This window comes from Luteimonas sp. e5 (assembly GCF_054031035.1).
This window is the reverse complement of the sequence record NZ_JBSTRX010000001.1, coordinates 562428-619250: the sequence shown is the minus strand read 5'-3', so window position 1 is coordinate 619250 and position 56823 is coordinate 562428. Positions and strand designations below refer to the sequence as shown.

Below are 56823 nucleotides of genomic sequence, written 5' to 3'. Positions count from 1 at the left end.
TTTCGAAGATCCGCCTCGACGATGGCGAGCACCACCTCAGCGACGGTTCGGTGGTGATCGCCGCGATCACCTCCTGCACCAACACCTCGAACCCGGCGGTGATGATCGGCGCAGGCCTGCTGGCACGCAAGGCCGCCGCCAAGGGGCTCAAGGCCGCGCCGTGGGTGAAGACGTCACTCGGCCCCGGTTCGCTGGTGGTCACCGATTACCTGAAGAAGGCCGGCCTGCTGGACGATCTGGAAAAGCTCGGCTTCTACGTGGTCGGTTATGGCTGCACCACCTGCATCGGCAACTCCGGGCCGCTGCCGCAGGCGGTCAGTGCGGGCATCGCCGAAAACGACCTCGCCGTCGCCGCGGTGCTCTCGGGCAACCGCAACTTCGAGGGCCGCATCCACGCCGAGGTGAAGATGAACTACCTCGCCAGCCCGCCGCTGGTGGTGGCCTATGCCATCGCCGGCAGCGTGGACATCGACCTCACCCGCGAGCCGATCGGCAAGGATGCGGACGGCAACGAGGTGTTCCTGCGCGACATCTGGCCGAGCAACAAGGAAATCGGTGATCTGATCGCATCGACCCTGGGTCCGGAGATGTTCGAGCAAAACTATGCCGACGTGTTCCAGGGCGATACCCGCTGGAACAGCATCGAGGTGCCGCAGGGCCAGTTGTTCGCCTGGAGCGATGATTCCACCTACATCAAGAACCCGCCCTACTTCGACGGCATGACGATGGACGTCGCGGCGATCGAAGACATCAAGGGCGCGCGCATCCTCGGCCTGTTCGGTGATTCCATCACCACCGACCACATCAGCCCGGCCGGCAGCATCAAGCCCGACTCGCCGGCGGGCCGTTACCTGATCTCGCGCGGCGTGCAGCCGGCCGACTTCAACAGCTACGGTTCGCGCCGCGGCAATGACGACGTGATGGTGCGCGGCACCTTCGCCAACATCCGCATCAAGAACCTGATGCTGGACGGCACCGAAGGCGGCTACACGCGGCATTTCGATGCCGATGGCGGCAGCGAGGAACTGGCGATCTACGATGCGGCGATGAAATACAAGGCCGACGGCGTGCCGCTGGTGGTGATGGCCGGCAAGGAATACGGCACCGGCTCCAGCCGCGACTGGGCGGCCAAAGGCACCAACCTGCTCGGGGTCAAGGCGGTGATTGCCGAAAGCTTCGAACGCATCCACCGCTCCAACCTCGTCGGCATGGGCGTGCTGCCGCTGCAGTTCAAGACCGGCGAAAACGCGCAGACCCATGGCCTGGATGGCAGCGAAGTGATCGACATCAGTGGACTCGACGATGGCAAGGCGCGCAGCGCGACCGTCACTGCACGCCGCGGTGATGGCTCGGGCACGAGTTTCGAGGTCGATGTGCTGCTGCTGACGCCGAAGGAAGTCGATTTCTTCCGCCATGGCGGCCTGCTGCAATACGTGCTGCGCGAGCTCGCCGCCGGCACGGCCTGATGCGATTGCCCGCGACTGCCGCCAAGGAGGCGGTCGCGGGCGTGGTGTGGAGTCCGCGATTGAACGGGCCATCCGGCCCGCGTTGTCGTTGCAGCAGTTTGATCGTGGCTATTCGCCGTCGCCGGCCCGCTGCCACTGCGCACTGACCAGGCGCCACTGACCCTTCTGCAATCGCCAGCCACTGTCGAAGCGATACAGCTGGGCCTGTTCCGGCAGCAGACCGCCGCTGCCCCCGCTGACCCAGACCGTGGTGGCGACCCGGGCGCTGTCCTCGCCCTGCATCTCAACGTCCAGCGGCCCGCTGCGCAGCGTGATGTCGCGATGGCGCAGGAACATCGCGGCGGCGAGGCGCCGTGCTTCGCGCCGATCCATGCCGTCCGGACCGACGAAGTTCTCCGCCAACACCTCGTTCAGCGTGCCGGCCTCGCGCGTGGTGATCGCCTCCTGCAACACGGCGACCTGTTGCCGCAGGCGCTGCTCTTCGTCCGGCTTGCGGCAGCCCGCAGCCAGCATGAGCACGCCTGCCGCCAGCAGCGCCATCAACGCCCGTCGCATCATTGCCTCGCATCTCCCGTGGCATCCCTGGAAGCCCGAGTCTGCGTGCTCACCGGCCACTTGGGAAGCCGCATTCGTGCCTGCGATGCTGCAATGCAAGAACGACATGCCTTGCCCTGGCTTGCCGCAACATGCTCCAATCCCTCGGGTATGGTCGCTGTCGTGACCGTGTTTTCCATCCATGTACCGCATACTGAAAGGGGAACCTGATGAGCATTGAACGTCCTTGGCTTGAGCACTATCCCAAAGGCGTTCCCGCCACCATCGACCCGGACAGCTACGACTCGATCAATGCCGTGGTCGGCCGTTCGATCGATCGCTTCCGCGGCCAGACCGCGTTCCATTGCATGGGTCGCGACCTGTCCTATGACGAGCTGGATCGCATGGCCGATCAGTTCGCCTCCTTCCTGCGCAATGACCTGGGCCTGGCCAAGGGCGATCGCGTGGCGATCATGATGCCCAACTGCCTGCAGCAGCCGATCGCCACCTTCGGCGTGCTGCGTGCCGGCCTGACCGTGGTCAACGTCAATCCGCTGTACACCGCGCGCGAGCTGCGCCACCAGCTGATCGATTCGGGCACCACCGCCATCGTCATCATCGACAACTTCGGCCACACCCTGGCCGAGGTGATCAAGGACACCTCGGTCAAGCACGTCGTCACCACCGGCCTTGGCGACCTGCTGGGCGGACTCAAGGGCGCACTGGTCAATTTCGTGGTCAAGCACGTGAAGAAGATGGTACCGGCCTATCACATCGACGGTGCGATCCGTTTCCGCGATGCACTGGCACGCGGCAATCAGGCGCCGCCGCCCAAGGTCGAAGTCAAGGGCGATGACCTCGCCTTCCTGCAGTACACCGGCGGCACCACGGGCGTGGCCAAGGGCGCGATGCTGACCCACCGCAATCTGGTGGCGAACATGATGCAAGCGCGCGCGTGGATCGCCGACAACGCGCAGGACGGCAAGGAAACCATCATCACCGCGCTGCCGCTGTATCACATCTTCGCGCTGACCGCGAACGGTCTGGTGTTCATGGAGCTGGGCGCAAAGAACGTGCTGATCACCAACCCGCGCGACATGCCCGGCTTCGTCAAGGAGCTGAAAAAGCACCGCTTCACCGCGATCACCGGGGTCAATACCCTGTTCAACGGCCTGCTCAACACGCCGGGTTTCGAGCAGGTGGATTTCTCCGCACTGAAGCTCACCCTGGGCGGCGGCATGGCGGTGCAGCGCTCGGTCGCCGAACGCTGGAAGAAGCTGACCGGCTGCACCCTGGCCGAAGCCTACGGCCTGACCGAAACCTCGCCGGCGGTGTGCATCAACCCGCTGGACCTGCCCGAATACAACGGCTCGATCGGCCTGCCGATCCCGTCCACCGACGTGTGCATCAAGGACGAGGATGGCACCACGCTGCCGATGGACGGCGAGGCCGTGGGCGAGCTGTGCGTCAAGGGCCCGCAGGTAATGAAGGGCTACTGGCAGCGCGATGACGAAACCGCCAAGGTCATGGACGCCGAAGGCTGGCTGCACACCGGCGACATGGCGCGGATCGAAGCCACTGGCTACGTCTACATCGTCGACCGCAAGAAGGACATGATCCTGGTCTCCGGCTTCAACGTGTACCCCAACGAAGTCGAAGACGTGCTCTCGGCCATGGCCAAGATCGCCGAAGTCGCCGCCGTCGGCGTCCCCGACGAAAAATCCGGCGAACTGGTCAAGGTGGTCGTGGTCAAGAAAGACCCCTCCCTGACCGAAGACGAAATCAAGGCCTACGCCCGCGAAAACCTCACCGGCTACAAACGCCCCCACTTCGTCGAATTCCGCGACGAACTGCCGAAGACCAATGTGGGGAAGATTTTGCGGCGCGAGTTGCGAGGATGAGGGAGCGAGGAGCGAGGAGTGAGTGCAGAGGAGTGAGGAGTGAGAGAGAGCGGGTGCGGCTTCGTTTAGGTGTGCGGCACTCGTAGCCTCTAGTGGGCTCATGTGCGGGAAGAGCGAGGAGTGAGTGCAGAGAAGTGAGAAGTGAGAGAAAGCAGGGATGTGTCCTGCTTTCAAGCAGAGTGAGAACGGTCGGATTTCATCCGGCGGGTAAGCATTCCAAGTTCGTGTCAGCCAGCCGCGTTGCTGAATCAACCACCTCTCACTCCTCACTCCTCTCCCCTCACTACTCGCCTTTCGGTTTCATATAAGGAAACAACAGCACATCCCGGATCGAACTGCTGCCGGTCAGCAGCATGACCAGGCGGTCGATGCCGATGCCGAGGCCGCCGGTGGGGGGCAGGCCGACTTCCAGTGCGCGGATGTAGTCGGCGTCGTAGTGCATGGCTTCGAGGTCGCCGGAATCCTTGGCGGCGGCCTGGGCGCGGAAGCGGGCGGCCTGGTCTTCGGCGTCGTTCAGTTCGGAGAAGCCGTTGGCCATTTCCTTGCCGCCGATGAACAGCTCGAAGCGGTCGGTGATGCCGGGGGCGTCGTCGGATTCGCGGGCCAGCGGCGAGACTTCGACCGGGTAATGGGTGATGAAGGTCGGCTGGATCAGGCCCTCTTCCACCGTGGCTTCGAAGATTTCCAGCAGCAGCTTGCCCCAGCCCCAGTCCGGCTTGACCGGGATCTTCAGGCGCGCGCAATGCGCGGCCAGCGCGTCGCGGTCGCGGCAGTCGGCGGCGCTGATTTCCGGGTTCAACTCGCGCACCGCGTCTTCCATCTTCCAGCGGCGGAATGCAGGCGCGAGGTCGATCTCGTGGCCATCCCACTCGAAGCGGGTGCGGCCCATCGCGTCCTCGGCGACGTGGCGGATCAGCGCCTCGGTCAGGTTCATGATCTCGCCGTAGGCGACATGCGCCTCGTACAGCTCGAGCATGGTGAACTCGGGGTTGTGGCGGGTGGAGACGCCTTCGTTGCGGAAGTTGCGGTTGATTTCGTAGACCCGCTCGAAACCGCCGACCACCAGCCGCTTCAGGTACAGCTCCGGCGCCACGCGCAGGTACAGGTCCAGATCCAGCGCATTGTGATGGGTGACGAACGGACGCGCGGTGGCACCGCCGGCGATGTAATGCATCATCGGCGTTTCCACTTCCAGGAAACGGCGCGCGTCCAGCCAGCGGCGCATCGCGCTGATGATCCGCGAGCGCGCCAGGAATACCTCGCGCGCTTCGGGATTGACGATCAGATCGACGTAGCGCTGACGATAGCGCTGCTCGACATCGGCCAGCCCGTGCCACTTGTCCGGCAGCGGGCGCAGCGACTTGGTCAGCAGCCGCAGGTTTTCGACGCGCACCGACAGCTCGCCGGTGCGGGTGCGCATCAGCACGCCTTCGGCGGCGACGATGTCGCCCACGTCCCAGCCCTTGAATGCATCGAAGCTCTCGCCCAGTGCGGATGCCTGCAGGAACAGCTGGATGTCGCCGCTGACATCGCGCAGCCGGCCGAACGCGGCCTTGCCCATCAGCCGCTTGGCGACCATGCGCCCGGCGATGGCGACGCGGCGGCCCTGCGCTTCCAGTGCCTCGCCGGTCCATTTCCCGGCGTCGGCGTATTCGGCCTGCAGGTCGCCGGCATAGTCGCTGCGGCGGAAGTCATTGGGGAACGCCGGGCCCTGCGCGCGCAATGCTGCCAGCTTGCCGCGGCGTTCGGCGATCAGGCTGTTTTCGTCTTGGGCGGGTGCGGTATCGGTCATTGTCGGAGACAGATGCAAGGGGGTGCCGGCGCATGCGGCAGGTCGGTGGCGACAGGCTCAGGCCATGTCGCTGCGCTTGGCGCCGGCATCCAGACCGGACTTCAGACTCGCCTCGATGAACTCGTCGAGGTCGCCGTCGAGCACGTTCTGCGTGTCGCTGCGCTCCACGCCGGTGCGCAGGTCCTTGATCCGCGACTGATCCAGCACGTAGTTGCGGATCTGGTTGCCCCAGCCGATGTCGGACTTGCCGGATTCGACCGCATCGCGCTCGGCATTGCGCTTCTGCAGCTCGAACTCGTAGAGCTTGGCGGCCAGCATCTTCATCGCGGTGTCGCGGTTCTGATGCTGGCTGCGGCCGTTCTGGCAGGCCACCACGATGCCGGTCGGCATGTGCGTGATGCGCACCGCCGATTCGGTCTTGTTGACGTGCTGACCACCGGCGCCGGAGGAGCGGTACACGTCGGTCTTGAGGTCGGCCGGATTGATCACGATGTCGATGCTGTCATCGACTTCGGGCGAGACGAACACGCTGGTGAAGCTGGTGTGGCGGCGGTTGTCGGAATCGAACGGCGATTTGCGCACCAGGCGGTGCACGCCGGTTTCGGTCTTCAGCCAGCCGTAGGCATATTCGCCCTCGACGCGGAACGTGGCTGATTTGATGCCCGCGACGTCGCCGCCGGAGGCTTCCATCAGCTCCACCTTCCAGCCGCGATCCTCGGCCCAGCGCAGGTACATGCGCAACAGCATCTCGGCCCAATCCTGCGCCTCGGTACCGCCGGCACCGGCCTGGATATCGACGAAGGCGTTGTTGGCATCCATCTTGCCGGAGAACATGCGCTGGAACTCCAGCTTTTCCACGTCCTTCTGGTAGCGGTCGATGTCGGCGACCACCGCCTCGGCGGTTTCCTCGTCGTCTTCCATCTCCGCCAGCTCCAGCAACTCGCCGGCGCCGGTCAGGCCCTCGGTCAGTTCACGGATGCCGTTGACGTTGCGGTCCAGCGAGGCACGCTCGCGGCCCAGCGCCTGCGCGCGCTCGGCATCGTTCCACACATCCGGGTTTTCCAGTTCCCGTTCGACTTCTTCCAGACGCTCCTTCTTGGCGTCGTAGTCAAAGAAACCCCCGGAGCGCATCCAGACGGCCGATCAGCTCGTCGATGCGTGCTCGGACAGGATTGAGTTCCATGATCTCGGCTGCAACAGAAAAATGACCGCATATTGTAGCCCCCACCCTGCCCTGCGTCATCGCCGCAGGCATGCCTTGCCGCTGTTTGACCCTGTCATCGCGCCTGCCTTGCGATCCTGCCGGTGTTGATCCGCAACCGGGAGACAACATGGGCAAGACACACAAGTTCAAGGTCGGCGACCATGTGCGCTGGAACTCCGAAGCCGGTCATGTCAGCGGCCGCATCATCAAGGTGCATACCGCCGACTTCGACTACAAGGGCCACACCCATCACGCCAGCCCCGACAAGCCGCAGTACGAGATCAAGTCCGACAAGACCGATCATGTCGCTGCGCATTACGGCGAAGCGTTGACCCGGGTCGACTGAGCGGCGGCGGCGCGCAGCGCCTCACGATGGCTGCGGCTGCACGGCAACACGGTGCCATCGTGCATGTGCAGCCGTGCATCGCCGGCGTCGGTGGGTTCGATCGAGGCGAGAAAGCGCAGGTGCACGATCACTCCGCGATGCACGCGCATGAAGTGCGCCGGATCCAGTTGCTTCTCGATGGCGGCCATGGTGCTGCGCAACGGATACTCGCGCCCGGCGACGTGCAGGTTGACGTAATTGCCGTTCGCCCGCAGCCACTCGATGTCATCCACGGCGAGCAGAAACTCGCGATTGAGCTTGCGCACCAGGAAGCGTGTCGGGTGCCCGGATGCCGCTTCCGGCACCGCCGGCACGCCCGGATCCGGGTCGTCCAGCACGCGTGCCTCGCCCTGGCGGCGCCGCTGGAACCAGTCGAACGCATGCACCGCGGTCACGATCAGGAAGAAGTCGCGGGCATCCTTGCCGTATTCGTACAGCAGGTTGGCACCCCAGGGACCATAGTCGTAATGGCCGCCCATCGCGGCGTACGCCCATTTGCGCAGGGCCACCATCGCCATCACGTGCAACAGCGACCACAGCATGCTGGCCGGCAGGTACGCCAGCAGCCGGCGCAGCCAGTTGTCCGATTGCAACGGCCAGCGGCGCAGCGCCCGCAACAGCAGCGGCAGCAAGGCCAGCGAGGCGGCAATGCTGGTGGCCTGACCGATGACCGCGGTGCCCCAATCGAACGGCCTGCCGTTGCGCCAGGCGTCGACGGCAGCGGTCAGCACATTGCTCGATGCACCCAGCACGAACACGGCGACCCACAAGGCTGCCGCCATGATCCGCTGCCGCTGCGTGGATGGGGTCGCTGGATGCTCCATTCGGCAGAAGTTTAGGAAAACCGGTGGCGTTCGTGCGGCGATTCGTCACTGCAGGCCCGCGGCCGGTCACTTTTCCGGCGCGGATGCACACATCGGCATGGCTTCGCCCGCCGTTGCGGCGGATGCTGCAACCATGTCGATCCACAATCCTCCGCAAGACCCGCGTCGCCATGACATCGATGCATTGCGCGTCATCGCATTCGCCTTGCTGATCCTCTACCACGCCAGTGGCGTGTGGCAGCGTGATTCGGACTTCCACATCGTCAGCGGCCAGCAGTTCGGCTGGATCGAGTGGGCGCGCATCGTGCTCAACCGCTGGCGGATGCCATTGCTGTTCATGATTTCCGGCATCGCCATCGCGCTGGCGATGCAGGCGCGGCATGCCTCCGCCTGGCACTGGGCGGCACGCCGCAGCTGGCGCCTGCTGCTGCCGCTGTTGTTCGGCATGCTGGTGATCGTGCCGGTGCAGCCGTATCTGGAGGCGCTGACGCGTGGCGCGATCGAACCGGGTTACCTGCGCTTCTGGTGGCGCTACCTGCAGTTGCAGCCATGGCCGGATGATGCCTTCAGCGGCGCGCGTTACGGCATCACCTGGAATCACCTGTGGTACCTGCCGTACCTGTGGTGCTACACGATGCTGTTGCTGCTGCTGCGTCCGTTGCTGGACACCGCCCCGCTGCTGCGCCTGCGCGACGGGTTGCTGGCGCGCCCGCTGGTGCTGTGGCTGGTGCTCGGCAGCGGCTGGTTGCTGGCATGCCTGTGGTGGCTGCAGCCGCTGTTCCCGGAAACCCATGCGCTGCTCGGCGACTGGGCGGCGCACGCCATCTACTTCGCCTGTTTCCTGGCCGGCTGGCGGGTGGCCTGCGAACCCCGCTTCCGGCAAGCGCTGCGTCGCTGGCGCTGGGCGCTGCTGGCACTGGCCGTGCTGGCGATCAGCCTCGAACTGGGCTTGCGTGCCGCCGCACGCCTGCTGCCACCGGGTGAGGTGCCCGCTTGGGCGTGGCAGGTGCCGTGGACATTGATCGAACGCGCCGCCCGTGCGGTCTACACCTGTACCGCACTGCTGGCGATCTTCGGCTGGGCCAGCGTGCATCTGGATCGACCGTTCCGCTGGCTGCCATGGGCGAGCGAAGCGGTCTATCCCTGCTACATCCTGCACCAGAGCCTGCTGGTGCTGGTCGCCTGGTGGCTGATCCCGCATCAACTCGGCCCCGTGCTGGAACCGTTGCTGGTCGTGATCGCGACCTTTGCCGGCTGTCTGGCGCTGCACGCGCTGGTGATTCGGCGCTCGCGGTGGCTGCGGCCCTTGTTCGGGCTCGGCCCCCTGCCCGATGCCGCGCGATCAAGCTCGTGGTGGCAGCGCGGCGTGCGCGATGATCACTCATCGCGTGGGTTGCGCAGCTGAAACGGCGGCGATGGCAAGCAGGCTTGCCGCCCGCAGGTCAGGCCGCTTGCCGGTGCAGCACGATCAGCTGCACCGCGTCGCCGCCACGCCAGTCGTCGGGTACCAGGCGATAGGCGATGTGCAGGCGGGCGGGCGGTTCCTCGCCCTGCCAGCCGCCGAACTGGATCGCATTGAGCCTGCGGCCATGCGCCACCAGCTCCAGCTTGAGGTGGTTCTGTCCCACCGGGCGCCAGGACAGCAGCTCGAACTCGCCATCGAACACGGGCTCGGGGAAATGCTGGCCCCAGGCCGCGGCATCGCGCAGCAACAACGCGTAGCGGATGTCGAATTCGTCGGCGGCCAGCTCGCCGTCGCTGAGGATTTCCTGCTGCAGCTGGTGCGGCTGCAGCGCGGCTTCGGCACAGGCGAGGAAGGCGGCATCGAAGGCCGCGAGCCGCGCCACGGGCAGGCTGAGGCCGGCGGCCATGGCGTGGCCGCCGAAACGGGTGATGAGGCCCGGATGCAGGGCATCGACGCGGGCCAGCGCGTCGCGCACATGGAAGCCGGGGATCGAGCGCGCCGAGCCGCGCAGCTCGTCGCTGCCGGGTTCACTCGGCGCGAAGGCGATCACCGGCCGGTGCAGCCGGTCCTTGAGCCGCGAGGCAACCAGTCCGACCACGCCCGGATGCCAATGCGGCTGGTGCAGGCACAGCGCGGGACGCGATGTGGCGGTGCCAAGCTCGAGTCCGGCCACGATGCGTTCGGCATCCTCGAGCATGTCGTCCTGCAGGCCGCGCCGCTCGCGGTTGATCCCATCCAGCATCGCCGCCAGTTCACCAGCCGTCTCCGGTGCATCGCTGAGCAGGCAGGCGATGCCGAGGGTCATGTCCTCGAGCCGGCCCGCGGCATTGATGCGCGGTGCGATGGCGAACCCGATATCGGCGGTGCCGAGGGTTTCGCGGCGCCGGCCAGAGACGTCGATCAGGGCATTGATGCCGGCGCAGGCCTGGCCATTGCGGATGCGGCGCAGGCCGGCACCGACCAGCGCGCGGTTGGCGACATCCATCGGCACCATGTCGGCCACGCTGCCCACCGCGACCAGGTCAAGCAGCGTGGAAAGATCCGCAGTGGCCGCGACGGCACTGCCCTGACCGCGCAAGTGGGCGCGCAGTGCCAGCAGCAGGTAGAACACCACGCCGACACCGGCCAACGCCTTGGACGGGAACGCGCAACCGGGCTGGTTGGGATTGACGATGGCATCGGCCGGCGGCAGCTCCTCGCCGGGCAGGTGATGGTCGCTGACCACCACTTGCCAGCCGCGCTGGCGTGCCGCAGCCACGCCGCGCAGGCAGGCGATGCCATGATCGACCGTGAGCAGCAGATCGGGTGATTGCGCGGCAAGCTCCTCGACCAGTGCCGGCGACAGGCCGTAGCCGTGGCGCTGCCGGTCGGGCACCGCGAAGCCGAGGTTGCGCGCGCCGAGCATCGCGAGCCCGCGCATCGCCACGGCGCAGCCGGTGGCGCCATCGCAATCGAAATCGGCGACCACCATGATCCGTGCATCGCGCGCGATGGCATCGGCCAACAGGTGGCAGGCGGCATCGACGCCGGCGAGGTCGTCGGGCGGCGGCAAGGTGGCCAGGCGCGGCTGCGCGCTGTCGAGATCGAGTGCGCCGCGTGCGGCGAAAATGCGGCGCAGCAGCGGCGGCAGCGACGCCGGCCACTCGCCTTCGGTTTCGACCTGACGACGAACGATGCGCGGCGTCATTCCGGCCACGGCCATGGCAGCGGCGCCCGCCAGAAGCGCCAGCGCTGGCCACGGCGAAGTTCGAGCACATGGCCATCGGCGAAATCGAGGGTGAGTGCATCCAGCACGCCGCGATCGAGCGCCTGCAGCGCCGGTTGCAGCCAGGCCTGCTGCAACTGGCGCAAATCGCGGATGGCGGCAAGATCGATCAACTGCCGGCCGGAACCAACCGTGTAGGCATCCGCAAGCGCCGTCACCGGCGTGCCCGCGGCCGCCGCCAGTGCAGCCAGGCTGGGGTCGTTGCCGGACACGGCATCGAATACCGCATGTGCTGTCTGCACTTCATCGTGCGGCAACCGGCCCGCGCCCCAGAACCACAGTGCATTGACCGGTGGCAAGCCGCGTGCCGTGCGTCGCCGGTTGAGTGGATGCGCATGCAGCAGCATCTGCGCCTCGCCGGCCAGCGTGCGCCACTGGCGCGCGGCATCGCCGGTATCGGTGTGATCGAACACGTCGGCACCGAGGGCATCGGCAGGATCGCTGAACTGCGGCAATGCGGCATCGCCCGGCAGGCGTAGCCAGGCCCGCGCAGGGTGCGGCCAGTCGAACTGCATGCCGGCCTGGGCGAACATTTCCGCCAGCATCGGCGCCAGTTCTTCCACTTCGGCGGCGTCCAGGCCCAGCCCCTCGCCCACCGTCATCAGGCGCACGCCGTTGATGTCGGCCAGCATCCACGCCGGGTCGGCACGCAGCCACGGCGCATCACCGGCATCGCCATGCTCGCCCTGACGCGACAGCGCGGCCAGCGGCCACTGCGTATCGGCCAGCTTGAACCGGCGACGCAACTGCGCGCGGCGTCCCGGCTCGACCACCGCCGGCAGCGCCTGCCCCAGCCGGCGTGCAACCGCGGGCAGCAGGCGTTGTGCGCCGAAGCTGGCCGACGCGGGCAGCAGCACGGTGGCGCGGGACGCGTTCAAGACTAGGCGATCAGACGTAGCGCACGCCGACGATCTCGAACTCGCGCGTGCCGCCCGGCGCTTCGAGCGTCACTTCGTCGCCCTCGTGCTTGCCGATCAGGGCGCGCGCCATCGGCGACGAGATGGCGATGCGGCGCTGCTTGATGTCCGCTTCCAGGTCACCCACGATCTGGTAGTGGCTGACCTCATCGGTATCGAGGTCGATCAACTCCACGGTGGCACCGAACACCACCTTGTCGCCGGCGGCGAGCCGGCTGACGTCGATGATCTGTGCATGCGAGAGTTCGCCCTCGAGCTGCCGGATGCGGCCCTCGATGAAGCCCTGCTGCTCGCGCGCGGCATGGTACTCGGCGTTCTCCTTGAGATCGCCGTGGCTGCGCGCCTCGGCGATGGCCGCGATCACCGCGGGGCGCTGGACCGATTTCAATTCTTCCAGTTCGGCGCGCAGGCGCGCGGCGCCGGCGGCGGTCATGGGGGGATGGCTCATGCCTGGTGCAGCTCCTTGTGCAATTCCTGCAGGGACCAGACTGGGCCGCTGTCGCGGAAATCCAGCGAATGCAGCAGCGCCTTGGCCCCGGCGATGGTGGTCGAATAGGTGATGCGTTGTTGCAGGGCTTCGCGGCGGATCGAGAACGAATCACTGATCGCCTGCTTGCCCTCGGTGGTGTTGACGATATAGGTGATCTCGCCGTTCTTGATCAGGTCGACGACATGCGGGCGGCCCTCGATCACCTTGTTGATGACCGCACACTCGATGCCGTTTTCCTGCAGCCATTTGGCGGTGCCGCGGGTGGCGACCAGCTCGAAGCCGCGCCGCAGGAGTTCCTGCGCCACCGGCTTCAGTCGTTGCTTGTCCGGATCGCGCACCGAAACGAAGGCACGGCCGGGCTTGGGCGCGCGGATGTTGGCCGCTTCCTCGGCGCGTGCGAAGGCGGCACCGAAGCTGCGCCCCACGCCCATCACTTCACCGGTGGAACGCATTTCCGGCCCCAGGATCGGGTCCACGCCCTGGAACTTGGCGAACGGGAACACCGCCTCCTTCACCGAGTAATAGTCGGGCACGATTTCCTCGCTGGCGCCCTGCTCGGCCAGCGTGCGCCCGGCCATGCAGCGCGCGGCGATCTTGGCCAGCGGGCGGCCGATCGCCTTGGACACGAACGGCACCGTGCGCGAGGCGCGCGGGTTGACCTCCAGCAGGTAGACCACGTGGCCGCCGTCATCGTCCATCTGGATCGCGAACTGGGTGTTCATCAGGCCCACCACCTTGAGTGCACGGGCCAGTGCCACCACCTGCTCGCGCAGCGCCTGCTGCACCTTGGGCGAGAGCGAATACGGTGGCAGCGAGCAGGAGGAATCACCCGAGTGCACGCCGGCTTCCTCGATGTGCTCCATCACCCCACCGATCAGCACCTCGCCCTCGCGGTCGGCAATCACGTCGATGTCCACTTCGACCGCATTGTCGAGGAAGCGATCGAGCAGCACCGGCGAATCGTTGCTCACCTTGACCGCCTCGCGCATGTAGCGCTCCAGGTCGGCATCGGCGTGCACCACTTCCATCGCGCGCCCGCCGAGCACGTAGCTCGGGCGCACCACCAACGGGTAGCCGATCTCGCGCGCCAGCACCAAGGCTTCCTCGGCACTGCGCGCGGTGCGGTTCGGCGGCTGCTTGAGGCCAAGCTCGTCGACCAGCTTCTGGAAGCGCTCGCGATCCTCGGCGAGGTCGATCGAATCGGGTGAGGTGCCGATGATCGGCGCACCGGCGGCCTCCAGCGCGCGGGCGAGCTTGAGCGGCGTCTGCCCGCCGTACTGCACGATCACGCCACGCGGCTTCTCCAGCTCGATGATTTCGAGCACGTCCTCCAGCGTCAGCGGCTCGAAATACAGGCGGTCGGAGGTGTCGTAGTCGGTGCTTACCGTTTCCGGGTTGCAGTTGACCATGATGGTTTCATAGCCATCCTCGCGCAGCGCCAGTGCCGCGTGCACGCAGCAGTAGTCGAACTCGATGCCCTGGCCGATGCGATTGGGGCCGCCACCGAGCACGATGATCTTTTCGCGCTCGCTCGGGGCGGCCTCGCACTCGTCCTCGTAGGTCGAATACAGATAGGCGGTGGTGGTGGCGAATTCGGCGGCGCACGAGTCCACCCGCTTGTACACCGGGCGGATGCCGAAACCGCGGCGCAGGGCGCGGATCGCCGCCTCGTTGGTGCCGACCAGCTCGGCGATGCGCGCGTCGGAAAAACCCATGCGCTTGTAGCCGCGCAGGCTGTCGGCATCCAGCGCGGCCAGCCCGCCTGCGGCGATGCGTGTCTCGGCATCGATCAATTCCTCGATCTGGTCGAGGAACCAGTGATCCACGCGCGAGAGCGCATGCACCTCGTCCACGTCAAGCCCGGCGCGGAAGGCATCGGCCAGATGGAACACGCGCTCGGGGCCGGGCTCCTTGACCTCGCGCTTGAGGCGCGCCAGATCATGCTCGTCGTTCCAGTCCAGCCCGGTCGGATCCAGTCCCGCCTTGCCGATTTCCAGCCCGCGCAGCGCCTTCTGCAGCGATTCCTGGAAGGTGCGGCCGATCGCCATCACCTCGCCCACCGACTTCATCTGCGTGGTCAGGCGCGAATCCGCGGCGGGGAACTTCTCGAACGCGAAACGCGGGATCTTGGTCACCACGTAGTCGATCGCCGGCTCGAAGCTGGCCGGGGTCAGCCCGCCGGTGATGTCGTTCTTCAATTCGTCGAGGGTGTAGCCGACCGCCAGCTTGGCGGCGATCTTGGCGATCGGGAAGCCGGTCGCCTTGGACGCCAGCGCCGAGGAACGCGATACCCGCGGATTCATTTCGATCACCACCACGCGCCCGGTTTCGGCATTGATGCCGAACTGCACGTTGGAGCCGCCGGTATCCACGCCGATCTTGCGCAGCACCGCAATCGAGGCATTGCGCAGGCGCTGGTATTCCTTGTCGGTCAGGGTCTGCGCCGGCGCCACGGTGATCGAGTCGCCGGTGTGCACGCCCATCGGGTCGAGGTTCTCGATCGAGCACACGATGATGCAGTTGTCCGCACAGTCGCGCACCACCTCCATCTCGAACTCCTTCCAGCCGAGCACCGATTCCTCGACCAGGATCTCGCCGACCGGCGAGAGTTCGAGCCCGCGCTTGGCGATCTCCTCGAACTCCTCGCGGTTGTAGGCGATGCCGCCACCGCTGCCGCCGAGGGTGAAGCTGGGCCGGATGATGGTGGGATAGCCGACCTTGGCCTGGATTTCCAGCGCCTGCTCGAAGCTGCGCGCGACTTCGGCCTTGGGGCATTCAAGACCGATTTCCTCCATCGCCACGCGGAACAGTTCGCGGTCCTCGGCCATGCGGATCGCATCGCGGCTGGCGCCGATCAGCTCCACCCCGTATTGCTCGAGCACGCCGTGGTCGGCCAGGTCCAGCGCGCAGTTGAGCGCGGTCTGCCCGCCCATGGTCGGCAGCAGCGCATCGGGCTTTTCCTTGGCGATGATCTTTTCCACCGACTTCCAGTTGATCGGCTCGATGTAGACCGCGTCGGCCATGTCCGGGTCGGTCATGATCGTGGCCGGGTTGGAATTGACCAGCACCACGCGGTAGCCCTCTTCGCGCAGGGCCTTGCAGGCCTGCGCGCCGGAGTAGTCGAACTCGCAGGCTTGGCCGATGACGATCGGACCGGCGCCGATGATGAGGATGGTCTGGATGTCGGTGCGTTTGGGCATGGACTTGGGTGCCAGGAAGCAGGGCCGCGAAGGCCGTGGAGGAGAAGGGTCAGGGTTGCACGTGCCGACTGCGGCGGACTTGCCGGCAACCGGATGCGGGGGCGGTCGTGCTCATGCCCGCGCTTCGCCGGCCATCATGGTGATGAAACGCTCGAACAGCGCACCGACGTCATGCGGGCCGGGCGAGGCTTCCGGGTGGCCCTGGAAGCCGTAGGCCGGTGCATCCTGCAGTGCCAGGCCCTGGTTGCTGCCATCGAACAGCGAGCGGTGGGTGGCGCGTGCATTGGCCGGCAGGCTGGCCTCGTCGAGGCAGAAGCCGTGATTCTGCGAGGTGATCATCACCCGTCCGGTTTCCAGATCCTGCACCGGGTGGTTGGCACCATGGTGGCCGTGCGCCATCTTCATCGTGCGTGCGCCGACTGCAAGGCCGAGCAGCTGGTGTCCGAGGCAGATGCCGAACAGCGGCATGCGCGCGGCAAGCAGTTCACGAATCGCGGCGACCGCGTAGTCGCAGGGTTCCGGGTCACCCGGGCCATTGGACAGGAACACGCCATCGGGCCGCATCGCCAGCACCTCGCTGGCCGGGGTGCGTGCCGGCACCACGGTCACTTCGCAGCCGTGATCCACCAACAGGCGCAGGATGTTGGCCTTGATGCCGAAGTCGTAGGCAACCACCTTGAAGCGTGTTCCGGGGCGCTGGAAGGCATCACGATCCAGGTCCAGCGAGCCCTCGTTCCACACGTAGGACGCCTCGGTGCTGACCACTTGCGCCAGATCCATGCCCTTGAGGCCGGGGAACTTGCGTGCGGCTTCGATCGCGGCATCGGCATCGATGCCCTCGCCGGCCATCAGCGCCGCGCCCATCGCGCCGCGCTCGCGCAGCAGGCGGGTCAGCTTGCGCGTGTCGATGCCGGCCACGCCGCAAATGCCGCGTTCGCGCATCCATTCGGGCAGCGACTGGCGGCTGCGCCAATTGCTCGGGCGACGGGGCACGTCGCGCACCACCAAGCCTGCGGCCCAGACCTTGGCGGCCTCGTCGTCCTGCGGGCTCATGCCGGTATTGCCGATGTGCGGATAGGTCAGGGTGACGATTTGCCGCGCATAGGATGGATCGGTCAGCACTTCCTGATAGCCGGTCATGGCGGTGTTGAATACCGCCTCGCCGACGGAAAGTCCGGGCGCGCCAAAGGAAACGCCCGTGAAGACGGTACCGTCTTCGAGCGCGAGGATTGCAGGTTCGGTCACGGGCTTCGCCTATCTGGGGCCACGCCGGGCGTGGCGGAAAACGGGTTGCAGGAAATCGCCGGATTGCGCGGAGGCAACCGGAGAAAAGGGGGTCAGGCGAACCGGAATTCTAGCGGGCTTCGTGCGTCGACGCCAGTGCGGATTGCGTGCCGAGCAGATCGCGCATGGCATAAGATCCGGGTGATTTCCTCGCCAGCCAGGCTGCGGCCTGCAGCGCGCCATGCGCGAACACGTCACGGTTGCCGGCGCGATGCACCAGCTCCAGGCGCTCGCCGGGGCCACTGAACTGAACGCAGTGCTCGCCGACGATGTCGCCCGCGCGCAATGACGCGATGCGTGCCTGCGCCCCGCCCTGCGCAGCGGCTTCGGCGAGGGTCAGTGCGGTGCCGGAAGGCGCATCACGTTTGCCACGGTGGTGCATTTCGACGATGTCGCAGTCCCAGTGCGGCAGGGCCTGCGCGGCGCGGCCGACCAGTTCGTGCAGCAAGGCCACGCCGAGGCTGAAATTGCTCGCCCACAGCAGGGCGATATCGCCGCTCGCGGCCTGCATCGCCTGTTGCTGCGCCGGCGACAGGCCGGTGGTGCCGGACACCAGCGCGGCGCCGCGCTCGCGGCACAGGGCAAGCACTGCATCGAACGCTTCCGGCAGGCTGAAGTCGATCGCGACGTCGAACGCCGGCGCGGCATGCATCTCGCTGGCGGCGAGGAAGGCCACGCCATCGACCACCCGCTGCCCGGGCTTGCGCCGCGAAATCGCCGCCACCACCACGCAGTCGTCGCGCTCGCCACACAGGCGCAGCACGGCACGCCCCATGCGGCCATTCGCACCATGGATCAGCAGGCGGACCGGCGAGCCGGCCCCGGTATTCGCAGCAGCCATCGGCTCGGCCCTCGCAGGGCTACGTAATGCGGGCCGCCATCATAGCGACCCGCATCCACCCGCATCAGTAGCCCGGAGGCGGCGGCGTGGCGTCGCTGCGCTGCGGCAGTTGCGGGTACTCCACCTGCGGCATGCGCCCGGTCAGGCTGAGCAGGAATTCGTGGATCTTGTCCACTTCGTCCTCGCTCAGCGTCGCGCCGAGTTGCGAGTCGCCCATGATCCTGACCGCATCGCGCAGACTCCATACCGCGCCGGAGTGGAAATACGGCGCGGTCAGCGCGATGTTGCGCAACGGTGCGGCGCGGAACACGTATTCGTCGGTCTTGGACTCGGTCACCCCGAAGCGGCCCAGATCGCCCTCGGGGCGCACTGCACCATCGGGCTTGTTGAACACCCCGAACGGGTAATACGCCTGGCCGCCGAAATTGACCCCGGCATGGCAGGCACTGCAGCCCTTGTCCATGAACAGGCGCAAGCCTTCCTGCTGCCCGGCGCTGAGCGCATCGGCCTTGCCGGCGAGGAACTCATCGAACGGCGCGCCCGGCGTGACCAGGGTGGCCTCGAAGGCTTCGATCGCGGCGGCCATGTTCTCGAAGGTGATCGCATCGCCATCGCCGGGGAATGCGGCCTTGAAGGCGTCCACGTAGCCCGGCATGCTCCTCAGCGTCGCCACCACCTCGTCCGGCTTGGCGTTCATCTCCACCGCCGCCTGCACCGGGCCCATCGCCTGCTCCTTGAGATCGACCGCACGGCCATCCCAGAACTGGGCGACGTTGAATACCGCGTTGTAGACCGTGGGCGCGTTGCGCGGGCCCTTGGCAAAGCCGTGGCCGATCGAGGTCGGCACGCCGTCGATGCCGCCCATGCCGAGGTTGTGGCAGGAGTTGCAGCTGATCACGCCGCTGGAGGACAGACGGCCATCGAAATACAGCATCTTGCCGAGCGCGATCTTTTCATCGCTCAGCGGGTTGCCCGGCAGTTCGGGTGCGCTGTCGGGCACCGCCTTGAACAGGGCGCGGGCGCGCATCAACAGCTCGGATTCGGGTCCATCGGCTTCGGCAGCGGTTGCGGGTGACGACGCCGGTGCCTGTGCAGGCGCGGGGGCAGCCTCCTGTCCGGAGGGACTGCGCTCGCAACCGAGTGCGGCCATGGCCAGGGCGGAGGCCAGCAGGGCGGGACGCAGGATACGGGGGGACATCGGGCGCTCCTCGTGCGACGGGGATGTCGCCACCATAGCGCGCCCATGTCACGGCCATGTTGATCGCGCTCAGTTCAGGCGCGATCGCCGCTTCAGCCGGTCAGGCGATCCCAGAACCCCCTGACCCCGTCGATGAAGGTGCTGTGCCGCGGCGAATGCCGACGCGCGCCTTCGCCGACGAAGGTGGCCTCGAATTTCTCCAGCAACTCGCGCTGCTCGCTGGTCAGGTTGACCGGCGTTTCCACGATCGCGGTGCAATACAGGTCGCCTTCGTGGCGACTGCGCACCGACTTCACGCCCTTGCCGCGCAGGCGGAACACCTTGCCGCTCTGGGTTTCGGCGGGAATGCGGATTTCCGCCTCGCCGTTGAGCGTCGGCACGCGCACGCTGTCGCCGAGCGCAGCCTGGGAAATGCGGATCGGCACTTCGCAGTGCAGGTCATCGCCCTCGCGGGTGAAGATCGCGTGCGGGCGCACCCGCACCTCGACATAGAGATCGCCCGGCGCGCTGCCCGGCGGGCCCGCCTCGCCCTCCCCGGCCAGACGGATGCGATCGCCAGTGTCGACCCCGGCCGGAATCTCGACTTCCAGCTTCTTTTCCTCCTGCACCCGGCCATTGCCGTGGCACGTCTTGCACGGGGTGGCGATGACCTGGCCGCGCCCCATGCATTGCGGACAGGTCTGCTGCATGCGGAACGGGCCGCGCTGCATCACCACCTGGCCGTGGCCGGCGCACTGGCCGCAGGTCTCCAGCCGCCCGTCCTCCGAGCCCGAGCCGTCACAGCTGCCGCATTCGGCCAGCGTCGGCAGCTCGATGGTCTTGCTGGCCCCGGCCACCGCTTCCTCGAGGTCGAGATCGAGCCGATAACCGACATCGGCGCCACGGCGTGGCCGCTGCGCACCCATGCCGGCACCGAAGATGTTGCCGAAGATGTCACCGAAGATGTCGCCGACATCATGGAAACCCGGCCCGGCGCCGCCACCCATGCCGTGCTCGAAAGCGGCATGGCCGTGCTGGTCGTAGGCGCGGCGCTTGCCGGCATCGGACAGCACTTCATAGGCTTCCTTGCATTCCTTGAACGCGGCCTCGGCTTCGGCCACGTTGTCCGGGTTGCGGTCCGGGTGATGGCGCGCGGCGGCACGCCGGTAGGCCACCTTCAGTTCGGCTTCGCTGGCGCTGCGCGACACGCCCAGCACTTCGTAGTAATCGCGCTTGCTCATGGCTGCTGCATGTTCCGCTGTGGCTTACGCAAACGGGCAGACCTCGCGGCCTGCCCGTCGCGCGGCACGGCCTGGATCAGGCCTTCTTCTCGTCGTCGTCCTTGACCTCGGTGAACTCGGCATCGACCACGTCGTCGCTGCCGCCCGAAGGCTGCTGCGGGCCGCCCTCGCCACCGGCATCGCCGCCGGCGGACTGTGCGGCGACCGCGGCGAACAGTGCCTGCGCGGCTTCTTCCAGCGCCTTGGACTTGGCTTCGATCTGCGCCTTGTCATCGGCCTTGACCGCACCTTCCAGGTCGGCGATGGCGGTTTCGGCGCGGCCGATCACGTCGCCCGGCACCTTGTCGCCGTTGTCCTTGATCGCGCTGCGCGTGGTGTGGATCAGCGCATCGGCCTGGTTGCGTGCGGCGACCAGCTCCTGGAACTTGCGGTCATCCTCGCGGTGCGCCTCGGCATCCTGCACCATGCGCTGGATTTCCTCGTCGGACAGGCCCGAGCCGGCCTTGATCTCGACCTTCTGCTCCTTGCCGGTCTTCTTGTCCTTGGCGGTGACATGCACGATGCCGTTGGCGTCGATGTCGAAGCTGACCTCGATCTGCGGCACGCCACGCGGCGCGGGCTCGATCCCGGTCAGGTCGAAGCGCGCCAGCGACTTGTTGAACTGCGCCTGCTCGCGCTCGCCCTGCAGCACGTGCACGGTGACCGCGCTCTGGTTGTCGTCGGCGGTGGAGAAGGTCTGCGAGGCCTTGGTCGGGATGGTGGTGTTCTTCTCGATGATCTTGGTGAACACGCCGCCCAGGGTTTCGATGCCGAGCGAGAGCGGGGTCACGTCCAGCAGCAGCACGTCCTTGACGTCGCCGGCGAGCACGCCGCCCTGGATCGCGGCGCCGATGGCGACCGCTTCGTCCGGGTTGACGTCCTTGCGCGGTTCCTTGCCGAAGAACTCCGACACCGCCTGCTGCACGCGCGGCATGCGCGTCTGGCCACCGACCAGGATGATCTCGCCGATGTCGCTGGCCTTGAGGCCGGCGTCGTTCAGCGCCACCTTGCACGGCTCGATGGTCTTCTTCACCAGGTCATCCACCAGCGCCTCGAGCTTGGCCCGGGTCAGCTTGATGTTGAGGTGCTTGGGGCCGCTGGCATCGGCGGTGACGTACGGCAGGTTGACGTCGGTCTGCTGCGCGCTGGACAGCTCGATCTTGGCGCGCTCGGCGGCATCCTTCAGCCGCTGCAGCGCCAGCGGATCCTTGCGCAGGTCCACGCCGTCGGACTTCTGGAACTCGTCGACCAGATAGTCGATCACGCGCTTGTCGAAGTCCTCGCCACCGAGGAAGGTGTCGCCGTTGGTGGCCAGCACTTCGAACTGCTTTTCGCCATCGACGTCGGCGATCTCGATGATCGACACGTCGAAGGTGCCGCCGCCGAGGTCGTACACCGCGATCTTGCGATCACCGCCGTCCTTGTCCAGGCCATAGGCCAGCGCGGCCGCGGTCGGCTCGTTGATGATGCGCTTGACGTCGAGGCCGGCGATGCGGCCGGCGTCCTTGGTCGCCTGGCGCTGCGAATCGTTGAAGTAGGCCGGCACGGTGATCACCGCCTCGGTGACCTTCTCGCCGAGGAAGTCCTCGGCGGTCTTCTTCATCTTCTCCAACACCTTGGCGCTGACTTCCTGCGGCGCCAGCTTGCGCCCCTCGCTGGTTTCCACCCAGGCATCGCCATTGTCATGGCCGATGATCGCGTAGGGCACCAGTTCGAGGTCCTTCTTCACTTCCGCATCGGTGAACTTGCGCCCGATCAGGCGCTTGACCGCGAAGAAGGTGTTCTTGGGATTGGTCACCGCCTGGCGCTTGGCCGGCGCGCCGACCAGCACCTCGCCGTCGCGGGTCCAGGCGACGACCGAAGGCGTGGTGCGGTCGCCTTCGGCGTTTTCGATGACGCGGGCCTTGCCGCCGTCCATCACCGCGACGCAGGAGTTGGTGGTACCGAGGTCGATGCCGATGATCTTGGCCATGAGTGGATTGCCTCTTTGGGTAATGTGGCGGCGTTGCCGCGATGAGTGCTATCTGGGGTTTGCTGGCGACGTTTCAAGGGCCGCCGGACTGCGCGGGTGCGGTCAGGGGGCGACCATCACCATCGCCGGGCGCAACAGGCGCTCGTTGAGCGCGTAGCCCTTCTGGAACAGCTGCGCGACCGCGCCCGAAGGCACGCCTTCGACCGCCATCTGGCTGACCGCGTTGTGCTTTTCCGGGTCGAACGCCGCACCCGGCTCGGGCGCGATTTCGGCCAGGCCATGCTTGCCGGTCACCGCGTGCAGTTGCTTGAGGGTCAGTTCCAGGCCGGCGCGCAGCGGGTCGTCCGCGGCGGCACTGGCAAGGCCGGCTTCGAGCGCGTCGAACACCGGGATCATGTCGGCGAGCAGGCGTTCGTTGGCGAAGCGCCGCGCCTGCTCGATTTCACGCTCCAGGCGCTTGCGCCGGTTCTCCAGATCCGCGCGATCAAGCAGCGATTGCGCCTGCAGCTGTTCCAGTTCGGCCTTGAGCAGCTCGATCTGCTCGGCCTGCGGATCCTGTGGCGCTTCGGCCTGCGGGTCGAATTCGGGTTCGGTGGTCATCGGGACGTCCATGAAGGGGCGATCAACCCGGACGTGAGGTCGCCGGGTTGCGCTTTCAAGGCATGCCCGGCTCAGCGCCCGCCGATCGCCTCGCCGAGCACGTCGGCGGTGGCCTGCACCACCGGAATCACCCGCTCGTAGGCCATCCGCGTCGGCCCGATCACGCCGAGCACGCCGAGCACCTCGCCGTCGCGGCCATACGGCGCGGCGACCAGTGCGGTCTGCTCCAGCGGCGCCAACCCGGTTTCCTCGCCGATGAAAATGCGCACGCCGGGTGCATGCAGGGTGCGTTCGAGCAGCTGCAGGATGTCGCGCTTGCGGGCGAACGCCTCGAACAGCTCGCGCAGACGGTCGACATCGCTGATCGCCTGCGCGCCCATCAGGCGGGTCTGTCCGGCCAGCAGCAAGTCCTCCTCCTCGCCGTCGGGCGCCAGCAGCGCCTGTTCGGCCAGCGCCACCGCCTGTGTCAACAGCGTCTGCATGCGGTCGCGCGCGGATTTCAGTTCGGCCAGCAGCTGCCGGTGGATGTGCTGCAGCGGCTGCCCGGCGAAATGCGCATTGAGGTAGTTGGCCACCTCCTCCAGCGTGGCCGGCGCATAGGCCTGGCCCAGCTCCAGCACGCGGTTCTGCACGCTGCCGTCATGCAGCACCAGGATCGCCAGCACGCGATGCTCGTCGAGGGTGACGAAATCGATGTAACGGAACGCAAGCGAGGTGGTGCGTGGCGCGGCCACCACACCGACGAAACGGCTCATCGCCGAGAGCAGCTGCGATGCGCTGCCGAGCAGCTGGCGGGTGTCGCCGGGCGCGGCCAGCTCGCTGCGCAGGCGCTCGAGCTCGGCCGCCTGCAGCGGATGGCATTGCAGCAGGCTGTCGACGAACACGCGATAGCCGCGGGTGGTCGGCACGCGGCCGGCGGACGTATGCGGCGAGGCGAGCAGCCCCTGCTCTTCCAGATCGGCGAGGATGTTGCGGATGGTTGCCGGGCTGACCTGCAGCCCGGCGTGCTTGGCCAGGGTCTGCGAACCGACCGGCGCGCCATCGGCGATGTGGCGCGAAATCAGGGTGCGCAGCAGCTGGCGGGCGCGCGGGTCGAGACTCTCGTTCATGACGTCTATATGGGACCATTCGCCGTCGCGTGCAAGCGTCGCGGGGATTGCGACGGACGCTGTTTAGAATCTCACCATGCTGACCCGCCTGACAATCGCCGATTTCGCCGTGGTGCGCGCCGCGGAACTGCAGTTCGACGCCGGCATGACGGTGATTTCCGGCGAAACCGGGGCCGGCAAGTCGTTGCTGGTCGATGCGCTGGGCTTCCTCTGCGGCCAGCGCGCCGATGCCGGCATGGTGCGCCACGGCGCCGAGCGTGCCGAACTGGTGGCCGAATTCGACTTGCGCGATGCGCCCACCGCCACCGCCTGGCTGCGCGACGCGGAAATGGACGAGGACGGCGAATGCCGGCTGCGCCGCGTGCTGCGCGCCGACGGTGGTTCGCGGGCATGGATCAATGGCCGCGCCGCCAGTGCCTCGCAACTGGCCGAACTGGGTGCACGGCTGGTGGAAATCCACGGCCAGCATGCGCAGCAGGCGCTGCTGACGCGGCCCGCGCAGCTGGCACTGGTGGATGCCCATGGCGGCCACGGTGCACTGCTGGAAGAAGTCGCCGGCCTCGCCGCACGCTGGCGCGAGCGGCGCCGGCAGCGCGAGGAGTGCGCGGCGCAGGGCGATCCCGCGCAGCGCCTCGAATTCCTGCGTCACGCGCTGGACGAACTGCAGGCCGAGGCCCTCGATGCCGCCAGCCTGGAGGCGCTGGACGCCGACCATCGGCGTCATGCGCATGGCGCGGAACTGGCGGCGGCCAACAGCGCGGCGCTGGCGTTGCTCGACGAAGCGGATGAAGCCAATGCCATCGGCCTGCTGCATCGTGCGCGGGAGACGCTGGCCGAAGTGTCCGCGCACGAACCGCGTCTGGCTGAAATCGAACAGATGCTGGAATCGGCCGCGATCGCGCTGGATGAGGGCGTCGCCGCGCTGGGCCGCCTTGGCGACGCACTCGACCTTGACCCCGCCCGCTTCGAGGAGCTCGACCAGCGCCTGCAACGCCTGCATGCGCTGGCGCGCAAGCATCGGGTCGGCATCGGTGAACTGGAGGCGGTGCGCGAGCGCATCAGCGAGGAGCTGGCCACGCTCGACGACGCGCAGGGCCGCATCGAGCGCCTCGATCGCGAGATCGCCACGCTTGCCGCCGATTGGGACAAGGCCGCCGCCCGGCTGCGCAAAGCACGCCAGCAGGCGGCGCTGGCATTGGCGGCGGACACGCTGGCCTCGATACGCGAGCTGGGCATGGGCGAAGCCGAATTCGTCATCGAACTCGAGCCCCTGCCCGATCCCGAGCCGAACGCGCTGGGCAGCGAGCGCGCCGAATTCCTGATCGCCGCCAACCCCGGGCAGCCGCCGCGCCCGTTGCGCAAGGTCGCCTCGGGCGGCGAGCTTTCGCGCATCTCGCTGGCGATCGAAGTCGCCGCGCTGGGCGTGGACACGGTGCCGACGATGGTGTTCGACGAGGTGGATTCGGGCATCAGCGGCAGCGTCGCCGACGTGGTCGGTCGCAAGCTGCGCGCCTTGGGCGCGCGCTGCCAGGTGATGTGCGTCACCCACCTGCCGCAGGTCGCGGCGCAGGGGCATGCCCATTGGCGCGTGAGCAAGGCGAGCAGCGAAGGCGTGACCATGAGCCAGGTCGAACGGCTGGATGCCACAGGTCGCGTCGAGGACATCGCCCGCCTGCTCGGCGGTGCACGGGTGGATGATGCCGCGCGGGCCGCCGCGCGCAGCCTGCTCGATGCGGTGGAAGTGGACTGAGCGGACCGATCAGGTCTTGCGGCGCACGTACAGCACCAGCGAGTGATCCTCGATCACGTAGCCGTGCCTGGCGGCGATTTCCTTTTGCAGCCGCTCGATCTCGGGGCTTTCGAACTCGATGATCTTGCCGTTGTCCAGATCCACCATGTGGTCATGGTGGTCGCCGCGGTCGAGTTCGTACACCGCCTGGCCGCCCTCGAAGTTGTGCTTGAGCACCAGCCCCGCCGCCTCGAACTGGGTCAGCACCCGGTACACCGTGGCCAGGGCGATTTCCTCGCGCTCGTCCAGCAACTTGCGGTAGATGTCCTCGGCAGTCATGTGCCGCGGCTTGGCCTGTTCCAGCAAGGCGAAGATGCGCACCCGCGGATGGGTCACCTTGAGGCCGGCATTGCGCAGTTCTTCGTTTTCCAACGTCATGGGTATGAACGCGCGCCGCGGCATGCGGTCCGCGCGGCTCCTCGGCGATGGGTGAGCGTGTATTATCGCCCATCCACCCGACGCCGATATCGCGCATGCGCAACGCCCTGTTCATCATTGCCCTCGCCGCCAGCACCGCCGGCTGCGGCATCGTCTATCGCCAGCCGATCTATCAGGGTTCGCTGCTGGAACCGGAGACGGTCGGCCAGTTGCAGGTGGGCATGCACAAGCAGCAGGTGGCGGCGATGCTCGGCACCCCGGCGATCGAGGATCCGTTCCATCACGACCGCTGGGATTACACCAGTACCCAGCGCCGTGGTCGCCGTGCAAAGACCGAGGTCAGGAACTTCGTGGTGTTTTTCGAGAATGATCTGGTCGCGCGCTGGGAAGGTGATTATTTCCCCAACCAGGACGCCGAACTGGCCAAGCGCTCGGCGCGTGATTTCGGACCCAATCTGCGCCGCGATCCCAAGCGCGGGCGCTGAGGCGCTCACCCGCCGCCGATTGCCGGCCCTGATCCCCTGCCCCGGGCCCGCGCTTCAGCGGGCCCGTGTCTTTTTGAGTTTCTGCGCGGCTTCGGCGCGCTGACGGCGCGCCTGCTTGGGATCGATGACCAGCGCACGCAACAACTCGACACGGTCGCCGTGGACCAGCTCGCTGTCCATCCCTGCGCGACGACCGAACACCGCCACACCGGCCAGCTCGAAGCCCTCGGCCAGACCGGATGCGGCCACGGCTTCACCCACCCTCGCGCCGGCACGCAAAAGAACCCGGCGCGATTCGACCCGATCCGGCCACGCGACAACGACTTCGACCTCGATGGTGCTCATGCCGCCTCCGCGCGCGCGCTGCGCACGAAATCGTCCACCATGCGATCGGCCAGTCCCTGCAGGCCGAGCTTGACCACCGGTGCCAGCAGGCTGGACGCGGGCTCGAACTCCAGCAGCAGCGACACCTTGCAGGCATCCGCCGCCAGCGGGGTGAACTCCCAGCGCCCGTGCAGCGACTTGAACGGCCCATCGGCCAGGCGCATGTCCAGCCAGCGGCCGGGCAGCATGGTGTTTTCGGTGACGAACCAGGTCTTGAAGCCCGCCAGCTGCAGATCCAGGCGCGCCTTCATCCGGTTCTCGCCGCGCTCGAGCACTTCGGCGCCGCGGCACCAGGCGAAACGACGCGGGTAATCCTCCACGTCGGCCACCAGCGCATACACCACTTCGGCGGGACGCTTGACCAGCGCACTGCGTTCTATCCGGTTGACCACCCGATCTCCTTCGCAACCATCAATGACAAATCGGCGACAATGTCTGGATGAGCAAGGCCGCCAAAGACAAGAAGAAAAAGGATACGGCAAAGAGCGCGACCATCGCCCTGAACAAGCGCGCGCGGCACGAATACCACCTGGAGCAGCGCTTCGAGGCGGGCATCGCGCTGCAGGGCTGGGAGGTGAAAGCGATCCGTGCCGGCCGCGCCAACATCGGCGAGAGCTATGCCTTGATCAAGAACGGCGAAATCCTGCTGTTCGGCGCACAGATCACGCCGCTGATCCAGGCTTCCAGCCATGTGCATGCCGACGAGCGGCGCAGCCGCAAGCTGCTGTTGCACCGGCGCGAGATCGACAATCTGATCGGCCGCGTCGAGCGCGAGGGTTACACCCTGATCCCCACCGCGATGTACTGGAAAGGCAACAAGGTCAAGCTGGAACTGGCCCTGGCGCGCGGCAAGCAGGCGCATGACAAGCGCGCCGCGGCCAAGGAGCGCGACTGGAACCGCGAGAAACAGCAACTGCTGCGCCGGCACAACCGCGAAGCCTGAGCGAGCAAGGCGGACACGGCAGATGCCGCGCCGCCCTGCGGTGATGCTCAATACAGGCGGAACTGCGCGCGGCAGCCGCCATCGACCCAGATTCCGCTGCGATCCCAGCCCCAGCTGCGGCCTTCGATGCACGCGCTGCGCGACTGCTGATGCACCAGCTGCACGCCGCGCCCGGTGCGCACCGGGCAGTAATGGCGCCGGCCGTTGTGCGAAGCGCACTCGATCATCTGGCCCTGACCGTAGCCCCGGTTGTCGTAGCCGCGATTGCCGTAACCACGATTGCCACGGCCGTAGTTGCCGGGACGCGAACCGTAACCGGCACGGCTGGCGAACTCGGCGCGGCAACCGCCATCGACCCAGATCACGCCGTTGCGCGTGCCCCAGTTGCGGCCCTGGATGCAGCGCGTGCTGGAAACCTGCCGCACCAGCTCGACCCCGCCCCGGGTATCGAACGGGCATTCGCGGTAGCGCCCGCCGTCGGAACTGCACAGCATCGCTGCACGGCCACCGTATTGGCCGCCATGGCCATACCCATAGCCCGGATACCGGTTGTTGCCGTAACCCGCGCCATATCCGGTCATGAACTCGGCGCGGCAGCCACCATCAACCCAGACCGCATTCTGGCGCACGCCCCAGCTGCGGCCTTCGATGCACGCGGCCTTGGATACCTGGCGCACCAGACGCACGCCACCACGCGTATCGACACGACATTCGCGGTAGCGGCCATCGATCGAATCACAACGAAATTGCTGGCCACCATAGCCCGGCTGTTGCCCGGGCCAGGATTGCGCGGCGGCCGGAGTGGCCATGCCCAAGGCGATCAGGCCGAATGCACCGGCGAGTATCAGACCCCATGAGTGAATGCGCTGCCTCATCTCCCTGCTCCCTTGTTGACCCGATGCTTCCAGCCTAGTGCGCATGGCTGAATGGCAGGCCAAAAAGCACGCTCAGGGCGATTCTTGTTCAGGTTCCTGACCGGCTTGCCAGACACGGAATTGTGCACGGCAGCCGCCGTCGACCCAGATGCGCTGCGCCTCCCAGCCCCAGCTGCGACCCTCGACACAGGGCGCACTGGAGATTTGTTGCAGGATTTCGACGCGTGCGATGTCCGCCACGCGACACTCGCCGGGTTTGCCGTCACGCGATTCGCAGCGGATGGCGCGACTGCCGTCCTCGCCTGCCCGCTTGCGCCCGAACAGGCGCGAGAACAGGCGTGAACTCGGCCGTGGCTCACCACGCACTTCAAATTCGGCGCGACAACCGCGGTGCACCCAGACGCCATGGTCGTCATAGCCCCAGGATTCACCCAGCTCGCAGTCACGACCGGAAAGCTGGCGCACCAGACGCACGCCGCCGGAAACATCCACCGGACAATGCCGGTACAGGCCTCGCGATTCGCAACGCAAACGCTTGGCCACGGTGGCGTCATCCTCGCGCCGTGTCTGTTGGCGCTTGGGGCCGAACTCGCCTCGACAACCGGCGGCCACCCACAGGCCCTGCGGGTCGCGGCCCCAGGACTGGTTTTCGATGCACGCATTGCGCGAGAGCTGGCGCAGCAGCACCGCCTCGCCGGCGAAAGGAAGCGCGCAATGGGTCCAGCGTCCGTCCACCGAGTCGCAGCGCACGCGTTGGTCGGCCTCGACCACGGTCTGGGCAGCCGCACCCGGCGGAACAAGGGCGGCCAGTGCAAGCAGCAGACTCGGACCCGGACGGATGCGCATGCACGCACTGTAGCCGGCCATCATGAAAGCGGTGCGAATCACGCGCGCGGATTCAGGCACGAGTGAAGTCGAACGCCAGCACGTCGGCGATGCGTGGCGTGTCCAGCATCGCCATCAGCATGCGATCGATGCCGAGCGCGACGCCGGCACAGGACGGCAGACCGTGTTCCAGTGCGGCCAGCAGGCGCGCATCGATCGGCGGCGCGTGACCATCACGCGCCCGGCGCCGAGCCACGTCATGCTCGAAACGCGCACACTGCTCGCCGGCATCCAGCAGCTCGTGGTAGCCGTTGGCCAGTTCCAGAGGGCCGAGGTAGAGCTCGAAGCGTTCCGCCACCGCCTGCCCGTGGTCATCCTCACGCAGGCGGGCCAGGGCCGATTGCGTGGCCGGGTAGTCATGCAGCAGCAGGATGTCGTCACGCGCCAGGCGCGGCTGGATGTGGTGGGTCATCAGCAGGTCGAGCCAATCGTCGCGATCCAGACCGGCCGGATCGATGCGCTCTGCTCCGAACGCCGCCTGCAGCTCGGCATCGCTGGCGGTGAACGGATCCAGCCCCAGTTCGCGCCGGTACAGATCGCGGTAGCTCAGGGTTTCGACGCGTCCGACATCGCGACCGACCAGCGCCAGCGCTGCACCGACCACGTCCACCGTTTCCGTCATCAGGCGATGGTGATCCCAACCCACCCGGTACCATTCGAGCATGGTGAACTCCGGGTTGTGCCGCCCGCCGGCTTCGCCATCGCGGAACACCCGGCCCAGCTCGTAGCAATCACCCAGTCCGGCCGCCAACAGGCGCTTCATCGCGTACTCCGGCGAAGTGCGCAGCCAGCGCCTGCGGGGCGCACCTTCGGTGCGGCCGCTGAACTCGAGATGGAACGGCATCAGATGCAGGTCGGTGACACCGGCCTGCGACAGCACCGGGGTTTCCACTTCCAGCACCTCGCGCTCGGCGAAGAACGCGCGCAGCCGCTGGTACAGGCGTGCGCGCAGACGCATGGCCTCGAACGCGGCGCTGGGGCGCCAGTCGTTGGCCGATGGTGCGGCCTGGCTCATGCGGGGTACCCGACGGCGACATTCGCCAATTGCTGCGCGCTCACGGCGCGTGCGCCTCGAGGAAGGCCAGCAACGCCGCTTCGTCCCAGATCTCCAGCCCCAGCTCGCGCGCCTTGGTCAGCTTGCTGCCCGCAGCCTCGCCGGCGATGACCAGTGCGGTCTTCTTCGACACGCTGCCGCTGACGCGCGCGCCCAGGGCTTCGAGCTTCTCGCCGGCCTGGTCCCGGCTCATGCTGGCAAGGCCGCCGGTCAGCACCACGGTCTTGCCCGCCAGCGGGCCTTCGCTGGCTCGCACCGGCGCACCTTCGGGCCAGTGCACGCCGTGCGCGCGCAGCGCGGCGATCACCTCGCGGTTGTGCGGCTCGGCGAAGAAGTGCGCGATATGCGCGGCGAGCACCGGGCCGACATCCGGCACCTGTTGCAGGCGTTCGGCATCGGCCTGCATCAAGGCATCGAGCGCGCCGAAATGCCGCGCCAGCGTCCGCGCCGTGCTCTCCCCGACCTCGGGGATGCCGAGCGCGAACAGCAGGCGCTCGAGCCGGGTATCGCGGCTGGCCTGGATCGCGTCGATCAGCTTGTGTGCCCAGCGGTCGGCGACCTTGCCCGGCTTCGCCGCAGGCGCAGCTTCCGGCGCGGCCGCGGCATCGGCGCGCCGTTTCATTTCCAGCAGGTCGTCCACCTGCAGGCGATACAGGTCGGCGACGGTCTGCACGTAGCCGTATTCGACCAGCGCCTCGGCATAGCGCTCGCCCAGACCGTCGATGTCCATCGCGCGGCGGCTGGCGAAGTGGAACAGCGCCTGCACGCGTTGCGCCGGGCAATACAGGCCGCCGCTGCAGCGCGCCACCACCTCGCCCTCGCCGCGTTCGATCGCCGAGCCGCAGACCGGGCACTGCGCCGGCATCTGCCACGACGGGTGGACAGGTTCGCCGCGCGCATCCAGCGGGCGCTCGGCTTCGACCACGCGCACCACTTCCGGGATCACGTCGCCGGCACGGCGCACGATCACCGTGTCGCCGGCACGCACATCCAGTCGCGCCACCTGATCGGCGTTGTGCAAGGTGGCGCGGGTGACGGTGACGCCGCCCACGTGCACCGGACGCATCAGCGCCCACGGCGTCACCGCACCGGTGCGGCCGACATTGACTTCGATCGATTCCAGCACCGTGCTCGCTTCCTGCGCCGGAAACTTGTGCGCCAGCGCCCAGCGCGGGGCGCGCGAGACGAAGCCCATCGCGCGTTGCTGGTCGAAGCGATCCAGCTTGTAGACCACGCCATCGATGTCGTACGGCAATCCGTCACGGCGCTCGCCGATCTGGCGGTAATAGTCGAGCAGACCCTCCAGCCCCTGCGCGACGTCGGTTTCCGCACTGACCGGGAAACCAAGCGCGCCGAGCCAGGCCAGCGTTTGCGAATGCGTTGGCGGCAGCTCGACGCCCTCCACCTCGCCCAGTGCATAGGCGAAGAACGCCAGCGGGCGCTGCGCGGTGATCGCCGGATCGAGCTGGCGCAGCGAGCCTGCCGCGCCATTGCGCGGATTGGCCAGCGGTTTGCCACCCTCGGCCAGCGCACGCTGGTTGTAACGCTCGAAAGCGGCCTTGGGCATCACCACCTCGCCGCGCACCTCCAGCACGCGCGGCAGCCCGGACGCGCCGTCTGGCGGACTCAGCCGCAGCGGAATGGAACCGATGGTACGCAGGTTGGCGGTGACGTCCTCGCCCGTGGTGCCATCGCCGCGGGTGGCGCCGCGCAGCAGCCGACCGTCTTCGTAGCGCAGGCTGACCGCCAGCCCATCGAGCTTGGGTTCCACCGAAAACCACGGATCGGCATCACCGGTTTCCTTTTCGATGCGGGCGACGAATTCGGCCACTTCCGCTTCGTCGAAGGCATTGCCCAATGACAGCATCGGCACTGCATGCGCCATGCTGGCAAAACGCGCGGACGGCGCGGCACCGACGCTGCGTGTGGGTGAATCGGCAGTCGCCAACTCCGGGTGCGCGGCTTCCAGCGCCTCGAGGTCGCGCAACAGCGCGTCGTACTCGGCATCGGCCAGGTCCGGGTCGTCGAGTACGTAATAGCGATGGTTGGCGGCGCGGATACGCGCAGCCAGCTCGGCATGGCGAAGGGCGGCGTCGCTCATCGCGTCAGGCGGCCCGTCGCCCAGGCCAGGTGGCGGGCACGAGGCCGGCAGCCATGGCGATTACCAGCGCCCGGGGCCGGCCAGCGGCGCAGCCTCGCGCTGGCGATCCCAGGCGCGCAGCTCGTCGCGGATGTGCGCGATGCGTTGGCGGCCCAGTGCGTTGCGCTCCTCGTCCAGCACCACGCCATCGAGCAGTTCGGCCATGCGCTGCGCGGCGGGCAGCATGGTGTCCCAGGCTTCCAGCGCGCCCACCGGCGCCGGCAGGGTGAGGAAGAAGGCGATCGCCGGGGTTTCCAGCGACTGCAACGAGGCCATGTCGAAGCTGCCCGGCTTGATGATGTTGGCCACGCTGAAGATCGGCCCGGCTTCGGGACGGCGGTCGACGAGGCGATGGAACACGTCCATGTGGCCGAACACCAGGCCCGCCTTCTCCGCCGCCACCAGGATGTCCGGCCCGCGCAGGGTCTGGTTGGCGCGCGCGGCGACGAACAGCGTCACGATGCGATCGAACTCCTCCTCGCGGCGCTTGCCCAGTTCATTCGTCGGAGCGTCCAGCCCAAGCTCCGCCTGTTCGGCACTGGCCTGCGCCGTCGGTGTCGCCTCGTCGCCATCCAGGTCGGCACGCACCGCATCGCCCAGGCTCGGTTCGCTGCGTTCGCCACGCTCGCCGCGGCGTTGCCCTTGCGGGCTGCGCGCGGGCCGCTGGCTGGCCCACCAGATGCCGGCGATCAGGATCAGCCCGGCGACAAGGATGCCAAGACGCAGCAACAGGGTTTCGGACATGGGACAGGCTCCGCGTGGCTCGGGGGATTCAGGTGGCGCCCACCATGCGCGTGGCCTCGGCGAGGTCCACCGAGACCAGGCGGCTGACGCCCGGCTCACGCATGGTAACGCCTGACAATTGTTCGGCGGCTTCCATCGTCGCCTTGTTGTGGGTGACGAACAGGAATTGCACCGCCTCGCTCATTTCCTTCACCAGACTGGTGAAGCGGCCGACGTTGGCCTCGTCCAGTGGCGCATCGACTTCGTCCAGCAGGCAGAACGGCGCCGGATTGAGCTGGAAGATGGCGAACACCAGCGCCACCGCGGTCATCGCCTTCTCGCCGCCGGACAGCAGGGTGATGTTGGACACGCGCTTGCCGGGCGGGCGCGCCATGATCGCCACGCCGGTATCCAGCAGGTCCTCGCCGGTCAGTTCCAGATAGGCATGGCCGCCGCCGAACAGGCGCGGATACAGCGCCTGGATGCCGGCATTGACGCGGTCGAAGGTGTCCTTGAAGCGGCCGCGGGTTTCGCGGTCGATCTTGCGGATCGCCTCTTCCAGCGTTTCCAGTGCCACGCTGAGGTCGGCGTCCTGTGCATCGAGGTACTTCTTGCGCTCCTCGGCCTCGGCATGCTCGGCGATGGCGGCGAGGTTGACCGGCTCGAGCCGGCGCAGCCTGGCATCGAACTCGTGCACCGCACGCCCCCAGTCCTCGGCCCGCGCATCCTCGGCAAGGCTGGCGATCAACTCCTTGATCTGGAATCCGGCCTCCTGCGTTTCAGCGGCCAGGCGGTTGGCCTCGATCATCGCCGCCTGCTGGTCCAGTTTGCGCTGGCTGATCTTTTCGCGCTGCTGCAGCGCCTGTGCATCGCGGCTCTGGCGGGTCTGCTCGAAACCGCGCAGTTCATTCTCGATACCTTCCAGCGCGGCGCGCGCGGCGGCCAGCGCCTGATCCACGCGCACGCGCTCGTCCAGCGCCGCCTGGCGCTCGGCCTCGAGTGCGTGGATCGGCTCGTCCCCGCCGGACAATTGTTCAGCCAGCTCGCCAAGGCGTGAATCGAGCTGCCCGCGCTGCTGGCCCATGCGCGCCAGTGCACGGCCCAGCGATTCGACCTGGGTGCGCTGGGTTTCGGTGGTCAGCGCGAGCGCATGCGCCTGTTCGCGCGATTCACGCGCCTGCTCGCGCGCCTGATCGCGTGCCTCGGCCAGTTGCCGGCGCTCGGCCTCCAGCGCGCCACGCGCATCTTCGAGTTCGGCCATGCGCGCCACCGCGCCTTCCAGCGTTTCGCGCGCCTGGCGGCCCTGCTCCCGGCCCTGCTCGCTGGCCTGCGCGATCTGTTCCAGTTCGCCATCGATATTGGCCAGTCGCGCGCGTGCCGATTCCAGCCGGCCCTTGTGGCTTTGCAGGCGCCCGGCCAGTTCCGACACGCTGCGGTGGCCTTGGTACAGGCTGCGCTGCGCGTCCTCGCGCGCCTGTTCGGCTTCCAGCGCGCGCTGGCGCAGGTCGGCGAGTTTCGCTTCAAGCGCCTTGTCCTGCGCCTGCAGGGTCTCGATCTCGCCACGCAGGCGCTGGATCTCGCGCTCGCGCAGCAGCGCGCCCTGCTTGGCCGCGCCCGAGCGCAGCACGCGCAGCCAGCCGGCACCGGCACGCTCGCCGGCACGGGTGATCACCGAAGCGCCTTCCGGCAGCCGCGCCAGCAACGCCTGTGCCTCGTCCAGCGTCTCGGCAACATGCAGATTGGCCAGCATGCGCCGCACCGCGAGCGGCCCGCGCACCTTGCTGGCCAGCGAGGTGGCGGCAAACGCGGCATCGCCACCATCGGCTGCGACCAGCGCCAGACGCCCATCGCCAAGCTCGCCCAGCGCATCGACCAGCGCCTCGGGTGCTTCCACCAGCACGCCCTCGATCATCTGTCCGAGCGCGCCTTCGACCGCCGCCTCCCAGCCCGCTTCGACTTCGATGCGTTCACCCACGCGCGGCGCGCTGTCCAGGCCATGCTGGCGCAGCCAGGCCACCGCCGCGCCCTGCTCCTGACCCAGCGCCGCGGCCTGCAGCGTTTCCAGGGAACTCAGGCGCCCACGATGATCCTGCGCGTGCTTGCGCGCCTCGGCCAGCTCCGCCTGCAGCTGGCGCTGTTCGTCCTGCAGCGCACCGACCGCCTGCTTGCGCGCATCGACCTCGGACTGCAACGCCTCGATGCCGCCCTTTTCGCTCTCGTGCCGGGTTTCGATTTCGGCGAACGAGGCCGCCAGCGCCTCCAGATCGAGCTGTTCGCGCTCGGCCTGCAGCTTCTCGCGCCGGCGCTCTGCATCCAGCAACTGGCGGTCGAGGTAGTCGACCCGGGTGCGCTCGACATCTCCGGCGCGCGCCGCTTCGGACTGCGCGCGATGGTGCGCGTCCCAGCGCTGCTGCCATTCGGCGAGCCGGGTTTCCGCCGCCTTCAGTTCCGCCTGGCGGCTGGCATCGTCCTCGCGCAAGGCAGCCAGACGCGGCTCGGCCTCGGCCAGGCTCGCCTGCAGGCTGGCCAGCGCGGTTTCGTCGCTGCCGATGTGGCTGACCAGTTCGGCCAGCGCCGCTTCCGCTTCGCTGCGCGCATTCGCCAATCGAGTGGTCAGCTCATGCTGGTGCTGAATCTGCTGCTCCAGCCGTGCCAGCACGCCACCGACGCGGTACACCTCGGCCTGTGCCTGCGCATGCGCATCCACCGCCTGCTGGTGCCGTTCGCGCCCGGTCTCGATCTCGCGCTCGGCCTCGCGCTGCTCGGCGATCAGCTGCTCGAGCCGGGTTTCGTCCGCCGCCAGCGCCTGCCGGTGCTGCTGCAGATCGGCGTCCAGCGCGCGGTACTGCAGCGCCTTCCACTCGGCATTCTTGATCCGCCGCTCGGCCTGCAGCGCGGTGTACTGCTCGGCCTGGCGCGCCTGGCGGGCCAGATGCTGCAACTGCTTGCCGACTTCGTCGCGCAGGTCGCTCAGGCGATCGAGGTTTTCGCGGGTGGAGCGGATCCGGCTCTCGGTCTCCTTGCGCCGCTCCTTGTACTTGGAGATGCCGGCGGCCTCTTCCAGGTACACGCGCAGTTCCTCGGGGCGCGCCTCGATGACCTGCGAAATCATGCCCTGCTCGATGATCGAATAGCTGCGCGGGCCAAGCCCGGTGCCGAGGAACAGGTCGGTGATGTCCTTGCGCCGGCACTTCGTGCCGTTGAGGTAGTAGGTGCTGTGGCCATCGCGGCCGACGCTGCGCTTGACCGAAATCTCGTTGAACGCGCCGAACTCGCCGCCGATCGCGTGGTCGGAGTTGTCGAAGATCAGCTCGACGGTCGCCTGCGAAACCGGCTTGCGTGCGCTCGAACCGGAGAAGATGACGTCGGTGGCCGAATCGCCACGCAGGCGGCTGGCCGAGGACTCGCCCATCACCCAGCGCACCGCATCGATGATGTTGGATTTGCCGCAGCCGTTCGGCCCGACCACGCCGGTCATGTTGGTCGGCAGGTGCAGCGTGGTGGGATCGACGAAGGACTTGAAGCCGGCAAGCTTGATGGTGGACAGGCGCATGGAATCGGATCGCTTGGCGATGCAGGCATCGCAGCTATGAAATTGGTTGAAGTTGCTTCTTCAACTGATTGAATTTATTGGGCTTGTGCTGATAACAAAGAATGCCCGACTGGCCAGTATAGCGAGCCGTGCACCACCTCACCCCGCCTCGGCCTTGATCGCCAGTGCGTGGATGTCGTCCTGCATCATGCGGCCGAGGGCGGCGTAGATCGCACGGTGGCAGGCGAGCGGGCTCATGCCGGCGAAGGCGGGGCTGACGATGTGCAGGCTGAAGTGGCCGTGACCGTGTGCGCCGCCGCCGTGGCCGGCGTGTTTGTGGCTGTCATCGACGATCTCCAGCACGCTGGGGGCGAAGGCTTCGCTCAGCAGCTGGCGCATGCGTTCGATGCGTGCGGGGTTGAGCCGGGGGATGTCGGCTTCGGTGTAGCCGCTCATGGCAGCACCTTGCGGAACGGGCGCACCTCGACGCGGGCATAGACGCCAGCGGCAAGATACGGGTCGGCATCGGCCCAGCGCCGTGCCGCGTCCAGCGACTCGAATTCGGCCACGATCACGCTGCCGCTGTAGCCGGCGGGACCGGGATCCTCGGCATCGATCGCCGGGCATGGACCGGCCAGCAGCAGGCGACCGTCATCGAGCAGCTGCTGCAATCGCGCCAGGTGCGCGGGGCGATGTTCGGCGCGGCGCGCCAGCGCGTCTTCGCCATCAAAGCCTTCAATCAGGTACCACATGCAGTCATGAGTCCGGCATCCGTGAAGCAGCGAGATTAACAGCCCGCACTCTGCACCGCGCCGCAGGGCGCGCTGCTTTACAGCCCGGCCTGCTTGCGCTTACCCTAGGCGCACGCGTTGCTGCGTGCCGGTTTGCCTTCTCGCCCGCGCCGCTCGCCGTTTTTCCTCGACCTTCTCCGCGATGCGCCTGCGTGCGCGCCATCGTCGAGTGGACGATGCCTTTTCCCCGTCGCGCCAACCGTGCGCGACCCGTTCGTACCGAATGACCGAAGCCAGCGCCCCCGTGGCCACCGCACCCGCCGCGTCCAGTCCACCCCAGCAGCAGGAAATGCCGCTGGCGACGGTGCTTGGCCAGCCGCTGCTGGAAATCCCCAAGGATCTGTACATCCCGCCGGATGCGCTGGAAGTCATCCTCGAAGCCTTCGAGGGGCCGCTCGACCTGCTGCTGTACCTGATCCGTCGGCAGAACCTCGACATCCTCGACATCCCGGTGGCCGAGATCACCCGGCAGTACGTGGACTACATCCAGGCCATGCACCATTTGCGCTTCGAGCTGGCCGCGGAATATCTGGTGATGGCCGCGATCCTGGCCGAGATCAAATCGCGCTTGCTGCTGCCGCGCCCGGTCAGCGAGGAAGGCCTGGAGGAAGACCCGCGCGCGGATCTGGTGCGCCGGCTGCAGGAGTACGAGCGTTTCAAGCAGGCCGCCGAAGACCTCGACGCGCTGCCGCGACAGGAGCGCGACACGCATGCCGTCACCGCCTTCGTGCCCGACCACAAATGGGTGCGCGAGCCGCCGCAGGTGGAACTGCGCGAAATGCTGCTGGCACTGCATGAAGTGCTCAAGCGCGCCGAGCTGTTCAGCCAGCACGCGATCCGCCGCGACGCGCTTTCGGTGCGCCAGCGCATGGGCGAGCTGCTGCAATGGCTGGGCGATGGCGCCTTCCACCGCTTCGAATCGCTGTTCACCGCCGAGGAAGGCCGGCTGGGCGTGGTGGTGACCTTCCTCGGCCTGCTGACGCTGGCCAAGGAGCAACTGGTCGAGATCGTGCAGGAAGCGCCGGAGCCGGCACGTCCCGGCGAGCGCGCGCTGCCGGCACCGATCTACGTCAAGTCGCTGGCGCTGGGCGAGGACCGCCCGGCCGAGCTGCCCGAAAGCGAGTTCGATGGCGATGCCGCCGTTGACAGCGCAGCGCCGACGGACGCGGACACGTGAGCCCTCCCATCTCTCTCCTTTCATCCGGCTGACCGCCCTGGAGCCATGCAACAAGACCTCATCAATCGCATCGTCGAAGCGGCCCTGCTCGCCTCCAGCCATCCGCTGACGGTGGCGCAGATCGAAGCCCTGTTCACGCTGGATGACCCGGTGCCCGAGGGCGCGGTGCGGAACGCGCTGGAGCAGTTGCAGGGCGAATGCGCCGGACGCGGCGTGGAACTGGTCGAAGTCGCTTCCGGCTGGCGCTACCAGGTATGCCGCGACGTGCATCCGTGGGTTGCCCGGCTGTGGACTGAACGCCAGACCCGCTATACCCGCGCCACGCTGGAAACCCTGGCGCTGATCGCCTATCGTCAACCGATCACGCGTGGCGAGATCGAACAGATCCGCGGCGTGGCGACCAACAGCCAGATCATCCGCACCCTCGAGGAGCGCGACTGGATCCGCGTGGTCGGCCACCGCGACGTGCCGGGACGGCCCGAGCTGCTTGGCACCACCAAGGGCTTCCTCGACTATTTCGGCCTGAAGAAGCTGGACGAGCTGCCGCCGCTGTCCGAACTGAAGGACTTCGGCGAGCTCGACCCGCAGCTTGACCTGGAAACCGCACCGATCACCGCGCAAGTCGAAGACGCGCCGGCGGACGCGCACGCCGATGCTGCCGATGGTGGCGAGAGCCCCGGCGACGCCGCCGCGGCCGACGACACCGCAGGCGATGACGAAACCACCCCCACCCCACCCGAAAACGACAACGAATCACAGGACATCGCCGTCGATGGCGAGGTCAGGAGTACCCGATGAGCAACAACCAACGCGGCAAGCTGTCCCTCAAGCGTGACGGCGACGCCTCCCCCGCCAGCCGACTGGAAGAGCGCCTGCACAAGGTGCTGGCACAGGCCGGGCTTGGCTCGCGCCGGGCGCTTGAACAGCGCATCGCCGAAGGCAAGGTGATGGTCAACGGCGAGGTCGCGCAGCTCGGCATGTCGGTCAAGGGCGGCGATCGCATCGAGCTCGATGGCCGCAGCTTCGTCGCCAGTGCGCTGACCGAACCGCCGCGCGTGCTGATGTACAACAAGCCCGAGGGCGAAGTGACCACGCGCGAGGACCCGGAAGGCCGCCCCACCATTTTCGACGGTCTGCCGGTGCTCAAGGGCTCGCGCTGGATCTCCATCGGCCGTCTCGACATCAACACCAGCGGCTTGTTGCTGCTGACCACCGATGGCGAACTGGCCAACGCGATGATGCACCCCTCGCATGGCATCGAACGCGAATACGTCTGCCGAGTGCGCCCGCCCGAAGGCGAGGAGCACGTGGACGACAAGCTCGTCGATCGCCTGCGCCGCGGTGTGGCGCTGGAAGACGGCCCGGCCCGCTTCGATGCGGTCGAACGCATGAGCGGCACCGATTCGCACGACTGGTTCCGCGTCACCCTGGGTGAAGGTCGCAACCGCGAAGTGCGCCGCCTGTGGGAATCGCAGGGCTGCCAGGTGTCGCGCCTCAAGCGCATCCGCTACGGCAGCGTGAGCCTGCCGCAGCCGTTGCTGCGTGGCCAATCGCAGGAGCTAAGTGACGAGCAGGTCGAGCAGCTGCAGAAATCGGTCGGACTGGAAGACAACGTGCCTGCGGCGCTGACCCTGCTGCCGGTGATCGGCCAGCGCCGCGCGGCCAAGGCGGTGTTGCACATGGATGGCGATCGCCGCAGCCAGGGCGGCTATGTCGGCGGCCACAACCGCGCCGACGAAGGCCGCGAGCTGCGCCGCTTCGACCAGTTCCGCGACGAGCGCCGTGGCCGTGGCGGCCCGCGCAAGTCGGGTGGCCTGACGGTCAGCGGCGAGGCTGCGGCCAAGCAGTCGCAGAAGCCGCTGAAGACGCGCAAGAACAAGGGGCCGAAGCCGCTGGCCGAGGGCAACCCGGCCGCATTCCGCACCTGGTACGTGCCCGATGGCGTCGATACCGGGCCCAGCGGGCATCGCAATGCCGACGCGCGCGGGCCGAAGAAGCCGCGTGGCGGCGGCAAGCCGCGCCGCGGTGGCCCCGCCGGTGCCGCGCGTGGCGAGGGCCAGGCCAAGCCCAAGCATCCCTACGGGCACCCCGGCAATGCGCCGAGCTTTCCCTCCGATCACGCCAACCCGGGATTCAATCCGTATGGCGAGCGTCCGACCCGCGGCCCGCGCCCGGGTGGGCCACGCGGTGGCCGCGGCGGTGGTCGCGGTGGTCCGCGCGGCCGCGGCTGACGGCAATACCGATCAAACGCGGCGTGCGTGAAGCAACGATGCGCCACGCAAGCCGCTGATCAGGCGCTGAACCTCGGCGCCCTGCCCTGCCTGCATCTGGCCCGGATCAGAACGCTCCGGCCGGCTGCACGCCGCCATCGCGGCAGAAGCGCTGGCGGTATTCCTCGGCCTTGGGTTGCAGGGACTGCAGGTGCTGGATGCGCGACTCGGCGCTGGGGTGGGTCGAGGCGAACTCCGGCCCCTGGTTGCCGCCCGCCATCTGTGCCATGCGCTGCCACAGCGGGACCGCCTCGGCGGGGTTGAAGCAGGCCGCCGCCATCAGCATCAGACCCACTTCATCGGCCTGGCTTTCATGGTTGCGCGCATACGGCAGTTGCGAGGTCACGCCATAGGCCTGGAACACCATCTGCTGCACCTGCGGATCGATGCCGCTGGCAGCCGCGCCCATCGCCGCCAGTTGCTCCAGCTTGCCGCGGCTCATGCGCTGCGCACCATGGCGCATCAGCGCATGGGCGATTTCGTGGCCCATCACCACCGCCATGCCATCGGCATTCTGTGCAATCGGCACCAGCCCGGTATACACCGCCATCTTGCCGCCCGGCAGGGCGAAGGCATTGGCTTGCGGCGAGTTGAGCACCACCACCTGCCAGTTGAAGTCCTTGGCGAAGTTGCGCGGCGCTTCACTGTGTTCGCTGGCGAGTGCCGCTTCCACTTCGTCCACCTTGTCCACCAGACGCGCGGCGATGGTGCGGATCTGCTGCGAGATCTGCGAATTGGGGTCGACCGGTTGTTCCTGCGCCAATACTTCGCGGAACGCCTGCAGGCCCAGTGCCTCTTCCTGGCTGGCATCCAGATTCTTGTCGATCAGCACCTTCTCGCCGGTGTACGGGTCCACCGTGCGATTGGAAAAGTAGTAATAGATGCCGTAGGCGGCTACCGCGACCAGAATCAGCAAACGCGGATTGAAACCGCGGCGCCTGCGCGGCTGTCCGTACTGGCCTTGGTTGGGGTCTTGACGCATGGCGCGATCTCCTGTGTGCCTGGCTGCGGATATGCCGATTCAATCGCAGCCGGCACCATGGCGATGTGAAGCCCTCGCCAGCTCACCAGGGTGTGTCTGCCGCGGTTCAGATATCACGCACCACGCGGAAGCCGGTACGCGCATTGGTCACGTCATGCGCCTGCGACATGCGCCAGGCCGCACGCACCTGCACCGGCGAACTCGACCAGGCGCCACCGCGCACCACCCGCGTGCGGCAGCCCGGGTTGTACCAGGCCGCGCCATCGGCCGGCGCGCGGCGATAGCCCTGGTGCCAGCAATCCATGGTCCATTCCGCGACGTTGCCGGCCAGATCGTGCAGACCGTAGACGTTGGCCTTGAAGCTGGCCGCCCTGGCCGGCCCCCAATGACCATCGCCGTAGCCGGCAAAGGCATTGCCCCATTTGCGCCCGCTGGGGGAGCGATCGAGCTCGCCGGTCAGGTTGCCCGCGCCTTCGGGCGGCAGACCCTCGCCCCACGGGAAACGGCTTTGCCGTCCCGCACGCAGCGCGTACTCGAACTCGGATTCACTCGGCAGGCGGTAGCGGTGACCGCTCTGCGCCGAAAGCCATTCGACGTAGGCCTCGGCATCACGCGCGGAGACGTGCAACACCGGCAGATCATCCGCGGCGAGCCGCCCGGCATAGTCATGGCGCCAATCGATGTCATTGCGCAGCACGAAATTGCCGCTGCGCTCGTCGTAGACCACCGAATAGCCGCGACGCTCGGCCCGGGTGCGGGTGTCGGTGGATTCCATGAAGCGACGGAACTCGCCGACCGTGGTTTCATGCCGCGCCATGGCGAAGCCGCGCTGGAAGCGCACCACGTGCTGCGGCCACTCGGACTTGTCCGCATCCGCCTCGTCTTCAGGCGAGCCCATCAGGAACTCGCCATGCGGCACCACCACCATCGACGGACCTTCGCCGCCGCCCTGCAGCGCATCGGTGAACATCTGCCCCGGACGATGCCGGCCATAGCGCTCGGCCAGCGCCAGGCGGGTGTGCGCGGCATCGATGCGCGCGTCGCCGGGCGGTGCGACCTGTTCCAGCAACGCGATGTCCTCGCCGGCGGCCTTGAGCATGCCGACTTCGTCGGCACGCTGCAGATGATGCAGCAGCCGCGCGTAGACCTCGCTGCTGCGGATCTGGCGCCGCGCGGCGATCGCCTCGCGTGCGGCGAGGCTGCGCGATGATTCGGCTTCGTGCGTGGCCGCAGCCTGCGCCAATGCCGCGTCGGCGGCGGCGAAGTCATCGTCCGCCGCCATTTCCCCGGCGCGCCCGATCAGGCGGCCTTCCACCGCCGCCAGGCCCTGTCGCGCACGCAGGTCATCGGGCCGGCTGCGCTGCACTTCGCGGAATGCGGTGACGGCACCGATGCCGTCTTCGCCGAGGCGGTCGGCGCGCAGTTCGTTTTCACCATGCTCGAGCAGGGCAAGCATGCGATCGGCGGCGTCCACCCGCGCCAGATAGGCCAGCGTCGCCGGCCATTCCGGCTCCAGGTATCGGCTGATCGCCGCGATGCGGTGCGCACGCGCAAGGTCGCTGGCAAGATCCTCACCCTGCTGCAGCCGCTGCTCGCCCTCTTCGCGCAACATCGCCAACGCGGTGGCGATGCCTTCGAGCGCACGTTTGCGCGCCTCGGGGCGCTCGGCCAGTGCCGACCACAGCGCCAGCGCGGAGTCCTCGCCCTCGTCGATGCGTCCTTCAAGCAGGGCCGTGCGTGCGCGCCGCTCGACCGATTCACTGTCCTCATCGCCCAACACGACCACCGGCGGGCGCCAGTCCAGTGCATGCGTCGGCATCTCGTCCTCGCCGATCTGCACAAGCCCCCGGCGCAGGCGGGTTTCGGCTTCGGTCGGCGGCGGCTCGGTCGAAGGTTCGCCACTGCAGGCGGCCACAAGCAGCGGCAGAAGCACAAGGGACAGGCGCGGCGCGATCGGCAACATCCGCTTAGGTTATCGTTTCCGGCCCCGCCAACGCCCGACAGTCCGTGAACCCGATCTGGATCGACCACCCCGACGCCCTGCGCGAACACCAGGCCCGCCGCCCGCGACGCATCGGCGTGGATACCGAGTTCGTGCGCGAACGCACATTCTGGCCGGTGCTGGCGCTGGCGCAGATCGCCACCGGCGAGGCCATCCTGCTGCTCGACATGCGCGCACCGGGCATGCCCGCCGCGTTGGCCGAGTGGCTGGAAGATCGCGACATGATCAAGGTCATGCACAGTCCGGGCGAGGATCTGATTGCATTCGGCCACACCTGCCATGCCCTGCCGCAGCCCTTGTTCGACACCCAGCAGGCGGCGGCGTTGTGCGGCCTCGGCGCCGGGCTTGGTTACCAGAAGCTGGTGCAGGCCGAACTCGGCATCGAACTGGAAAAAGGCGAAACCCGCTCCGACTGGCTGAAGCGACCACTCTCGCCCGCGCAGTGCCGTTATGCCGCCGAAGACGTGCTGCACCTGCTGGAATTGCACGAACGCCTGGCAGCGAAGCTGGAATCACTCGGGCGCAGTGCCTGGGCCGAAGAGGACGCCACGCGCATGCTGCAACAGGCCGCCGATGGTGAAGTCGAGCGCTGGCCGCATCGTGCGGTGCGCCCGGCGCAGGACTTCACCGCCGAAGCACAAGCCCGTCTGCTGCGTCTGTTGCGCTGGCGCGAGAGCGCCGCACGCAGCCTCGACCTGCCGAAGAACTGGGTGCTGGACCAGCCGCAGGCGCTGCAGTTGGCAGCGCAGCCGCCCGAGGATTTCGCCGCCCTGCGCCGCTGGCTGGAGTCCACGCCGAAGTCGCCGCGCAAACTGGCGCAACCGCTGTGGCAGGCATTGCAGACGCCGCTGCCGGACGAGGACCTGATGCCGCCGGTGCGGCGCGACCAGGATCTCGACAAGCAGGCGCTGAAGGCCCTGCAGCGCACGGTGGCGGACGTCGCCACCGAGCTGGACCTGCCCGAGGGCGTGCTCGCCTCGCGGCGCTGGCTGGAAAGCCTGCTCGAACATCGCCAGCGGGGCGAGAGAACCTGGCCGAGCGGTCTGCGTGGCTGGCGTCAGGCGCTGCTCGAACCCCGCTTCGCCACCCTGCCCGGCTGGAACGGACCCGACTGAAATGAACGACGCGGCCGAAGCCGCGTCGTCCTGTGCGCATCACGCCGGCATCGGGCTCAGAAGCGGTAGCGCCAGCTCGCGTTGAGCAGGCTGCCGTTGCCCAGCTCGCTGCGACGCTGCTGCACGTCCAGACGCAGCATGGCGCGTGGCGAGAACTGCGCGCGCAGGCCCAGGCCGAACAGGCGCCCGTCGCGGGCCAGCGACATGCCGCCGATCGGCATCCACTGCTCCAGCGCCTGATAGCTCGCCTGCAACGGATCGACGGCACCCAGGCCACGCTGCCATTCGGCCTGAGCGTCCACACCGAGGCGGACATCGTCGCCAAAGCGCCATTCACGCGTGGCACGCAGGCCGGCATGGGCTTGCCAGCGCTGCAACTGCCATTCACCTGTGCTGAGGCCGAAGCCGGCACCACCGACCTCGTCCATCCCGCGCTGGCGCAGATCGAGGTACTGCGTGCCCAGATACGGTGCGAACTCCATGCCCGCGACACCGAAGCGACGCCCGGCCTCGAGATTGGCGACCAGGTATTCGCCACGCCCCAGCGCGCTGACGCCTTCATGGCGCAGTCCGAACATCAGGTTGCGCTCGACCTCACGCTCGAAACGGCCGACGCCCAAGCCCGCGTGCAACCAGCCCGCCTCGGCCAGGTGACCGGCATAGGCGCGGAATTCGCTCTGCCGGTTGCGCGTGCGATCGCCCAGCTCCGACATCCAGCCAAAGCCCTGTGAATGGCTGGCGGCAAGGCCGAGCAGGCCATGCGTGCCGATGCGCACGTCCTGACCCATCATCCAGCCATCCAGCTGGTAATCCAGACCACTGAAGCCGGCCTGCACCAACGCACCGTTGTCGCGCAGATCCTGCTGCCATGCACCCGTCAGGCGCGGGTCGTGCGAAAGCGCCTGCATGCGCTGGCCGAGGCTGCGGCGCCCGGCATCCATCGCTTCGAGCGTGAGTGCCAGTTGCGCCGCATGTACCTGGCCACCGAGGCTGCGCAGCGCACGCTCGGCGATCGCCGCATCGAGGCTGCCGTTCTGCAGATCACCGGCCGCGGCGGTGAATCCGTTACCCGGATCGAAACCGCCATCGAGCACGCCGAAGGCCGCTTCCACCCGCGTTGCCGAGGCCAGCGACGCGGCATCCAGCCCCAACGAGATCGCTGCCACGTCGATCTTCGCGCGGTTGATCTTGAGATAGGCATTGTTGGCGTCATAGGTCAGGCTGGCGTCGAGGAACACGTTGGGCGCCGCCTTGACCGAGGCGAAGGTGCCGCTCAACCCGCCGTCGGCGCTGAGCAGGGTTTCACTGGCGCTGTGGGTGTATCCGCTGCGGCTGCCGAGGATGCTGACCTGGCCGCCCTGCAGCGTGGCCGTGCCTTCGACCTTCAGCGGCGTGCCCAGCCACACGCCGAGGTTGCCGCTGCTGCCGTGGGTGTAATTGCCGCGGATGGTGGCACCGGCATTGCGGTCGTTGAACAGCTTGCCCGCATTGCTCACGTTTTTGGCGAACACGCCATTGGCATACACGTGGCCGCCCGAGCCGATGTGCAGATTGGAGGCGTCAAGACCCTTGTGGATCGCCAGCACGCCGGCTTCGACGCGGGTGTCGCCGGTGTAGCTCTGCGCTTCGGTCAGACTCAGGCTGCCGCTGCCACGCTTGATCAGGCCGCCGCTGCCGACGATGTTGTTGCGCCACACCGAATTGCCGGTGACGTTGACGTCGAAATCCCCCCAGGCGAAGTTGCCCGGGCCGTACGAGGCGCGGGTCACATCGAGCACGCCCCAACCGAATACCGTGTCGACGCCGGGCGCACCGATGTCCTTGGCGGTGCCGAGCACGGTCTGCCGCACCTGGTCGTTGGTGAAATACGGGAACTGCGCCCACACCAGCGCCAGCGCGCCGGACACCAGCGGCGCGGCGTATGAAGTGCCACCGCCGCGATACAGGCCGCTGTCGGCCTGGGTCGTGGCCTGCGGATGGATGAAGACATTGGTGCCGGGGGCGACCAGGCAATAGTTCATTGCCGGCCCGCATTCCTGCGAATAGCTGGTCAGCCGGGTCGGGTTGCTCTGGTCCAGTGCGCCGACCGTGATCCAGCCCTTTTCCAGCTGCGCATCGCCGCCGTGCATGCTAGGCAGCATCGCATTGTGCGAAGGCTTGTCGCGATAGCGCTCGTCATCACCGGAGTTGCCGTTGGCGAACACGATGATGCCGCCGCGATTGACGGTGAAGTCTTTCCACGCCTGGGTCAGCTCCGGGGTCAGCGCGGGATCGTTCCAGTACAGCCCGCCCCAGGAGTTGTTGATGATCCGCGCGCCGGCATTGGCGAGTTCGGCATTGAGCGCGCGGAAGTAGTCGCCATAGCCCTGCCCGGCCCCGATTTCGTTGCCCTGCCCGGAGCCGTCGTCTTCCGGCCGGCGGTCGGCGATGATGCGGCTGGAGACGATGTTGGCGTTCTGCGCCACGCCACCGCCCCACTGACCCGTACCGGTGACCTGGCCATTTTGGTCGAGGAAGTTGCCGGTTGCCGGACGGCCGGCGGCCAGCGAGGCCACCGTGGTGCCATGCCCGACCACGTCATCCACGCTGGTGTTGTTGACCGCCGGATTCACGTGCACGAAGTGCGCCTTGACCCGCCCGTTCAGGGTGACGTGCCGACGATTGACGCCCGAATCGAGCAGGCCGATGGTCACCCCCTGTCCCTTCGCGCTCTGCCCGAGGGCACCCGCGGCATTGATCAGATTGAGGTGGTAATTGATGTTGGGGTCGGTGATGGTGGCCACGGGTGCCAATCCGGGGACTGCCGGCGCACTGCTGGCACCCAGTGCGTTGTCGGTGGCCACGGTCGGAGTGAAGCCGAGGCCGGTCGGCGGTGGCGGGGTCGGCTGCACGATGTTGCCACCGCCGCCGCCACCGCCTCCACAGGCGCTGAGGCCGAAGCTCAGGGCACCGGCAAGCGCGAGCGCCAGGGCGTGCCGGCGCAGCGGCGCGGGATGACGTGGTTGGACCTGCTGCATGCCACTCTCCATGATGGCGCCCGGGTGGCGCGTTCCTGCCACCTGTTTATCCGCTGCCCACGGGGATTTCAAGCAGGTGCGCGCATTCATCATGCTGAGCGGTTGCCGCCGCGCGCGGCACCCGTCGAACGCTTCGACAAACGCGCACCACGGCTGGACTTTGGTCGGGCTGACGTCTGTGCCCGCCAGCGGCGATAATCGGGGTTTGCCCCACGGAGAAAGACCCATGAGCGACATCGTCATCGTCGGTGCCAAGCGCACCGCCATCGGTTCCATGCTCGGCCAGTTCACCGGCGTGCCCACGCCTGCCCTCGGCGCCACCGCCATCAGCGCGGCGCTGGCCGAAGCCGGCATCGCCGGTGATGCGGTGGATGAAGTGCTGATGGGGTGCGTGCTGCCGGCCGGCCTTGGCCAGGCCCCGGCGCGCCAGGCCGCGCGCCAGGCCGGCATCCATGACGCCGCCGGCGCCACCACCATCAACAAGGTGTGCGGCTCGGGCATGAAGGCGGTGATGCTGGCGCATGATCTGATCAAGGCCGGCTCGGCCGCGACCGTGGTCGCCGGCGGCATGGAGTCGATGACCAATGCCCCGCACCTGCTCAACGGCTCGCGCACCGGCATCCGCTACGGCAGCGCCGAGTTCATCGACCACATGGCCTTCGACGGCCTGACCAACCCGGATGACGGCAAGGCGATGGGCGTGTTCGGCGATGCCGCCTGCAACAAGTACGGCTACGACCGCGAAAAGCTGGACGCCTATTCCACCGAATCCGTGCAACGCGCGCAGAAGGCGCAGGCCGATGGCGCGTTCAAGGACGAGATCGCCCCGGTCACGGTCAAGACCCGCAAGGGTGAAGTGGTGGTCGATGCCGACGAGGAACCGGGCAAGATCGATGTCGCCCGCATCCCCGGCCTGCGTGCGGCCTTCGGCAAGGACGGCGTGCTGACCGCCGCCTCGTCCTCGAAGATTTCCGACGGCGCCGCCGCGCTGGTGGTGATGTCGGCCGAAGCCGCGGACAAGGCCGGCGCCAAGCCGCTGGCGCGCATCGTCGCCCATTCCACCCATTCGCAGGCACCGGAGTGGTTCACCACCGCGCCGGTCGATGCGATCCGCAAGGTGCTGGACAAGGCCGGCTGGACGGTGGCCGACGTGGATCTGTTCGAGATCAACGAGGCGTTTTCCTGCGTGGCGATGGCGCCGATGACCGATCTGGACATCCCGCACGAGAAGGTCAACGTCAACGGCGGCGCGGTGGCACTGGGCCATCCGATCGGCGCGTCCGGCGCGCGCCTCTTGGTCACCCTGATCCACGCGCTGAAGGCGCGCGGGCTCAAGCGTGGCGTGGCCAGCCTGTGCATCGGTGGCGGCGAGGCCACGGCGCTTGCACTGGAAATGGTGTAAAACCGACTTGTAAAAACGGCGTGACGGGGCGCTTAACCGCGCCCAACGCAAAATAAAAAAAAACCGGCCAAAACGCTTGACAGCGTTCATGGAGTTGTCATCATGTTGGCAACGCGCGCATCCGTGTGCGTTGCCAACTCCCCTAATCGAGGATATGACGATGACCATCAACAAGGCTCTCCTGGCCGCCACCCTGGGCTTCGCCCTGGCCGCCTGCTCCAGCAACACCGAACAGGCTGCCGACTCGGCCGCCCAGGCTGCAGACGCCGCCGCCGAAGCGCAGGCCGCTGCCGACACCACCGCTGACGCGGCTGCCCAGGCCGGTGCCGACGCCGCTGCCGCGGCTGCCGACGCCGCTGCCGAGCAGGCCGACGCTGCTGCTGCTGCGGAAGCCGCCGGTGACGGTTCGGCTGCCGACGCGGCTGCCGACGCCGCCGAGCAGGCTGCCGACGCTGCCGACCAGGCGCAGAAGTCCGCCGAGCAGGTCGCCGACGAGAAGAAGTGATTCTCGAAGGTCGTGGAAGCCGCTGGTTCGCCAGCGGCTTCCATGCTCCGTGACGGTGCCCGTTTGACATTCCCGCGCTGGCACTGCCGCGCACCACTGCCCTTCCCACTGGAGTAGACATGAACATCAAGCTCGCCACCCTGATCGCCGCCAGCGCCGTGGCCCTGGCTGCCTGCACCAACCCCAACGCCGAGCAGAAGGCCGACGAAGCCGCCGCGCACGCCGATGCCGCCGCCGCACAGGCCGGTGAAGCCGCCAGCGCCGCCGGTGATGCCGCCGTCGCCAGCGCCGAAGCCGCGGGTGCCGCCGTCGGTGCCGCTGCGGAATCCGCCGCCGCCACCGTCGAAGAGGCTGCCGCCGAAACCAAGACCGCTGCCGAACAGGCCGCTGCCGATGCACGCGTAGCCACCGAAGAGGCCAAGGCCAGCGCCGCCGACGCCATCGGCTCGGCCGCGCAGAAGGTCTCGGACAAGATGTCGTCCGAAAAGGCCGAAGCCGAAGCCACTGCCGAGGCTGCGCGCAAGTAATCGCCACGCGCGATGATGTGCCCCGCAAGGCCCGCTTCGGCGGGCCTTGTGCTTTGTGCGGCATCAGGATTCCTCAGCACGCCACTTGGCGGCCCGTCGCCACGCCCCTCGTCCGCCGCCATCCGCGCGCAGCCGGTATCCTTTCACGTCCGGTTCCCCAGCTTCCTGCCTGCCATGCCCGCGATCGTTTCGCAGCTTGACCCCCGTTCCGCGGACTTCACCGCGAATGCCCAATTCCACCGTGGCCTGAGCGCCGAGTTGCAGCGCCGGCTGCAGCGCGCCGCCGACGGTGGCGGGCAGGCTGCGCGCGAGCGGCACACCGCACGCGGCAAGTTGCTGGCGCGCGAGCGCATCGATGCCCTGCTCGATCCGGGCGCGCCCTTCCTCGAGCTCAATGCGCTGGCGGCCGAAGGCATGTACGACGATGCCGCACCCGCCGCCGGCATCGTCACCGGCATCGGCCGCGTGTGCGACCGGGAATGCGTGATCGTGGCCAACGATGCCACGGTCAAGGGCGGCACCTATTTCCCGATGACGGTGAAAAAGCACTTGCGCGCGCAGGAAGTGGCGCGCGAAAACCGCTTACCGTGCATCTATCTGGTCGACTCCGGCGGCGCCTTCCTGCCGCTGCAGGACGAGGTGTTCCCGGACCGGGAGCACTTCGGCCGCATCTTCTACAACCAGGCACGCATGAGTGCCGACAACATCCCGCAGATCGCCGTGGTGATGGGCTCGTGCACCGCCGGCGGTGCCTATGTGCCGGCGATGTGCGACGAATCGGTCATCGTCAAGGAACAGGGCACGATTTTCCTCGGTGGCCCGCCGCTGGTGAAGGCCGCCACTGGCGAAGTGGTCGATGCCGAAGCGCTCGGCGGCGCCGACGTGCACACCAGCGTGTCCGGCGTGGCTGACCATTTCGCCGAGGATGATCATCATGCGCTGGCGATCGCACGCGACATCGTCGCCAGCCTCAACCGTCCCTCGCCTGCCGCCCGCCTCGCGCTCGCGGAAAGCGTCGAACCGCTGTATCCGGCCGAGGAGCTGTACGGCATCGTGCCGCAGGATACGCGCAAGCCCTTCGACATCCGCGAGGTGATCGCGCGCATCGTCGATGGCAGCCGGTTGCAGGAGTTCAAGGCGCGCTACGGCAAGACCCTGGTCTGCGGCTTCGCGCATATCCATGGCATGCCGGTGGGCATCGTCGCCAACAACGGCATCCTGTTCTCGGAGTCCGCGCTCAAGGGCGCGCACTTCATCGAGCTGTGCAACCAGCGCGGCATCCCGCTGGTGTTCCTGCAGAACATCACCGGCTTCATGGTCGGACGCAAGTACGAGAACGCCGGCATCGCCAAGGACGGGGCGAAGATGGTCACCGCGGTGGCCTGTTCCTCGGTACCCAAGTTCACCGTGGTCATCGGCGGCAGCTTCGGTGCCGGCAACTACGCCATGAACGGCCGCGCCTACGGCGGCCGTTTCCTGTGGATGTGGCCGAACGCGCGGATCAGCGTGATGGGCGGCGAACAGGCCGCCAGCGTGCTGGCCACCGTGCGCCGAGATGGCATCGAGGCCAAGGGTGGCACCTGGAGCGCGGAAGACGAGGAAGCCTTCAAGGCACCGATCCGCGAACAGTACGAACACCAGGGCAGCCCTTGGTATTCGACCGCACGACTGTGGGACGACGGCATCATCGACCCGGCCGATACCCGCCGCGTGCTGGGCCTGGCACTGGCTGCCAGCCTCAATGCACCGATCGAGCCCGCGCGCTTCGGTGTGTTCCGCATGTAGCCGAATGCGGCGACAGCACCGTGAACACGGTCACGCATGTGCCACGCGTTCATCGACGGTAGCGATCTCATCGTTCGCGCATGTTAACGTCGAGGTCCCGCAGCCCCCGCTGCCCAGTGCGAGAAAGCCCCATGGTGAGTTGGAGAGATCCCGGCAACAGTGCCAAGAAGGATGTTGCCGATTTTCCCGCCGACGCGGTGACCACCCCCCTCGGTCAAGGCAAGCCGGCCCCTGCCGCCGCCCCGGCTCCGGTCGCGGAACCGCCTGCGGCGCCGAAACCGGCGGCCAAGGAATCGGTGATCGCCAGCGACCTCAGCATCGAAGGCAAGATCGAAGGCACCGGCCATGTGCGTATCGCCGGCAAGTTCAAGGGCGATGTCAACGTCAAGGGCGACTTGACCATCGAACAGGGTGCTAAGCTCGATGGCGGCGTGCGCGCGGAAAAGGTCACCGTGGCCGGCACTCTGGACGGCAACGTGGAATCGGCCAAGCGCGTCGACCTGCTCGCCTCCAGCGCCATGAACGGCGACATCAAGGCCGATGATCTGGTGATCGCCTCCGGCGCACGCCTGCGTGGCCACGTCGAGTGCGGCGCCTGGGATGGCAAGACCGCAAGCCGTGACAGCAAGTCCGGAGAAACGGCGCTCGCATGAGCGCCTTGCTCGGGCGCGGCAACAAGACCGATGCGGTGGGTGCCACCCGCACCTGCCCGCACTGCCGCGCGGTGATCCTCGCCAGCGCGGCGGTGTGTCCACAATGCAAGGGCCACCTGCGCTTCGAAGCCGCACCGCAGCGCAAGGTGCTGGCTTCACCGTTGCAGGTGGAGTCCATCCTGCCCGGCCCGGCGCCGGGCGAGGCTTGGGAATATTCGGTGGTCGCGGTGATCAAGAACGAGCGTGGCGAGGAAATCGCACGCCAGGTCATCGGTGTGGGCGCGATGCATCCGGGTGATGAGCGCACCTTCTCCTTCAGCGTCGACCTTGTCGCCAGCACGCGGATGCGTCCGCGCTGACCGCCGCCGGATGCGCTCAAGAACAGCCGTCGCAGCCCCCGCATTCGCTCGACTTCGGGGCTGATGCCGGGGCGATGGCACGGCCCAACGCTTGCGCCCAGCCGGGTCGGGACGCACGCAGCAGCGGGATCGCCAGCGCCATGCGCGTGGCACGCCATGCGCGCGGGAAACGGCTGCGCCACAGGTAGAGTGCGGCGAGCACGACCGCGATGCCGACCAGCAGGTATTGCACGGCCAGCGCCATGGCTCAGCCCGCTCCCAGCGCCACCGCGACCTGATACGTCACCAGCGAGGCAAGGTAGGCCAGCACGAACAGATAGCCGGCGGCCAGCAACACCTGGCGCCAGGAGCCGGTTTCGCGCTTGATCGTGGCCAGCGTGGCCAGGCACTGCGGCGCATAGATGAACCACACCAGCAGCGACAGTGCCGTCGCCAGCGACCAGTCCTGCGCGATCAGCGGCGACAGCGCCTCGGCGGCGGCTTCGTCGCTGGCGGCCGACAGCGCGTACACCGTCGCCAGCGAGGCCACCACCACTTCGCGCGCGGCCATGCCCGGGATCAGGGCGATGGAAATCTGCCAGTTGAAGCCCAGCGGCGCGAACACCACCGCCAAGGCATGCCCGAGGCGACCGGCCAGGCTGTAGTCGATCGCCGGCATGCTCGCGCCTTCGGGCGCTGCCGGGAACGAGAGCAGAAACCACAGCAGCACGGTCATCGCCAGGATGATGCCGCCGACCCGCTTGAGAAAGATGCTGCCGCGCTCCCACAGGCCGATGGCGAGATCGCGCCAATGCGGCACGCGGTAGGATGGCAATTCCAGCATCAACGGATGCTCGCCCTGCTGCCGCTTCCAGCGCTTCATCACCCAGGCCACCGCCAGTGCACTGAGCACGCCGGCCACATACAGCGCGAACAGCACCAGACCCTGCAACTGCAGCCCGCCCCACACCGTGCGTGCGGGGATGAAGGCGCCGATCAGCAGTGCATACACCGGCAGCCGCGCCGAACAGGTCATCAGCGGCGCGACGAGGATGGTGGCCAGCCGATCGCGCGGATCCTGGATCGAGCGCGTCGCCATGATCCCCGGCACCGCGCAAGCGAACGAGGACAGCAACGGGATGAAACTGCGCCCGGACAACCCGGCCGCGGCCATGCTGCGATCGAGCAGGAAGGCCGCACGCGGCAGGTAGCCGGATTCTTCCAGCACCAGGATGAAGAAGAACAGGATCAGGATCTGCGGCAGGAACACCACCACCGCCCCCAAGCCGGCGATGATGCCGTCGACCAGCAGGCTGGCCAATGGCCCCTCCGGCAAGGTTGCCGCGACCGTGGCCGATAGCCATGCGGTGCCGGCTTCGATCAGCCCCATTACCGGCTCGGCCCAGGCATAGACCGCCTGGAACATCAGGAACATCACCGCAGCCAGCGTCATGAGTCCGAATACTGGATGCAGCAACCAGCGATCGAGCATGTCGTCGACCTGCGCAGTGCGCCTGGGCATGCGCACACTGGAGGCAATCAGCTCGCGCGCACGCGCATGCAGATCGGCCTCGGGCTCGGCTTCTGCGAGCGGCAACGCCGTCGGCTGCGCCTCGCCATGCAGGCGGTCAATGTGCTCGATCAGCGCCTGCGCGCCATCGCGGCGCACCGCCACGGTTTCGATCACCGGCAGCCCAAGTCCTTCGGACAGCGCGGCGACATCGATTTCGATGCCACGACGCTGTGCGGCATCGACCTGGTTCAGCGCCACCAGCATCGGCCGACCCAAGGATTTCAGTTCCAGCACGAAGCGCAGGTGCAGGCGCAGATTGGTGGCATCGACCACGCATACCAACAGGTCTGGCACCGGCTCGCCGGGATAGAAGCCGCGGCAGACGTCACGGGCGATGGCTTCTTCCAGACTGGCCGGGCTCAGGCTGTAGGCACCCGGCAAATCCAGCACGGCGTAGCTGCGACCGGACGCACCCTGCAACCGCCCTTCCTTGCGCTCGACGGTGACCCCGGCATAGTTGGCCACCTTCTGCCGGCTGCCGGTCAGCAGGTTGAACAAGGCGGTCTTGCCGCTGTTCGGATTGCCGATCAGTGCAATGCGCGGCAGCGCACCCGTGCTCACGTGTTCGCCCCGGCTTCCGCTTCGGCCTGCACCTCGATGCGTGCCGCTTCGCTGCGACGCAGTGCAAAACGGGTGTAGCCGACCTGCACCATCAGCGGTTCACGTCCGAGCGGCCCGTAAGCACGCACCTCCACCCGCTCACCGGGAACGAAGCCCAGTTCGCCCAAACGCCGCGCGATGCCGTCCGCCGCATCCAGCGCATGCACCGCGCACACCGTGGCGGCGGCATTGAGGGGCAAGTCGGTCAGGCGCATGCGCACAGGCTACAAACGGGAATGATTCTCATTTTATACCGGATTCGAGCGCTGCCACCGTTATCATGATGGTTTGTTTTCGGAGCCCCTGCATGGCCGCGATGCTTGAAATCCGCCGCGATGGCGCGGTGGCGCGGGTGCGGATGAACCGCCCGGACGTGCACAACGCCTTCGACGATGCCCTGATCGCGGAACTGACCCGCGAACTGGATGCGCTTGGCCAGTCGCCCGAGGTGCGCGTGGTGGTGCTGGAAGGTGCCGGCGCCTCGTTCTCGGCCGGGGCCGACCTGAACTGGATGCGCGGCATGGCGCGCATGAGCGAGGACGAGAACCGTGAGGACTCGCTGGCGCTGGCGCGGCTGATGCGCACTCTCGACGCGTTGCCCAGGCCGACCATCGCCCGCGTGCATGGCGCGGCGTTTGGCGGTGGCGTCGGCCTGATCGCCTGCTGCGACATCGCCATCGGCGTGCGCGAGG

Annotated in this window: 50 protein-coding genes (2 of these 50 running past the window's edge); 18 read left to right on the top strand and 32 right to left on the bottom strand. The window is 67.6% G+C overall.

The genetic code is table 11. The annotated features are described in order from the left end of the window. On the top strand, positions 1-1466 hold the 3' portion of the coding sequence (acnA, locus tag ACW11F_RS03015) for an aconitate hydratase AcnA (RefSeq protein ID WP_456995433.1). It extends 1294 nt beyond the left edge of the window; 1466 of the gene's 2760 nt are visible here — the last part of the coding sequence; the start codon falls outside the window, past its left edge; the stop codon is at positions 1464-1466. Positions 1467-1574: 108 nt separating this feature from the next. On the opposite strand, the gene ACW11F_RS03010 is transcribed toward acnA, so the two are convergent. After that, entirely contained in the window at positions 1575-2021 is a 447-nt protein-coding gene (locus ACW11F_RS03010) for a nuclear transport factor 2 family protein (RefSeq protein WP_456995432.1), read from the bottom strand. Between the two features lie 209 nt (positions 2022-2230). Here ACW11F_RS03010 and ACW11F_RS03005 point away from each other — a divergent pair, with 209 nt between their 5' ends. Further along, the gene (locus ACW11F_RS03005; RefSeq protein WP_456995431.1) at positions 2231-3901 is read left to right on the top strand and encodes an AMP-binding protein; all 1671 of its coding nucleotides are present in this window, start codon (positions 2231-2233) and stop codon (positions 3899-3901) included. Between the two features lie 283 nt (positions 3902-4184). Here ACW11F_RS03005 and lysS read toward each other — a convergent pair whose 3' ends face one another. Both lysS and prfB read right to left on the bottom strand, forming a co-directional pair. Next, the gene (gene lysS, locus ACW11F_RS03000; protein ID WP_456995430.1) at positions 4185-5693 is read right to left on the bottom strand and encodes a lysine--tRNA ligase; all 1509 of its coding nucleotides are present in this window, start codon (positions 5691-5693) and stop codon (positions 4185-4187) included. 57 nt (positions 5694-5750) lie between these two features. Continuing rightward, positions 5751-6876, bottom strand: a protein-coding gene (gene prfB, locus ACW11F_RS02995) for a peptide chain release factor 2 (protein WP_456995429.1) whose coding sequence is annotated in 2 segments (ribosomal slippage) — positions 5751-6803 and positions 6805-6876 — 1125 coding nt in all. Because the reading frame shifts where the segments join, the coding sequence is not laid out codon by codon here. Between the two features lie 148 nt (positions 6877-7024). Between prfB and ACW11F_RS02990 the strand changes: the two genes are divergently transcribed. Further along, positions 7025-7243, top strand: coding sequence for a DUF2945 domain-containing protein (locus ACW11F_RS02990; protein WP_456995428.1), 219 nt, complete (start codon positions 7025-7027; stop codon positions 7241-7243). Here the strand turns inward: ACW11F_RS02990 and ACW11F_RS02985 are convergent. Then, positions 7213-8064, bottom strand: a complete 852-nt coding sequence (locus tag ACW11F_RS02985) for a LytTR family DNA-binding domain-containing protein (RefSeq protein WP_456995427.1) — start codon at positions 8062-8064, stop codon at positions 7213-7215. The genes ACW11F_RS02990 and ACW11F_RS02985 overlap by 31 nt on opposite strands. Positions 8065-8239: 175 nt before the next feature. Between ACW11F_RS02985 and ACW11F_RS02980 the strand changes: the two genes are divergently transcribed. Then, on the top strand, positions 8240-9511 hold the full coding sequence (locus ACW11F_RS02980) for an acyltransferase family protein (protein ID WP_456995426.1): 1272 nt from the start codon (positions 8240-8242) through the stop codon (positions 9509-9511). A gap of 37 nt (positions 9512-9548) precedes the next feature. On the opposite strand, the gene recJ is transcribed toward ACW11F_RS02980, so the two are convergent. From recJ to hrcA, 11 genes are all read right to left on the bottom strand, one after another. Beyond that, the gene (gene recJ / locus ACW11F_RS02975) at positions 9549-11273 is read right to left on the bottom strand and encodes a single-stranded-DNA-specific exonuclease RecJ (RefSeq protein ID WP_456995425.1); all 1725 of its coding nucleotides are present in this window, start codon (positions 11271-11273) and stop codon (positions 9549-9551) included. Next, positions 11255-12214: a phosphoglycerate mutase gene (locus tag ACW11F_RS02970; protein WP_456995424.1), complete on the bottom strand. Its 960-nt coding sequence runs from the start codon at positions 12212-12214 to the stop codon at positions 11255-11257. The genes recJ and ACW11F_RS02970 overlap by 19 nt, the downstream gene beginning before the upstream one ends. Before the next feature lie 10 nt (positions 12215-12224). Next, positions 12225-12686 carry a transcription elongation factor GreA gene (gene greA, locus ACW11F_RS02965; RefSeq protein WP_456995874.1) on the bottom strand — a complete coding sequence of 154 codons (462 nt, stop codon included), beginning with the start codon at positions 12684-12686 and terminating at the stop codon, positions 12225-12227. A gap of 11 nt (positions 12687-12697) precedes the next feature. Continuing rightward, complete coding sequence (gene carB, locus ACW11F_RS02960) at positions 12698-15943, bottom strand: carbamoyl-phosphate synthase large subunit (protein WP_456995423.1); 3246 nt, start codon at positions 15941-15943, stop codon at positions 12698-12700. A gap of 111 nt (positions 15944-16054) precedes the next feature. Next, positions 16055-17188: a glutamine-hydrolyzing carbamoyl-phosphate synthase small subunit gene (gene carA / locus ACW11F_RS02955; protein WP_456995422.1), complete on the bottom strand. Its 1134-nt coding sequence runs from the start codon at positions 17186-17188 to the stop codon at positions 16055-16057. Positions 17189-17297: 109 nt separating this feature from the next. Next, complete coding sequence (gene dapB / locus ACW11F_RS02950; RefSeq protein WP_456995421.1) at positions 17298-18068, bottom strand: 4-hydroxy-tetrahydrodipicolinate reductase; 771 nt, start codon at positions 18066-18068, stop codon at positions 17298-17300. Positions 18069-18132: 64 nt separating this feature from the next. After that, positions 18133-19266, bottom strand: coding sequence for a cytochrome-c peroxidase (locus tag ACW11F_RS02945; RefSeq protein WP_456995420.1), 1134 nt, complete (start codon positions 19264-19266; stop codon positions 18133-18135). Positions 19267-19358: 92 nt separating this feature from the next. Continuing rightward, the gene (gene dnaJ, locus ACW11F_RS02940) at positions 19359-20486 is read right to left on the bottom strand and encodes a molecular chaperone DnaJ (RefSeq protein WP_456995419.1); all 1128 of its coding nucleotides are present in this window, start codon (positions 20484-20486) and stop codon (positions 19359-19361) included. Positions 20487-20562: 76 nt separating this feature from the next. Then, a complete protein-coding gene (dnaK, locus tag ACW11F_RS02935; RefSeq protein ID WP_456995418.1) occupies positions 20563-22497 on the bottom strand; it encodes a molecular chaperone DnaK in 1935 nt (644 codons plus the stop codon). Between the two features lie 102 nt (positions 22498-22599). Next, positions 22600-23097: a nucleotide exchange factor GrpE gene (gene grpE / locus ACW11F_RS02930; RefSeq protein ID WP_456995417.1), complete on the bottom strand. Its 498-nt coding sequence runs from the start codon at positions 23095-23097 to the stop codon at positions 22600-22602. A gap of 71 nt (positions 23098-23168) precedes the next feature. Further along, positions 23169-24206 carry a heat-inducible transcriptional repressor HrcA gene (gene hrcA / locus ACW11F_RS02925; protein WP_456995416.1) on the bottom strand — a complete coding sequence of 346 codons (1038 nt, stop codon included), beginning with the start codon at positions 24204-24206 and terminating at the stop codon, positions 23169-23171. Positions 24207-24282: 76 nt separating this feature from the next. Here hrcA and recN point away from each other — a divergent pair, with 76 nt between their 5' ends. Beyond that, positions 24283-25956, top strand: coding sequence for a DNA repair protein RecN (recN, locus tag ACW11F_RS02920; RefSeq protein WP_456995415.1), 1674 nt, complete (start codon positions 24283-24285; stop codon positions 25954-25956). Between the two features lie 9 nt (positions 25957-25965). Here recN and fur read toward each other — a convergent pair whose 3' ends face one another. Further along, the gene (fur, locus tag ACW11F_RS02915; RefSeq protein WP_456995414.1) at positions 25966-26373 is read right to left on the bottom strand and encodes a ferric iron uptake transcriptional regulator; all 408 of its coding nucleotides are present in this window, start codon (positions 26371-26373) and stop codon (positions 25966-25968) included. Positions 26374-26468: 95 nt separating this feature from the next. Here fur and ACW11F_RS02910 point away from each other — a divergent pair, with 95 nt between their 5' ends. Continuing rightward, positions 26469-26858: an outer membrane protein assembly factor BamE gene (locus tag ACW11F_RS02910; protein WP_456995413.1), complete on the top strand. Its 390-nt coding sequence runs from the start codon at positions 26469-26471 to the stop codon at positions 26856-26858. Between the two features lie 54 nt (positions 26859-26912). Here the strand turns inward: ACW11F_RS02910 and ACW11F_RS02905 are convergent, their stop codons facing one another. Together ACW11F_RS02905 and ACW11F_RS02900 are read right to left on the bottom strand one after the other, a co-directional pair. After that, positions 26913-27203: an RnfH family protein gene (locus ACW11F_RS02905; RefSeq protein ID WP_456995412.1), complete on the bottom strand. Its 291-nt coding sequence runs from the start codon at positions 27201-27203 to the stop codon at positions 26913-26915. Then, positions 27200-27634 (bottom strand): type II toxin-antitoxin system RatA family toxin, encoded by a 435-nt coding sequence (locus ACW11F_RS02900; protein ID WP_456995411.1) that lies wholly within the window; start codon positions 27632-27634, stop codon positions 27200-27202. Before ACW11F_RS02900 ends, ACW11F_RS02905 begins: the two co-directional genes overlap by 4 nt. 47 nt (positions 27635-27681) lie before the next feature. On the opposite strand from ACW11F_RS02900, the gene smpB reads away from it, so the two are divergent. Continuing rightward, positions 27682-28185, top strand: coding sequence for an SsrA-binding protein SmpB (gene smpB / locus ACW11F_RS02895; protein WP_456995410.1), 504 nt, complete (start codon positions 27682-27684; stop codon positions 28183-28185). 47 nt (positions 28186-28232) lie between these two features. Here smpB and ACW11F_RS02890 read toward each other — a convergent pair whose 3' ends face one another. The 8 genes from ACW11F_RS02890 to ACW11F_RS02855 form a co-directional block, all read right to left on the bottom strand. Continuing rightward, entirely contained in the window at positions 28233-29060 is an 828-nt protein-coding gene (locus tag ACW11F_RS02890; protein WP_456995409.1) for a DUF3011 domain-containing protein, read from the bottom strand. A 72-nt stretch (positions 29061-29132) separates the two neighbouring features. Continuing rightward, positions 29133-29906 (bottom strand): DUF3011 domain-containing protein, encoded by a 774-nt coding sequence (locus tag ACW11F_RS02885; protein ID WP_456995408.1) that lies wholly within the window; start codon positions 29904-29906, stop codon positions 29133-29135. A 52-nt stretch (positions 29907-29958) separates the two neighbouring features. Further along, positions 29959-30960, bottom strand: coding sequence for an EF-P lysine aminoacylase EpmA (gene epmA / locus ACW11F_RS02880; protein WP_456995407.1), 1002 nt, complete (start codon positions 30958-30960; stop codon positions 29959-29961). A gap of 40 nt (positions 30961-31000) precedes the next feature. After that, complete coding sequence (ligA, locus tag ACW11F_RS02875; RefSeq protein ID WP_456995406.1) at positions 31001-33100, bottom strand: NAD-dependent DNA ligase LigA; 2100 nt, start codon at positions 33098-33100, stop codon at positions 31001-31003. Between the two features lie 60 nt (positions 33101-33160). Beyond that, positions 33161-33883 (bottom strand): cell division protein ZipA, encoded by a 723-nt coding sequence (zipA, locus tag ACW11F_RS02870; RefSeq protein ID WP_456995405.1) that lies wholly within the window; start codon positions 33881-33883, stop codon positions 33161-33163. 28 nt (positions 33884-33911) lie between these two features. Then, positions 33912-37415 carry a chromosome segregation protein SMC gene (gene smc, locus ACW11F_RS02865; RefSeq protein WP_456995404.1) on the bottom strand — a complete coding sequence of 1168 codons (3504 nt, stop codon included), beginning with the start codon at positions 37413-37415 and terminating at the stop codon, positions 33912-33914. Positions 37416-37553: 138 nt separating this feature from the next. Beyond that, positions 37554-37850, bottom strand: coding sequence for a BolA family protein (locus tag ACW11F_RS02860; protein ID WP_456995403.1), 297 nt, complete (start codon positions 37848-37850; stop codon positions 37554-37556). After that, on the bottom strand, positions 37847-38146 hold the full coding sequence (locus tag ACW11F_RS02855) for a YciI family protein (protein WP_456995402.1): 300 nt from the start codon (positions 38144-38146) through the stop codon (positions 37847-37849). The genes ACW11F_RS02860 and ACW11F_RS02855 overlap by 4 nt, the downstream gene beginning before the upstream one ends. Positions 38147-38408: 262 nt before the next feature. On the opposite strand from ACW11F_RS02855, the gene ACW11F_RS02850 reads away from it, so the two are divergent. The 3 genes from ACW11F_RS02850 to ACW11F_RS02840 are packed head-to-tail and all read left to right on the top strand — an operon-like array spanning position 38409 to position 41593. Beyond that, on the top strand, positions 38409-39362 hold the full coding sequence (locus tag ACW11F_RS02850; protein ID WP_456995401.1) for a segregation and condensation protein A: 954 nt from the start codon (positions 38409-38411) through the stop codon (positions 39360-39362). A gap of 45 nt (positions 39363-39407) precedes the next feature. Then, positions 39408-40160 (top strand): SMC-Scp complex subunit ScpB, encoded by a 753-nt coding sequence (gene scpB, locus ACW11F_RS02845; protein WP_456995400.1) that lies wholly within the window; start codon positions 39408-39410, stop codon positions 40158-40160. Then, positions 40157-41593 (top strand): pseudouridine synthase, encoded by a 1437-nt coding sequence (locus tag ACW11F_RS02840; protein ID WP_456995399.1) that lies wholly within the window; start codon positions 40157-40159, stop codon positions 41591-41593. The genes scpB and ACW11F_RS02840 overlap by 4 nt, the downstream gene beginning before the upstream one ends. 106 nt (positions 41594-41699) lie before the next feature. On the opposite strand, the gene ACW11F_RS02835 is transcribed toward ACW11F_RS02840, so the two are convergent. Beyond that, entirely contained in the window at positions 41700-42614 is a 915-nt protein-coding gene (locus ACW11F_RS02835; RefSeq protein ID WP_456995398.1) for a M48 family metallopeptidase, read from the bottom strand. Positions 42615-42720: 106 nt separating this feature from the next. Then, the gene (locus ACW11F_RS02830; protein ID WP_456995397.1) at positions 42721-44577 is read right to left on the bottom strand and encodes an SUMF1/EgtB/PvdO family nonheme iron enzyme; all 1857 of its coding nucleotides are present in this window, start codon (positions 44575-44577) and stop codon (positions 42721-42723) included. 44 nt (positions 44578-44621) lie between these two features. Here ACW11F_RS02830 and rnd point away from each other — a divergent pair, with 44 nt between their 5' ends. Further along, the gene (gene rnd, locus ACW11F_RS02825) at positions 44622-45731 is read left to right on the top strand and encodes a ribonuclease D (RefSeq protein WP_456995396.1); all 1110 of its coding nucleotides are present in this window, start codon (positions 44622-44624) and stop codon (positions 45729-45731) included. A 56-nt stretch (positions 45732-45787) separates the two neighbouring features. On the opposite strand, the gene ACW11F_RS02820 is transcribed toward rnd, so the two are convergent. Continuing rightward, the gene (locus ACW11F_RS02820) at positions 45788-48748 is read right to left on the bottom strand and encodes a S8 family serine peptidase (RefSeq protein WP_456995395.1); all 2961 of its coding nucleotides are present in this window, start codon (positions 48746-48748) and stop codon (positions 45788-45790) included. Positions 48749-48974: 226 nt separating this feature from the next. Here ACW11F_RS02820 and ACW11F_RS02815 point away from each other — a divergent pair, with 226 nt between their 5' ends. The 6 genes from ACW11F_RS02815 to ACW11F_RS02790 all read left to right on the top strand — a co-directional run bounded on the left by ACW11F_RS02815 (position 48975) and on the right by ACW11F_RS02790 (position 53979). Continuing rightward, entirely contained in the window at positions 48975-50150 is a 1176-nt protein-coding gene (locus ACW11F_RS02815) for a thiolase family protein (protein WP_456995394.1), read from the top strand. A 160-nt stretch (positions 50151-50310) separates the two neighbouring features. Next, positions 50311-50655 (top strand): hypothetical protein, encoded by a 345-nt coding sequence (locus tag ACW11F_RS02810; protein ID WP_456995393.1) that lies wholly within the window; start codon positions 50311-50313, stop codon positions 50653-50655. A 119-nt stretch (positions 50656-50774) separates the two neighbouring features. After that, positions 50775-51182: a hypothetical protein gene (locus ACW11F_RS02805; RefSeq protein ID WP_456995392.1), complete on the top strand. Its 408-nt coding sequence runs from the start codon at positions 50775-50777 to the stop codon at positions 51180-51182. Between the two features lie 174 nt (positions 51183-51356). Beyond that, positions 51357-52967 (top strand): carboxyl transferase domain-containing protein, encoded by a 1611-nt coding sequence (locus ACW11F_RS02800; RefSeq protein WP_456995391.1) that lies wholly within the window; start codon positions 51357-51359, stop codon positions 52965-52967. A 131-nt stretch (positions 52968-53098) separates the two neighbouring features. Continuing rightward, positions 53099-53620 (top strand): bactofilin family protein, encoded by a 522-nt coding sequence (locus ACW11F_RS02795; RefSeq protein WP_456995390.1) that lies wholly within the window; start codon positions 53099-53101, stop codon positions 53618-53620. Beyond that, positions 53617-53979: a hypothetical protein gene (locus ACW11F_RS02790; RefSeq protein ID WP_456995389.1), complete on the top strand. Its 363-nt coding sequence runs from the start codon at positions 53617-53619 to the stop codon at positions 53977-53979. The genes ACW11F_RS02795 and ACW11F_RS02790 overlap by 4 nt, the downstream gene beginning before the upstream one ends. 16 nt (positions 53980-53995) lie before the next feature. Here the strand turns inward: ACW11F_RS02790 and ACW11F_RS02785 are convergent, their stop codons facing one another. From ACW11F_RS02785 to ACW11F_RS02775, 3 genes are read right to left on the bottom strand one after another with little or no spacing between them, the layout of a single operon-like run. Continuing rightward, positions 53996-54223 (bottom strand): DUF6587 family protein, encoded by a 228-nt coding sequence (locus ACW11F_RS02785; RefSeq protein ID WP_456995388.1) that lies wholly within the window; start codon positions 54221-54223, stop codon positions 53996-53998. A 3-nt stretch (positions 54224-54226) separates the two neighbouring features. Further along, a complete protein-coding gene (gene feoB, locus ACW11F_RS02780) occupies positions 54227-56092 on the bottom strand; it encodes a ferrous iron transport protein B (RefSeq protein ID WP_456995387.1) in 1866 nt (621 codons plus the stop codon). After that, on the bottom strand, positions 56089-56346 hold the full coding sequence (locus ACW11F_RS02775) for a FeoA family protein (protein ID WP_456995386.1): 258 nt from the start codon (positions 56344-56346) through the stop codon (positions 56089-56091). Before ACW11F_RS02775 ends, feoB begins: the two co-directional genes overlap by 4 nt. A gap of 92 nt (positions 56347-56438) precedes the next feature. Here ACW11F_RS02775 and ACW11F_RS02770 point away from each other — a divergent pair, with 92 nt between their 5' ends. Continuing rightward, positions 56439-56823 carry the 5' portion of an enoyl-CoA hydratase-related protein gene (locus tag ACW11F_RS02770; RefSeq protein ID WP_456995385.1) on the top strand. It continues 404 nt past the right edge of the window, so 385 of the gene's 789 nt are visible here — the first part of the coding sequence; it begins with the start codon at positions 56439-56441; its stop codon lies off the right edge, out of view.

What these genes read in the sequence shown, in the direction of transcription:
- ACW11F_RS02815 (WP_456995394.1), top strand. Translation starts at nt 48,975, where the DNA reads ATGAGCGACATCGTCATCGTCGGTGCCAAGCGCACCGCCATCGGTTCC.
- smpB (WP_456995410.1), top strand. Translation starts at nt 27,682, where the DNA reads ATGAGCAAGGCCGCCAAAGACAAGAAGAAAAAGGATACGGCAAAGAGC.
- ACW11F_RS02835 (WP_456995398.1), bottom strand. Translation starts at nt 42,614, where the DNA reads ATGCGTCAAGACCCCAACCAAGGCCAGTACGGACAGCCGCGCAGGCGC.
- ACW11F_RS02990 (WP_456995428.1), top strand. Translation starts at nt 7,025, where the DNA reads ATGGGCAAGACACACAAGTTCAAGGTCGGCGACCATGTGCGCTGGAAC.
- ACW11F_RS02910 (WP_456995413.1), top strand. Translation starts at nt 26,469, where the DNA reads ATGCGCAACGCCCTGTTCATCATTGCCCTCGCCGCCAGCACCGCCGGC.
- ACW11F_RS02795 (WP_456995390.1), top strand. Translation starts at nt 53,099, where the DNA reads ATGGTGAGTTGGAGAGATCCCGGCAACAGTGCCAAGAAGGATGTTGCC.
- ACW11F_RS02985 (WP_456995427.1), bottom strand. Translation starts at nt 8,064, where the DNA reads ATGGCGGCAGCCTTGTGGGTCGCCGTGTTCGTGCTGGGTGCATCGAGC.
- ACW11F_RS02860 (WP_456995403.1), bottom strand. Translation starts at nt 37,850, where the DNA reads ATGAGCGGCTACACCGAAGCCGACATCCCCCGGCTCAACCCCGCACGC.
- epmA (WP_456995407.1), bottom strand. Translation starts at nt 30,960, where the DNA reads ATGAGCCAGGCCGCACCATCGGCCAACGACTGGCGCCCCAGCGCCGCG.
- zipA (WP_456995405.1), bottom strand. Translation starts at nt 33,883, where the DNA reads ATGTCCGAAACCCTGTTGCTGCGTCTTGGCATCCTTGTCGCCGGGCTG.
- recN (WP_456995415.1), top strand. Translation starts at nt 24,283, where the DNA reads ATGCTGACCCGCCTGACAATCGCCGATTTCGCCGTGGTGCGCGCCGCG.
- ACW11F_RS02855 (WP_456995402.1), bottom strand. Translation starts at nt 38,146, where the DNA reads ATGTGGTACCTGATTGAAGGCTTTGATGGCGAAGACGCGCTGGCGCGC.
- fur (WP_456995414.1), bottom strand. Translation starts at nt 26,373, where the DNA reads ATGACGTTGGAAAACGAAGAACTGCGCAATGCCGGCCTCAAGGTGACC.
- dnaK (WP_456995418.1), bottom strand. Translation starts at nt 22,497, where the DNA reads ATGGCCAAGATCATCGGCATCGACCTCGGTACCACCAACTCCTGCGTC.
- ACW11F_RS02785 (WP_456995388.1), bottom strand. Translation starts at nt 54,223, where the DNA reads ATGGCGCTGGCCGTGCAATACCTGCTGGTCGGCATCGCGGTCGTGCTC.
- ACW11F_RS02800 (WP_456995391.1), top strand. Translation starts at nt 51,357, where the DNA reads ATGCCCGCGATCGTTTCGCAGCTTGACCCCCGTTCCGCGGACTTCACC.
- ACW11F_RS02890 (WP_456995409.1), bottom strand. Translation starts at nt 29,060, where the DNA reads ATGAGGCAGCGCATTCACTCATGGGGTCTGATACTCGCCGGTGCATTC.
- dapB (WP_456995421.1), bottom strand. Translation starts at nt 18,068, where the DNA reads ATGGCTGCTGCGAATACCGGGGCCGGCTCGCCGGTCCGCCTGCTGATC.
- ACW11F_RS02850 (WP_456995401.1), top strand. Translation starts at nt 38,409, where the DNA reads ATGACCGAAGCCAGCGCCCCCGTGGCCACCGCACCCGCCGCGTCCAGT.
- ACW11F_RS02840 (WP_456995399.1), top strand. Translation starts at nt 40,157, where the DNA reads ATGAGCAACAACCAACGCGGCAAGCTGTCCCTCAAGCGTGACGGCGAC.
- recJ (WP_456995425.1), bottom strand. Translation starts at nt 11,273, where the DNA reads ATGGCCGTGGCCGGAATGACGCCGCGCATCGTTCGTCGTCAGGTCGAA.
- ACW11F_RS02905 (WP_456995412.1), bottom strand. Translation starts at nt 27,203, where the DNA reads ATGAGCACCATCGAGGTCGAAGTCGTTGTCGCGTGGCCGGATCGGGTC.
- ligA (WP_456995406.1), bottom strand. Translation starts at nt 33,100, where the DNA reads ATGAGCGACGCCGCCCTTCGCCATGCCGAGCTGGCTGCGCGTATCCGC.
- ACW11F_RS02775 (WP_456995386.1), bottom strand. Translation starts at nt 56,346, where the DNA reads ATGCGCCTGACCGACTTGCCCCTCAATGCCGCCGCCACGGTGTGCGCG.
- smc (WP_456995404.1), bottom strand. Translation starts at nt 37,415, where the DNA reads ATGCGCCTGTCCACCATCAAGCTTGCCGGCTTCAAGTCCTTCGTCGAT.
- dnaJ (WP_456995419.1), bottom strand. Translation starts at nt 20,486, where the DNA reads ATGAGCAAGCGCGATTACTACGAAGTGCTGGGCGTGTCGCGCAGCGCC.
- ACW11F_RS03010 (WP_456995432.1), bottom strand. Translation starts at nt 2,021, where the DNA reads ATGCGACGGGCGTTGATGGCGCTGCTGGCGGCAGGCGTGCTCATGCTG.
- carB (WP_456995423.1), bottom strand. Translation starts at nt 15,943, where the DNA reads ATGCCCAAACGCACCGACATCCAGACCATCCTCATCATCGGCGCCGGT.
- ACW11F_RS02885 (WP_456995408.1), bottom strand. Translation starts at nt 29,906, where the DNA reads ATGCGCATCCGTCCGGGTCCGAGTCTGCTGCTTGCACTGGCCGCCCTT.
- ACW11F_RS03005 (WP_456995431.1), top strand. Translation starts at nt 2,231, where the DNA reads ATGAGCATTGAACGTCCTTGGCTTGAGCACTATCCCAAAGGCGTTCCC.
- hrcA (WP_456995416.1), bottom strand. Translation starts at nt 24,206, where the DNA reads ATGAACGAGAGTCTCGACCCGCGCGCCCGCCAGCTGCTGCGCACCCTG.
- greA (WP_456995874.1), bottom strand. Translation starts at nt 12,686, where the DNA reads ATGACCGCCGCCGGCGCCGCGCGCCTGCGCGCCGAACTGGAAGAATTG.
- ACW11F_RS02980 (WP_456995426.1), top strand. Translation starts at nt 8,240, where the DNA reads ATGTCGATCCACAATCCTCCGCAAGACCCGCGTCGCCATGACATCGAT.
- ACW11F_RS02810 (WP_456995393.1), top strand. Translation starts at nt 50,311, where the DNA reads ATGACCATCAACAAGGCTCTCCTGGCCGCCACCCTGGGCTTCGCCCTG.
- ACW11F_RS02805 (WP_456995392.1), top strand. Translation starts at nt 50,775, where the DNA reads ATGAACATCAAGCTCGCCACCCTGATCGCCGCCAGCGCCGTGGCCCTG.
- lysS (WP_456995430.1), bottom strand. Translation starts at nt 5,693, where the DNA reads ATGACCGATACCGCACCCGCCCAAGACGAAAACAGCCTGATCGCCGAA.
- ACW11F_RS02820 (WP_456995395.1), bottom strand. Translation starts at nt 48,748, where the DNA reads ATGCAGCAGGTCCAACCACGTCATCCCGCGCCGCTGCGCCGGCACGCC.
- grpE (WP_456995417.1), bottom strand. Translation starts at nt 23,097, where the DNA reads ATGACCACCGAACCCGAATTCGACCCGCAGGCCGAAGCGCCACAGGAT.
- ACW11F_RS02945 (WP_456995420.1), bottom strand. Translation starts at nt 19,266, where the DNA reads ATGTCCCCCCGTATCCTGCGTCCCGCCCTGCTGGCCTCCGCCCTGGCC.
- scpB (WP_456995400.1), top strand. Translation starts at nt 39,408, where the DNA reads ATGCAACAAGACCTCATCAATCGCATCGTCGAAGCGGCCCTGCTCGCC.
- ACW11F_RS02830 (WP_456995397.1), bottom strand. Translation starts at nt 44,577, where the DNA reads ATGTTGCCGATCGCGCCGCGCCTGTCCCTTGTGCTTCTGCCGCTGCTT.
- ACW11F_RS02790 (WP_456995389.1), top strand. Translation starts at nt 53,617, where the DNA reads ATGAGCGCCTTGCTCGGGCGCGGCAACAAGACCGATGCGGTGGGTGCC.